This window comes from Nocardia grenadensis NBRC 108939 (assembly GCF_001613445.1).
GTDB classification, from domain to species: Bacteria; Actinomycetota; Actinomycetes; order Mycobacteriales; family Mycobacteriaceae; genus Nocardia; species Nocardia grenadensis.
Genome location: NZ_BDCJ01000041.1, coordinates 1 through 50604, shown reverse-complemented (window position 1 = coordinate 50604; position 50604 = coordinate 1). Strand labels below are relative to the sequence as shown.

At 67.3% G+C, this 50604-nt stretch carries 48 protein-coding genes and 1 pseudogene; 30 read left to right on the top strand and 19 right to left on the bottom strand.

Annotated elements, in window-relative coordinates; genetic code table 11:
• Positions 1–781: hypothetical protein (locus NGR01S_RS28745; protein ID WP_063042395.1), on the bottom strand; the 781-nt coding region annotated here is incomplete at its 3' end.
• 167 nt (positions 782–948) lie between these two features.
• Here NGR01S_RS28745 and NGR01S_RS28740 point away from each other — a divergent pair.
• Both NGR01S_RS28740 and NGR01S_RS28735 read left to right on the top strand, forming a co-directional pair.
• A complete protein-coding gene (locus NGR01S_RS28740) occupies positions 949–3984 on the top strand; it encodes a Tn3 family transposase (protein ID WP_084481787.1) in 3036 nt (1011 codons plus the stop codon).
• Between the two features lie 111 nt (positions 3985–4095).
• Complete coding sequence (locus tag NGR01S_RS28735) at positions 4096–4473, top strand: VOC family protein (protein WP_063042385.1); 378 nt, start codon at positions 4096–4098, stop codon at positions 4471–4473.
• A gap of 156 nt (positions 4474–4629) precedes the next feature.
• On the opposite strand, the gene NGR01S_RS28730 is transcribed toward NGR01S_RS28735, so the two are convergent.
• The gene (locus tag NGR01S_RS28730; RefSeq protein WP_169811987.1) at positions 4630–5469 is read right to left on the bottom strand and encodes an endonuclease/exonuclease/phosphatase family protein; all 840 of its coding nucleotides are present in this window, start codon (positions 5467–5469) and stop codon (positions 4630–4632) included.
• Positions 5470–5606: 137 nt separating this feature from the next.
• Positions 5607–6542 (bottom strand): tyrosine-type recombinase/integrase, encoded by a 936-nt coding sequence (locus NGR01S_RS28725; protein WP_063042381.1) that lies wholly within the window; start codon positions 6540–6542, stop codon positions 5607–5609.
• 293 nt (positions 6543–6835) lie between these two features.
• On the opposite strand from NGR01S_RS28725, the gene NGR01S_RS28720 reads away from it, so the two are divergent.
• The 10 genes from NGR01S_RS28720 (at position 6836) to NGR01S_RS28675 (ending at position 15605) form a co-directional block, all read left to right on the top strand.
• Complete coding sequence (locus NGR01S_RS28720) at positions 6836–8263, top strand: FAD-dependent oxidoreductase (protein WP_063042379.1); 1428 nt, start codon at positions 6836–6838, stop codon at positions 8261–8263.
• A 261-nt stretch (positions 8264–8524) separates the two neighbouring features.
• Positions 8525–9268 (top strand): hypothetical protein, encoded by a 744-nt coding sequence (locus NGR01S_RS28715; RefSeq protein ID WP_063042371.1) that lies wholly within the window; start codon positions 8525–8527, stop codon positions 9266–9268.
• Positions 9269–9414: 146 nt separating this feature from the next.
• Positions 9415–9720, top strand: a complete 306-nt coding sequence (locus tag NGR01S_RS28710) for a hypothetical protein (RefSeq protein ID WP_157107488.1) — start codon at positions 9415–9417, stop codon at positions 9718–9720.
• Positions 9721–9855: 135 nt separating this feature from the next.
• Positions 9856–10557, top strand: coding sequence for a hypothetical protein (locus tag NGR01S_RS28705; protein WP_157107487.1), 702 nt, complete (start codon positions 9856–9858; stop codon positions 10555–10557).
• 73 nt (positions 10558–10630) lie between these two features.
• On the top strand, positions 10631–11161 hold the full coding sequence (locus NGR01S_RS28700; protein ID WP_063042363.1) for a hypothetical protein: 531 nt from the start codon (positions 10631–10633) through the stop codon (positions 11159–11161).
• 781 nt (positions 11162–11942) lie between these two features.
• Positions 11943–12305 carry a helix-turn-helix domain-containing protein gene (locus NGR01S_RS28695; RefSeq protein ID WP_063042361.1) on the top strand — a complete coding sequence of 121 codons (363 nt, stop codon included), beginning with the start codon at positions 11943–11945 and terminating at the stop codon, positions 12303–12305.
• A 175-nt stretch (positions 12306–12480) separates the two neighbouring features.
• The gene (locus NGR01S_RS28690) at positions 12481–12828 is read left to right on the top strand and encodes a hypothetical protein (protein WP_063042359.1); all 348 of its coding nucleotides are present in this window, start codon (positions 12481–12483) and stop codon (positions 12826–12828) included.
• 479 nt (positions 12829–13307) lie between these two features.
• The gene (locus tag NGR01S_RS28685) at positions 13308–14210 is read left to right on the top strand and encodes a hypothetical protein (protein WP_063042357.1); all 903 of its coding nucleotides are present in this window, start codon (positions 13308–13310) and stop codon (positions 14208–14210) included.
• A 325-nt stretch (positions 14211–14535) separates the two neighbouring features.
• Complete coding sequence (locus NGR01S_RS28680) at positions 14536–14901, top strand: hypothetical protein (RefSeq protein WP_063042391.1); 366 nt, start codon at positions 14536–14538, stop codon at positions 14899–14901.
• A 431-nt stretch (positions 14902–15332) separates the two neighbouring features.
• The gene (locus NGR01S_RS28675) at positions 15333–15605 is read left to right on the top strand and encodes a hypothetical protein (RefSeq protein ID WP_157107486.1); all 273 of its coding nucleotides are present in this window, start codon (positions 15333–15335) and stop codon (positions 15603–15605) included.
• Positions 15606–15795: 190 nt separating this feature from the next.
• On the opposite strand, the gene NGR01S_RS28670 is transcribed toward NGR01S_RS28675, so the two are convergent.
• Positions 15796–16026: a hypothetical protein gene (locus NGR01S_RS28670; RefSeq protein ID WP_063042353.1), complete on the bottom strand. Its 231-nt coding sequence runs from the start codon at positions 16024–16026 to the stop codon at positions 15796–15798.
• Positions 16027–16366: 340 nt separating this feature from the next.
• Positions 16367–17251 carry an alpha/beta fold hydrolase gene (locus NGR01S_RS28665; RefSeq protein WP_063042351.1) on the bottom strand — a complete coding sequence of 295 codons (885 nt, stop codon included), beginning with the start codon at positions 17249–17251 and terminating at the stop codon, positions 16367–16369.
• 269 nt (positions 17252–17520) lie between these two features.
• Here NGR01S_RS28665 and mobF point away from each other — a divergent pair, with 269 nt between their 5' ends.
• Complete coding sequence (gene mobF / locus NGR01S_RS28660) at positions 17521–22203, top strand: MobF family relaxase (protein ID WP_063042349.1); 4683 nt, start codon at positions 17521–17523, stop codon at positions 22201–22203.
• Positions 22204–22266: 63 nt separating this feature from the next.
• On the opposite strand, the gene NGR01S_RS28655 is transcribed toward mobF, so the two are convergent.
• On the bottom strand, positions 22267–22452 hold the full coding sequence (locus NGR01S_RS28655) for a DUF6011 domain-containing protein (protein WP_063042347.1): 186 nt from the start codon (positions 22450–22452) through the stop codon (positions 22267–22269).
• A gap of 76 nt (positions 22453–22528) precedes the next feature.
• A complete protein-coding gene (locus NGR01S_RS28650; protein ID WP_157107485.1) occupies positions 22529–22708 on the bottom strand; it encodes a hypothetical protein in 180 nt (59 codons plus the stop codon).
• 22 nt (positions 22709–22730) lie between these two features.
• Here NGR01S_RS28650 and NGR01S_RS28645 point away from each other — a divergent pair, with 22 nt between their 5' ends.
• Entirely contained in the window at positions 22731–23057 is a 327-nt protein-coding gene (locus NGR01S_RS28645; RefSeq protein ID WP_063042343.1) for a hypothetical protein, read from the top strand.
• Positions 23058–23067: 10 nt separating this feature from the next.
• On the opposite strand, the gene NGR01S_RS28640 is transcribed toward NGR01S_RS28645, so the two are convergent.
• Complete coding sequence (locus NGR01S_RS28640; protein WP_157107484.1) at positions 23068–23337, bottom strand: hypothetical protein; 270 nt, start codon at positions 23335–23337, stop codon at positions 23068–23070.
• 116 nt (positions 23338–23453) lie between these two features.
• A complete protein-coding gene (locus NGR01S_RS28635) occupies positions 23454–23672 on the bottom strand; it encodes a hypothetical protein (RefSeq protein WP_063042339.1) in 219 nt (72 codons plus the stop codon).
• A 147-nt stretch (positions 23673–23819) separates the two neighbouring features.
• On the opposite strand from NGR01S_RS28635, the gene NGR01S_RS28630 reads away from it, so the two are divergent.
• Entirely contained in the window at positions 23820–25406 is a 1587-nt protein-coding gene (locus tag NGR01S_RS28630) for a DNA cytosine methyltransferase (RefSeq protein ID WP_157107483.1), read from the top strand.
• Positions 25407–25489: 83 nt separating this feature from the next.
• Here the strand turns inward: NGR01S_RS28630 and NGR01S_RS28625 are convergent, their stop codons facing one another.
• From NGR01S_RS28625 to NGR01S_RS28615, 3 genes are all read right to left on the bottom strand, one after another.
• On the bottom strand, positions 25490–26242 hold the full coding sequence (locus tag NGR01S_RS28625) for a hypothetical protein (protein WP_063042337.1): 753 nt from the start codon (positions 26240–26242) through the stop codon (positions 25490–25492).
• A gap of 93 nt (positions 26243–26335) precedes the next feature.
• The gene (locus tag NGR01S_RS28620; protein ID WP_063042335.1) at positions 26336–28147 is read right to left on the bottom strand and encodes a relaxase/mobilization nuclease domain-containing protein; all 1812 of its coding nucleotides are present in this window, start codon (positions 28145–28147) and stop codon (positions 26336–26338) included.
• Between the two features lie 7 nt (positions 28148–28154).
• Positions 28155–28709: a MobC family plasmid mobilization relaxosome protein gene (locus tag NGR01S_RS28615; protein WP_169811986.1), complete on the bottom strand. Its 555-nt coding sequence runs from the start codon at positions 28707–28709 to the stop codon at positions 28155–28157.
• Between the two features lie 203 nt (positions 28710–28912).
• On the opposite strand from NGR01S_RS28615, the gene NGR01S_RS28610 reads away from it, so the two are divergent.
• Positions 28913–29173, top strand: coding sequence for a hypothetical protein (locus tag NGR01S_RS28610; RefSeq protein ID WP_063042330.1), 261 nt, complete (start codon positions 28913–28915; stop codon positions 29171–29173).
• Positions 29174–29240: 67 nt separating this feature from the next.
• Here the strand turns inward: NGR01S_RS28610 and NGR01S_RS31810 are convergent, their stop codons facing one another.
• Positions 29241–30833 (bottom strand): hypothetical protein, encoded by a 1593-nt coding sequence (locus NGR01S_RS31810; RefSeq protein ID WP_174551758.1) that lies wholly within the window; start codon positions 30831–30833, stop codon positions 29241–29243.
• Between the two features lie 183 nt (positions 30834–31016).
• Here NGR01S_RS31810 and NGR01S_RS28600 point away from each other — a divergent pair, with 183 nt between their 5' ends.
• The 3 genes from NGR01S_RS28600 to NGR01S_RS28590 all read left to right on the top strand — a co-directional run bounded on the left by NGR01S_RS28600 (position 31017) and on the right by NGR01S_RS28590 (position 32977).
• Positions 31017–31232 carry a helix-turn-helix transcriptional regulator gene (locus NGR01S_RS28600; RefSeq protein ID WP_218020844.1) on the top strand — a complete coding sequence of 72 codons (216 nt, stop codon included), beginning with the start codon at positions 31017–31019 and terminating at the stop codon, positions 31230–31232.
• A 174-nt stretch (positions 31233–31406) separates the two neighbouring features.
• A complete protein-coding gene (locus NGR01S_RS28595) occupies positions 31407–32117 on the top strand; it encodes a nucleotide-binding protein (protein WP_063042326.1) in 711 nt (236 codons plus the stop codon).
• Complete coding sequence (locus NGR01S_RS28590) at positions 32117–32977, top strand: ParB/RepB/Spo0J family partition protein (RefSeq protein WP_063042324.1); 861 nt, start codon at positions 32117–32119, stop codon at positions 32975–32977. The genes NGR01S_RS28595 and NGR01S_RS28590 overlap by 1 nt, the downstream gene beginning before the upstream one ends.
• Before the next feature lie 115 nt (positions 32978–33092).
• On the opposite strand, the gene NGR01S_RS31360 is transcribed toward NGR01S_RS28590, so the two are convergent.
• The 5 genes from NGR01S_RS31360 to NGR01S_RS28560 form a co-directional block, all read right to left on the bottom strand.
• The gene (locus NGR01S_RS31360) at positions 33093–34820 is read right to left on the bottom strand and encodes a hypothetical protein (protein WP_157107482.1); all 1728 of its coding nucleotides are present in this window, start codon (positions 34818–34820) and stop codon (positions 33093–33095) included.
• A gap of 242 nt (positions 34821–35062) precedes the next feature.
• Positions 35063–35233 (bottom strand): hypothetical protein, encoded by a 171-nt coding sequence (locus tag NGR01S_RS31805; RefSeq protein ID WP_174372467.1) that lies wholly within the window; start codon positions 35231–35233, stop codon positions 35063–35065.
• A gap of 255 nt (positions 35234–35488) precedes the next feature.
• Positions 35489–36079 (bottom strand): cysteine hydrolase family protein, encoded by a 591-nt coding sequence (locus tag NGR01S_RS28570; RefSeq protein ID WP_218020843.1) that lies wholly within the window; start codon positions 36077–36079, stop codon positions 35489–35491.
• Positions 36076–36978 carry a hypothetical protein gene (locus NGR01S_RS28565; RefSeq protein WP_157107481.1) on the bottom strand — a complete coding sequence of 301 codons (903 nt, stop codon included), beginning with the start codon at positions 36976–36978 and terminating at the stop codon, positions 36076–36078. The genes NGR01S_RS28570 and NGR01S_RS28565 overlap by 4 nt, the downstream gene beginning before the upstream one ends.
• A gap of 236 nt (positions 36979–37214) precedes the next feature.
• A complete protein-coding gene (locus tag NGR01S_RS28560; protein ID WP_063042316.1) occupies positions 37215–37619 on the bottom strand; it encodes a GntR family transcriptional regulator in 405 nt (134 codons plus the stop codon).
• A gap of 436 nt (positions 37620–38055) precedes the next feature.
• Between NGR01S_RS28560 and NGR01S_RS28550 the strand changes: the two genes are divergently transcribed.
• From NGR01S_RS28550 to NGR01S_RS28505, 11 genes are all read left to right on the top strand, one after another.
• Positions 38056–38364: a hypothetical protein gene (locus tag NGR01S_RS28550; protein WP_063042314.1), complete on the top strand. Its 309-nt coding sequence runs from the start codon at positions 38056–38058 to the stop codon at positions 38362–38364.
• Positions 38364–38597, top strand: a complete 234-nt coding sequence (locus NGR01S_RS28545) for a hypothetical protein (RefSeq protein ID WP_063042312.1) — start codon at positions 38364–38366, stop codon at positions 38595–38597. Before NGR01S_RS28550 ends, NGR01S_RS28545 begins: the two co-directional genes overlap by 1 nt.
• On the top strand, positions 38594–38896 hold the full coding sequence (locus NGR01S_RS28540; RefSeq protein WP_218020842.1) for a WhiB family transcriptional regulator: 303 nt from the start codon (positions 38594–38596) through the stop codon (positions 38894–38896). Before NGR01S_RS28545 ends, NGR01S_RS28540 begins: the two co-directional genes overlap by 4 nt.
• The gene (locus NGR01S_RS28535; protein ID WP_063042308.1) at positions 38896–39165 is read left to right on the top strand and encodes a hypothetical protein; all 270 of its coding nucleotides are present in this window, start codon (positions 38896–38898) and stop codon (positions 39163–39165) included. Before NGR01S_RS28540 ends, NGR01S_RS28535 begins: the two co-directional genes overlap by 1 nt.
• Positions 39150–40988 (top strand): type IV secretory system conjugative DNA transfer family protein, encoded by a 1839-nt coding sequence (locus NGR01S_RS28530; RefSeq protein WP_063042305.1) that lies wholly within the window; start codon positions 39150–39152, stop codon positions 40986–40988. Before NGR01S_RS28535 ends, NGR01S_RS28530 begins: the two co-directional genes overlap by 16 nt.
• Positions 40985–41755 carry a DUF4913 domain-containing protein gene (locus NGR01S_RS28525; RefSeq protein ID WP_063042303.1) on the top strand — a complete coding sequence of 257 codons (771 nt, stop codon included), beginning with the start codon at positions 40985–40987 and terminating at the stop codon, positions 41753–41755. Before NGR01S_RS28530 ends, NGR01S_RS28525 begins: the two co-directional genes overlap by 4 nt.
• Positions 41752–44742: a toprim domain-containing protein gene (locus NGR01S_RS28520; RefSeq protein WP_084481785.1), complete on the top strand. Its 2991-nt coding sequence runs from the start codon at positions 41752–41754 to the stop codon at positions 44740–44742. The genes NGR01S_RS28525 and NGR01S_RS28520 overlap by 4 nt, the downstream gene beginning before the upstream one ends.
• 105 nt (positions 44743–44847) lie before the next feature.
• Positions 44848–46953, top strand: coding sequence for a hypothetical protein (locus tag NGR01S_RS28515; protein WP_063042299.1), 2106 nt, complete (start codon positions 44848–44850; stop codon positions 46951–46953).
• A gap of 145 nt (positions 46954–47098) precedes the next feature.
• A complete protein-coding gene (locus NGR01S_RS31355; protein ID WP_157107480.1) occupies positions 47099–47854 on the top strand; it encodes a hypothetical protein in 756 nt (251 codons plus the stop codon).
• A gap of 179 nt (positions 47855–48033) precedes the next feature.
• Positions 48034–48732, top strand: coding sequence for a hypothetical protein (locus NGR01S_RS28510; protein ID WP_063042297.1), 699 nt, complete (start codon positions 48034–48036; stop codon positions 48730–48732).
• Positions 48733–48873: 141 nt separating this feature from the next.
• A complete protein-coding gene (locus NGR01S_RS28505; RefSeq protein WP_063042295.1) occupies positions 48874–50307 on the top strand; it encodes a hypothetical protein in 1434 nt (477 codons plus the stop codon).
• Between the two features lie 82 nt (positions 50308–50389).
• On the opposite strand, the pseudogene NGR01S_RS32055 reads toward NGR01S_RS28505, so the two are convergent.
• Positions 50390–50604, bottom strand: a pseudogene (locus NGR01S_RS32055) (hypothetical protein); the annotation flags it as partial.

Sequence of the window (50604 nt, the reverse complement as noted above, 5' to 3'; positions counted from 1 at the left end):
CTTCCTTCGGCACCTGGGCATCAGCGTTGAGGAAGGCCAGTACGGTCTGCCACGCAACATAGAACGTCTCGACGAAGCTGCCGTCGTAGGGCAGTGGACATACGACCAAGTTGCGGTGGTCGTCTTTGGCGATCCGGTCCGACTTACCCTGCGAAGCGGGGACTATGCCGACACGAAGCCCGCGATCCCCCTTGAGCGTCGACGGGTTGATTTTCACGGTTGTCCCGACCCAGTAATCTTCGTCGACGGAGCCGAGGAACAGGTCCGCCCGCCACAGCCCGCTGATGCTCTGCGGCAGGAGACCCTCCGCCGCACCCTTCTTCCGGAAGGCGGCAGCAGCAGCTGTGAGGTGGCGCTTGAGTTTCACCGGCCGCCCGCGCGATCCGGACAGAAGAGACGAGTCATTGGTCAACAGGTCGCCAGCGGTGTCGATCAGCTGCTGCGAACCTGCCTTCTCCGCACCAAAGAGGATGGAACCCACGGACTTGCCGGGGACATTGCATAGGGTGAGCGCGTCGTACACCCTAGCGGTCACCGCTGCGTCCCCCCGGCTGACCGCGTCGTGAACCGCGTATTCGAAACAGATTCCGGTATCACCGTCACCGCGCCGCTGCAAGCGCGGAAGCATCTTCAGTTTCACCTTCTCCCGCCCGCCGACCTCGGCCACAACATCGGCTTTGAGCGAGTAGAGAATGCCCGTCAAGATGGGCCGCACCACGGCGGTAATAGCGGATACCTCGTCTGCGACGGGGTTCAGCTGTTCCTCACTGCGTATCTGCACGAAGGTGACAGTAGACCGCCGAAGAAGTTGCATGCCTGCCGCTCTCACTGATCCGAGAAGGTCCCGAGCACTCCAGTCCCTGTAGGGGGTTGAGGCTAATCCGGGAGAAAAGTCACGCTAAGCGATCGGGCTGAATCGTGTTGTTGAGCTGGTGATTTCATGTCAGCGTGATTGATGCGGGTGTACCCGGTTACGGGCGGTTCGGTGTGATGTCCCGGGTGGAGCTGGAGCGGTTCTGCTATCTGGACGATGAGGATCGGCGGTTGATCGCGGCGCGGCGGCGGGATTACAACCGTCTCGGGTTCGCGGTTCAGGTGGTGACGGTCCGCTACCTGGGGATGTTCCTGGCTTATCCGGTCGATGTGCCGGCGGAGCTGGTGGCCTACCTGGCCGAGCAGTTGGAGATCGGTGACCCGTCGTGCCTGGCCGAGTACATGGTGCGGCGCACAACTCGGTTCGAGCACCAGGCCGAGATCCAGGCCGAGTATGGGCTGGTTCCGTTCAGTGGAGCGGAGGCGGAGCTGGCCGCATGGATCGCCGATCAGGCGTGGATCACCGGCGACGGCCCGAAGGCGATTTTCGAGGGTGCGGTGGCGTGGTGCCGGGCCCGGCGGGTGTTGTTGCCGGGTGTGACGACGCTGGAGAAGCTGGTCGCGGCTGGGCGGGAGGCGGCCGAGCAGCGGTTGTGGGCGCAGCTGGCCGGTCAGCTGTCGCCGTCGGCGGCCGGGGTGCTGTTGGGGTTGCTGGAGGTGCCGGCGGGTACGAAGCAGCGGGTCAGTGAGCTGGATCGGCTGCGTAAGGGGGTGTTCCGGCCGTCGTCGAAAGGGATGGTGGCCGCGTTGGAGCGGGTCGGGGATCTCGCGGTGGCGGGGTCGTCGGGGGTGGATGTGTCGGCGGTGCCGCCGCGGCGGCTGCTGGGTTTGGCCCAGCACGGCCTGTCGGGCAAGGCCACCCAGTTGCGGCGGATGAGCCGCGAGCACCGGCTGGCGGTCCTGGCGGCGACGGTGTCGGTGCTGAGCGCCCGCGCTGTCGATGACGTGCTGGAGTTGTTCGACCTGCTGATGACCACAGAGCTGCTGTCCAAGGCCGAACGCGAGTCGAAAGAGGAGAAGCTGCGCCGCTATCCGCAGGTATCGCGGAACGCGGGCAAATTGGCCGAGGCGGTGCGGGTGCTGCTGGAGATGGTGGAAATCGATCAGGGCATCGAGCTGGGAGTGGTGTGGGATCTGATCGAGGCGAAGGTCACCGGTACCGCGCTGCGGTCGGCGGTCGCGGTCATCGACGAACTGGTCCCGCCCGGCGACGCCGAACTCGACGGGCAACGCGCCGAAGAGCTGGCCGGCCGGTTCGCGACCGTGCGCCCGTTTCTTCCCAGGCTGATGCGCGGCCTTACCTTCGGCGCGACCCCGGACGGTGCGCCGGTGCTGGCCGCGATGCGCACCCTGGCCGAGCTGATCACGGAGAAACCCGGCAAGCCAGGGGCGCGGTGGCTCGATGCCCGCCGGGTCGATCACGACCTGATCGGCGGGGCATGGTCCCGGCTGGCGTATCCGGCGGGACGGCCGGCCGAGACCGTCGATCGTGCGGCGTACACGTTCTGTGTGCTCGAGCAGTTCCACCGTCATCTCAAGCACCGCAACATCTTCGTGGAAGCCTCGTCGAAGTGGCGCGATCCCCGCGCGCATCTGCTGGCCGGCGCGCACTGGGAGATCGCCCGCGAGGCCGGCCTCAACGCACTCGGTCTCCCGCCGGAACCGTCGGTGCTGCTCGCTGAGCATGCCGAAGCGCTGGATGCCGCCTATCGGGAGGTCGCGGCCCGGCTCGACGGCGATACCCCGGCCACGGTCGATGACGACGGCAAGCTGCACGCCGCTGCGCTGACCGCGATACCGGATCCGCCGAGCCTGACCGATCTGCGGCGCCGGGTGGAGGCGATGCTGCCGCGCATCGATCTGCCGGAGCTGGTGTTGGAGGTGATGTCGTGGCATTCCGGGTTCACCGAGGCATTCACCCACGCCTCGGGAAACCCGGCACGGGTCGCCGATCTCGGGTTGTCGGTCGCGGCGGTGTTGTGTTCGCACGCGATGAATGTCGGGTTCGGGCCGGTGACCAGTCCCGGGGTGGAGGCGTTGACCCGCGACCGGCTGCATCACGTCGACCAGTCCTATATCCGGTTCGACACTCTCGCCGCTGCCAACACCGCGTTGGTCGAGGCCCAGGCCCGGATCCGGCTGGCGAGGGCGTGGGGTGGTGGGCTGGTCGCGTCGGTGGACGGGTTGCGGTTCGTGGTGCCGGTGCGCACCATCCACGCCCGTCCCAACGCCAAGTACTTCGGTCGAAAACGCGGGATCACCTGGCTGAACATGATCAACGACCAAGCCGCCGGTCTTGCCGCCCAGGTGCTCTCGGGGACTCCGCGGGATTCGCTGCACGCCGTGGACGTGGTGTTACGTCAGCAGGGCGGGACAGTACCGGAGGCGATCATCACCGATACCGGCTCCTACAGCGATATCGTGTTCGGGCTGCTGCACCTGCTGGGCCGCCAGTACCGGCCGCAGCTGGCGAACCTGCCGGATCAGAGGTTGTGGCGTATCGACCCGGCTGCGGACTACGGGCCCCTGGACAAGGCCGCCCGGGGCCGGATAGATGTCGACCGGATCGGCCGGCGCTGGGAGGACATGTGCCGGATCGCGGTCTCGATTCATACCGGTGAAGTGTCCGCGCACGAGGTCACGCGCATGATCTCCCGCGACGGGCAGCCGACCTCGCTCGGGCACGCTGTGGCGCATTTCGGGCGGATCTTCAAGACCCTGCACGTGCTGCGGCTGGCCGACGACGAACCCTACCGGCGCGAGATCAAAGCTCAGGCCAACCTCACCGAGGGCCGCCACGACCTGGCGCGGCGGATCTTCCACGGCCGCAAGGGCGAAATGACGCGGGTCTATTACGAGGGCATGGAGGATCAGCTCTCTGCCCTCGGCTTGGTGCTGAACTGTGTGGTGTTGTGGAACACCGTCTACATGGACCGGGCACTGGCCGAACTGCGCGCCCAGGACTATCCGGTGCTCGATGCCGACGTGGCCCGGCTTTCACCGTTCATCCGAACCCACATCGGCATCGACGGGCATTACAGCTTCTACCTGCCCGATCTCGGTGGGGCACATCGGCCGCTGCGCGATCCCGATGCCTCCGACGACGAATGAGCCGCCGGTGTCGTGTCGATACCGGCATCCCGAGGGCTGTGGCAGGCAGGCGGGTAGCGTGGGCCTCGGCGTCCAGCCGAGGCCCAAAAGTCCGAGTTTCCTGGGGGAAGTATGGCGGCGATAGCAAGGTTCGGTGCAGTTTCGCTCGATGCCGGAGATCCGCGGCATCTCGGGCAGTTCTACCGAGCGTTGCTGGATTTCGACCTCCGGTACGAATCCGACGAGCTGGTTGTGCTTCAAGGCGATGGCGTCACGCTGACAGTCGAACGCGTGGAAGAGCACAAGCCACCGGACTGGCCTGGCAACCAATTCCCCAAGCAAATGCATCTCGATTTGTTTGTCACCGATCTCGATACCGCGGAGCAGGCGGCGATCGGCTGCGGCGCGGTCAAGGCGGACTTCCAGCCTGCTCCCGATCGCTGGCGAGTACTTCTGGACCCGGCAGGGCACCCCTTCTGCCTCACGCTTCCGCCCCAGGCCAGTGCGTGAACCAAGGTCTTCGCCGTCATAGCGCCCCCGGGAGCACAGCCGAATTCCTATGCTCTCGGCCGGGGCTGGTCCCGGCCGATCAGACTCCGGTCGAGAGCCAGGCGGATCTGGCGTAGCCCGCTCGGTTTTCGCATTCGGCGGGCGTGCTGGTGTCGATCAGCTCCACACCCCGGGTGCGCGTGCGGGGACAGTGAGTTCGGCGAGTACGCCGTAGTGGTCGCTGGCCTGAATCCCGTCGACCGCGTCGATGCAGATCCGGTCGACAGCCCGCACTTCGAGGGTGGGCCCGAATCCGGTCCCTCGCACCAGCACGTAGTCGATGCGCCGGCCTGCGGCCGAGAACATGTCACCGCGGGCGACCAGTGGGTTGTCCGGGGTGAAAGTGTGCCCGGGATCGTCGGGCCGCAGTACTTCCCATGCATCGTGGTAACTGACGCTCATGCCTGCCAGTGACTGGCGGCCGGTCCAGAATCGGATGCTGGCAGAGTCCGGGGTGGCGTCGAAGTCACCGACCACCACCACGTGTTCTTCGCGTCCGTCGAGTACTTCGTCGATGAACCGGGCCGCCTCGACTGCCTGTAACTCGCGTTCGTGTTCGTAGTCGAACTGGAAGACCGGTTTGTGGTGGGCGATATGCAGTGTTCCGAAGGGTTGTGGCGCCTGCACCGCGGCGACGACCACAGCCGACCAGGGAAAGGCTGCCGTGCGATCGGTGACGCCCAGCGGGTGCTCGCGGATCTCGCCGAAGGGCCAGCGGCTGGCCAGCGCCAGGCCGATCCCGTCCGGGGTCGTGCGGGAATGCCACGCAACGTGCCAGCCCGGGCCGAGTAGATCGGCAATGACCTGCTCGCGATCCTCGCCGGCGTCGATCTCCTGCAGCGCGATGATGTCGGGACTGATCTCCCGCAGTTGCGCTGCGATCACCGTCTTGCGGCGGGACCAGTCGGCCAGAAGCGGTGAAAGGACGTTGAAGGTCGCCACACGCACAGCACTCACGGATCTCTCGGCGCCGGTGGGCTTCTCGGAAACGATCACGAATCACATACTCGCAGCCCATACATGAGCAGCGTGCGCGACATCGGGCGTCTTCCCGAGTCCTTGGCCTACGCCAAGCCGCCCTTCTGACCGGGTAATCAGCGGCCGGAGCGCCGCCGCGCCGGATCGCTGTCGGCTTGATATCGGCGCAGTCCCTCGTCGGACACCCGCGCGTACTTCGCGAGGCTGCGCACCGAGGTATGGCCGGACAGCTTCATCAGCACCGGTGTCGACGCGCCTTCCTCCGCGGCATGCGTAAGCCGGGAATGCCGCAATTGATGCAGCGTGTACGGGCCGCCACCGAAAACGGCGGTGTGCTCCTCGAACAGCTCGGCAGCGCGCCGATATGACAACCTGGCCCGCTCCGTCGACGGATCGACATCGACTGCTGCTACCGACGGCCGCGCCTTGCGGTCGGTGAGGAACACCGGCCCGGTCCGGCGGCCGGTCAGCAGCCGCGGCAGTAACCGGGCGGTACCGGTCTGCCACGCGATGACCTCCCGTGCACCGCCTTTGCGGGTCACCACCGCACACCGGTTGCCGGTGTCGAGGTCGGGCACGTCCAGCATCAGCACTTCCTCGGCGCGGGCGGAGGATTCGTAGAGCATGTGCCACAGCACCCGCTCCCGCAGCAGCGCCTCCGCACCCAGAATCTCGGCGATGCGGTCCCGGCTCAACGCCTTGCTGGTATCTGGCGGCGCGGGCCGGGCCCGCAACCGCACCAGCGGATCACCAGTCAGCCAGCCCTGCTCACGCCAGTACCCGCACGCCGAAGCCAGCGCAGTCAACCGGATGTTGAACGTCTTGGCCGAGCGGCCACCCCACACGAACGTGAACCACCCACTCACGCGATCGGGTTCCCGATCGAGCAGCGACACATCCGTGTCCGCCCCGAAATCGGCGACGAGGCGATCCAGCGCCGGCGCATATGTCGCGCGCGTGTTGCGCACCGTGATCGTCGCCAGATAGATCTGCACCGCATCCGCCAGCCGCACACCGCTGGCCGACCGCGGTAGCGCCTGAACCCGTCCCACGCACACCCTCCCGCCACTACCGCAGATAGTTTCCAGAGTCGCGGTAGCGCGGAACGCTCATAACGCCAGGACGACTCACCAGTTACCGCACATAGTATGCCACTATGTGCGGTAAATCCTTAGCGTGACTTTTCTCGCGAACATCACTTCCCACGTCAATTCCAGCTGGCCACGCATCCGGGGGCCTGCGGTACGGGGCGGATTCCGATCGTTTCGATCGGGCTGAGGTTAAGTGATCACAGCTCGCATGCCCGCCGACTAGCCTCAGCGGCGGTGAACGTGAGGGGGATTCGGTGGCGCGGATAGTCGTCGTCGGTGGCGGCATCTGCGGGTTGGCTACCGCGCTTTTCCTGGGACGGCGCGGCCATGAGGTGACAGTGCTGGAGAAGGACAGCCGAACGGCCGGCCACGATCTCGAACACGACTTCTTCGACTGGCACCGGCCGGCGGTTCCGCAAGCGATACAGCCGCACAGCCTGCTCTCACCGGTACGCACCGTGCTGCGCGAGGAAGCGCCCGACGTCTATGAGACGATGCTGCAGCTCGGCGCCGAAGAATGGCACGAACTCGATCGTTTCGCGCACCGCCCGCCACCACGCCCCGGCGACGAGGATCTGGTGACCATCCGTGCTCGCCGCATCATCGTCGAGCAGGCGCTGGCAGCTGCCGTACAACGCCAGCCCGAAGTCACCATTGCCCATAGCGAACCAGCCACCGGTCTGATCATCGAGGCCAGCGGTCAGCAGCCGCACGTCGCCGGGGTGTACCGCGGTGCGGGACCCCTTACCGCCGACCTCGTCATCGACGCGAGCGGCCGCCGGTCACCGCTGCCCGGCTGGCTGACCGGAGCCGGGGCACGAGCCCCTGTCGTCGATACCCATCGTGCCGGCATCGCGTATTTCTGCCGGTGGTACCGGCTGCACCCGAGCGCACCCCGCCACCCGGCAACCACCACGACCGGCGGATCCACACCCTTCGCCCTCGGCGGCGTATTCCCCAGCGACAATGGTGTCTTCGCGGTCCACCTAGCGGTGTCGACCAGCGACCCGACGCGTGCGGCCCTGCGCGACCCCGCAGTCTTCGAGGCGGTAGCTCAGACATTTCCAGGCTGCGCCGACTGGTTGGCACTCACGCACGACCCGGTCGGACCGGTCTTGGTAATGGCAGGCCTCGACAACCGGCGAACTGCCCTCGTCGACAACAAAGGCCCAATAGTCACCGGACTCCTCGCAGTAGGCGACAGCGTCCTGCACACCAGCCCCACCCTCGGACTGGGCATCCCGTTCGGACTACGCACCGCCGCATGGGTAGCAGCCCACGCCGATCAACCCGCCGATGACGAACTCACTATCGCCCACCACCAATGGACCACCAGCACCCTGGGACCCTGGTTCGACCATCAGGTGACCACCGACAAGGCCGGCGGTCACCGGCTGCGACACGGCTCGGAACTCACCAACGCCGAAACCGGGCCCGCGACCGAGAACCCCGAGGAAGAGCTGCGCGCTGCTCTACCGTGGTGTGCGCTGGAAGACGCCCACGTGATGCGCGCCCGTGCCCGGGTACGTCACCTGCTGGACCTGCCCCAGGACGCGTACGCAGCGCCCGAGATCCAGGAACGGGTCGCCGCATGGCTGATCGAGCACCCCAACTTCGAACCACCCCGACAAGGTCCCGACCGGGCCCAGCGGGAAACCCTGACCGCTGTGCCCACGACCTGACGGGGAAGTCCTCCGGATCGCACTCTGCGGCGACGAGCCGGTCCTCTCTGCGCCGGCTCACCAACGATCGTTGGTGAGCCCCGGGGTACAAACGAGCCTTCCTCGGTGCGCACCCGCACAGACCCGTCCCACATTCCACCGTCCCTACAGTCGACCAGCGCAGCCAACTCCGCAGTTCAGAGCACAGATGCCGCCGAGGAAAGAAACCATCGGCGGCTACTGGCGTTGTGTGTCGCCTGCTTAGCGTGACTTTCCTCCCAGATGATCCTCAACCCCCGGATGGACGAGGCCCGCAACCGGCTGCACGACATCGCCACCGCACCAGGGCGCAACGGGCTGGCGTCGATGGAACGTGCCCAGCTGGATGCGACACTCGCCGATATCGACACCGGCCGGATCCGCGGCGAGAAGGACCTGCCGGTCCTGATGTGGGCCGATGACCGCACCCGCGCCCAGATCGACGAGGAGCGCCAATTCGAGGCCGGATCCCACATCGGCCGCGACACCTGCCGCAGCATCGACGCACTCGTGGCCGGCACCGGCCGGGAGTTCGACCAGCGGCAGCAGGAGACGCTGTCCACGGCGGTGGCCGGTGTCGGTGACGCGATCTCCAGCGTCGCCACCGGCCCGGGACTGGAGACCCTGGACACCCAGCGGCGCCGCTACAACGAGAAGGTCCGCGGCCTCGGTGAGGCTCTGACCCGGGCGGGTATCGACCCCGGCACCAAACAGCAGGTCCGCGAAGTCGTCGACCGCAACGCGCGCACCGCGGGCAAGTTCGGGCGCGCAACCACCGAACGGGAGCAGCGGTGGAAGACACGCACCGAGCAGGTGGTCAGCGCCCGAGACGACGCGATCGCTCAGCGCCAGGCCGCCGACGCGGGCCGCGCACCGCGCCAAGGCCGCAGCTGCGCGACTCGGGCCGACCGTGGGACCCAACCCAGTACACCCGCCCCAACACGAGCAGCGGGACGCCGACAACTGCACAGTGACCTGGGTAGATAACCCTCTCCCGGAATAGAGTTCGGCCCCTGGCGACCGGTAACCGCCAGGGGCCGAACTGTGTCCCGGATCGAACACCGAGACGCACCGTGCGGGCAACGTACTCTCGGAAGATCAGGCTGAACTCGGGGTTTGGGGAGGGTGTCGCAGTGGAGTCTTTCGAGCAGCGTTATGGGTGGTATCTGGAGATGCTGCGGGATGAACCGGCACTCGGGATGTCCGAGCTGGCGGCTGTCGAGCGGCAGATCCGCCGCCTCAATCACGACTTCGAGCACGCCGAACTCGCGGCTGGGCAGCGGCTGGAGCTGATCGCACTGCGCAATGAGGCAATGACCCATTTGGCCGCGGCACAGCACCAGGCTCGGATCGACGACGCCCAGGCTATCGGCCGCTCCGTTGCCGCGCAGCTTCAGCGCGAACGGCGGCGCGATACCGGCCGCGGTCGCGAACGCTGACACCGTAATTCACCGATCCTCGGTCACGGGTCCGTCAACCGGGCCTGCTGTGTCGGGGTGTCGGGTGATACTCAACGTGGTACGTCGCGGGGCCGAGAAGCCAAGGCCCGCAGGGGATCACATGGATGGGGTCACATGACGGAGACATACGAACCGGAGGGGATGGCCATAACCCGAGCGGGGCAGCCCTGGACAACAGCAGAGTGCCGGCGCCTGGTGGAGCAGGTACGGGCGGGGAAACAGGTGATGGAGCTGGCGGCGGAGTTCGGGCGCACCGACGGCGCGATCCGGTCCCGATGCCACCTGCTGTTGCCGCCCGAACGGCGGGCCGAAGCAAACAGCAAGCGGTTGGCGGTGCAACTGCTCGGCGTCGAGCTGTACAACGACCCCGAGTACGACTGGGAGCAGCACCTTCGTACTCACGCCGCCGCGGCGAACAGGTTGTACTGGAGCGAGGCCATGGACTCCGCGCTATTGGAAGGCTGGCAGCGCGAAGCGAGCTGGGACGAGCTGACCGCCGCGACCAGCGCGACCGAACGCGAAGTGGCGCAGCGGCTCAAACGACGCGGCATCGTCGCGAGCCAACAGGAGATTTTCGATCGTATCGGCCCTCCGGGATTCAGCCGCCGCCCCGAACCCGCCGACGTCGGACCGAGTCCGCTGTGGGTGCTCGTGATCTCGGGCCTGCGCGGCCAACCGCCTCACGTCTCGCTGCACACCCGCCGAGCGGGCGCGGAAACCACCCTCACCGACATCACCGACGAGCATCTGGCCGAGGGCGGCCGAGCCGAGGAACTCGGTATCACCATCGTCTCCCGGACCCCGAACACAGCGTGAGTGTTCTTCGCCGGGCCGCAGTCTGTGCGGTCCTCCAGGGGCCGTGTTTCCTTCGCATCCAGGAGTGTTCGACATGACCGATAGACCATGGGCTCGAGATCTCCAGCAGCAGACAGAGGAGTTCAAGCGGCGGTATCACCGCCAGTTCGTCGCCCGTTTGCCGGTGACCGCCGTGCTCGCCCTCACCGGCGTGAGTATGTATGTCACGTGCGCGATATTCGGGATGCGGTGGGCTCGGCTGGCGGGCGCCTCGAACTGGGAGGCAGCGGTGTGGCCGGTCGCGGTCACATCCACCACCACGCTCGCCGTCTACTGCTGGGTCCGGCTCGTGCCCGAGTGGTACCCGAGCGAAGCCCGCTGGCTGTTCGCCACTGTCGCCACCGCGGGGGCGGTACTCGCGATGGGCGGCAGCACGCTGTACATCGCCGATCTGCCGCAGCAACTACACCCGAGTGCCGCGACCCTGGTCAAAGGCGTCCCCGGGTTCTGCATGATCCTGTCGGGCGCAATGGCGGCAACCTTCCTCCGGGCGAGCCGGCCACCGGAAAACCCACTCGGGGCCATGCTTCCTGCGAGCGGCCCCGAGGTTGAACCACAGGCGTGAGGACCTGCTCGCCGCACGAGCGGGTTCAATCTCCGTGGGAGTCGGAGGGATCGTCTCCGAAGTCCTCGTACCAAACCCAGGCCGGCGCTGGGGGCGCAGGCGGCTGGTAGTTCGGGCAGCTCCAGTCGTGCAGTGCGGTGATGGTCACGCTGTGGCAGCACGGTGGAGTGAGGTCGGTGCCGGGAAAGGCCATGCAGTCGAATATCTCATCGGCCACCGACACGGCGGTCGGAGCAGGTGGCTCACTCCCCGATTCTTCCCCGCTCAGATGCTGATCATCGTCCGACGCCGCGGAAAGTCTCTGTACGGCGGATGTATGTCTCTATGTATATAGACATACAATCCTGGGTGACCCCCTCCACCTCCGCCGCAGGTCACCGGGCATTTCCGGCCAGTAAAGGTGATGTGTTTTGATCACATCACGGAATAGGGCACCGAGGGTAGCACCGAATACGGCACGGAAAAAATCTCATCGGACCAGCGGTGGCGAAAACCCGCCAGGCACCTCCGAACGGACACGGCGCCCTGTCCGGAGTATGTCTCTCTATGTATAAGAGACATACATTCCTGGGTAACCCCCGTTCCACCCCTGCGCAGGTCGCGGGGCCTTTCCGTCCAGACGCCCGTGGGGTGTTTTGATCGGCCCACGTAAAACCGCACGTAACTCCCCACGTAGTTCCCCACGTAAAAATTCCACCGGTGCAAGGGCGGCGAGAACCCGCCACCCCTTCCGCCGGACCGGGTGCGGCAGCCCGGCCAGCGGCGGAGGACACTCGAAGGCATGGGTGCGGACGAGGACGCGCGCCGCAACAGACCCATCACCGAGGCAGCGGCCATTCTCGACGGCCTGGTCACCCAGGCCGAGCACGAACGCGCGCACGAGCACGACGGCGCCATGGCGGAGTGGCTCGATGCCCTGCTCGCCGAGCTGCGCCCCATCGCGGAGCAGATCCACGACCTGGCGGCGACCCAGCAGCTCTTCGGCGTCGTCGAACGGCACGGACCCGGGCCGTGGCCGGCCGAGGATCTCGCGGCCGTCGCGGGGGTCGACCCATCCACGGTGCAGCGGGTCCTCGACCAACTCACCGCCGCCGGAATCGCCCGGACCGAACCCGGCGGGCGAGAGGAGCATCCGGGCCGTTGAGGGCTTTGTTGTCGGCCCGATCCGGCGCTGAGCGCGCGGAACATCGAGCAGTTGGCCTTCAGGTGATTTCATGTCGGCGTGACCGATGAGGGTGGCTACGGCCGGAGGAACCTATCTCGTCCCTGGTCGGGCAATCCGGGTACAGAGGCGAAGAGGGTAGCCGACGATGTAGATCGTGACACTCGATGAGACTGCGCAACCTCTGTCCCTGGTCGGCCCGGCCCGGTATGACCTTTGGATTCCGGTCCCCGGCAAGGACGACATCGGATTTGTCGTCAACGGGCTGGCTCTGCCTCGCGTAGGCGATGACCTCAGCTTCGAGGGAAGTGCCGGGAATCTGAATGTGACGGTGACGAAGGTCGATCACACGTTCTGGTCCGCTGAGGTCGAAGAGGTACCGCGCCGCACCATCTCGATCACCGGCGCGCCGTGGCCGGCCAGTTCCGAACTGGTCGAGAAGCTCCAGGTTGAGAGCGAACTCGAAAAGTGGGTCGCGGGCTTCCCAATGCTCGAACCCCTCTGAGGGGGGGGGAGCCGACTACGGCATATCCGCCCGAAATTCGGCCGATGCTACGGCTACCCCCATCCGGATACCCAATCGAGAGCCCTACTTCTTCCCGGATCCCTTTCCACCGGCGCCCTTCGCTGCGCTGGACTGGGCCCGGGATGCGAAGCCCGATTTCGCCGAGCTGCTGCTTGAGTTCTTCGCCGATGCGGACTGAATGCGTGAGGCCGCGGCGGTGGTCATCTTCCCGCCGCCCTTTCCGCCGGACTTGGACATGACACCTTCCTTCCTCGTGCCCCTGCTCCAGTCTTCGCCCCAACCGGTCCGGCCGCCAGGTCGACTACGCGCGTCGTCTCGTAACCAAGGATTCGAGACACAGCGCATCGACCAGGATGAAGCTCGGTGGATCACGTCGCGTAAGCCTGTCGCAATATCGGTCTGGCTGCCCAGAGGTGAAGGCCGATAGGTTCCGCTTACCTGGAGCCTACGATCCTGCTATGGGTAAACCGAAGCGTCAGAGCTTCACTCATGAGCAGAGGCTGAAGGCGTTCGTGCTTCGTGCCCGCCGGATCACAGCCCACTCGCTATGGCGCGAGCAGAAGCAACTTCTCGAGAAACTGCACGTCGGGCAGATGAACGTGTCGGTGACACATAACCACCGGACCGGTGAAGTCACCTACGTCCATCGCGAGGAGTTTCCGGCGGAAGAGCTGCTTGAATCCCTCGCGGCCCGGATCCGGCCGCTCATTCTCGACAGCGAGGAACTCCACTACTCCAAGGTGCTCAATTCCATCGCGGCCCTCGTGCCTGCGGCGGACTTCCCCGACTACGTATTGCCGATCGGAGAGTGGCACAAAGTGTGGGCGGCTGTGGCGACACGCGACGCGTCTGCCCAGGCGTACTACATCGTGACGGACCAGGGCGCTGCTTCGGACCAGGACCTCATGTACGCGTGGCTGTACGGCGATGTCGTACACGCTGACGACAAGGAGACGGAGTCGAAGGGACTCAGCATCGAGCAGCGCTACAAGGCAGCCGCAGGAATCGTGACACGGATCGTCGACTGCACGGAGCTGACCCTGCTTCTAGTCCGGATGCTCGTTGAGGAAGGAGTTCTCACCGTCGACAGCGAGCTGTTCGAACGCGAGGTCGTAGTGAAGCGAACCGTCTTCACTAATCCGGTCCGGGCGTACGCAGCCGTTGACCCGGATACGCCGCTCCCATTGGATGGCGGTCCGCTCGATCCGGAGATCTGGATGCCGATGTATAAGACTGTCGCAGCGGCCGTGCCTTCACCATCGTCATGCGCTGTCTGGTGGAAATCCCGCGGCCGACCCTATCCGGCGACACCCCCTTTCCAGCAGCAGCGTGTGATCCTTCAGGAGATTGAATCCCCATGATCCGCACCCTGATCGCCGGATGATCTCCGAAGAGATCCGACGCGGCCCCAGCCGAGCCAGTCCAGACCTCCACCGAGAGTCTCTAAAACGATGGATATCGCGAACCTTCGGCGTGGGCGGAAACGCCCGGGTGGATGCGTCCCCCAACCCGGTCTCGATGGCATGGTCCGGGTGCCCGGAGCGGAGCTGATCCGTGCCTGGTTGCCGGCGGCCGGGGGGCGGAACAGACCGGGTGCGGCTGCTGTGTTGTTTCTTCCGGTAACGACTCGCGGTTGGCCATCGATGATCAGGCGACAGTGAAGCAATGTGGGAGAAGGGGTTTCATATGAATAGCAAGGCAATGGTCGCTGTGCGGGCTGTGGTGGCCGCCGCTGTGGTGTCGGGTTTCGCCACGGTGTTCGGGGCCGGGTCGGCTCAGGCCGCGCCGCAGGACTGTACTGTCACGCGGGACTTCACCGGCGCGTCGGCGGCCTGCCACGACGACGGCCCCGCGGGCCGGGAGTACGCGCTGATCGTGGAGTGTTTCGGCCTGCACCCCATGCCGAACGCCTTTCCGCTCGTGACCATCGGCGCGTACCAGGGTTCGTGGAGTGGCTCGTTCGGCCCGTCCGGACACGGCACGGCCTCGTGCTTGGGCCCGATGAGCGTCGGGACCGCCACCAACGCCTACGTCACGATCTACCGGGACTGAGCCTTTCCCTACCGCGTCGGGCCCGACAACACGAACCGTTCGAAATCCCGGCTTCCAGTGCCGCGCCTTACCGTGGCGGTCCTGAGGTTGGGCCATACCAGGGAGATCTCGTGACCCGAACCGCACTACTCACCGCGTTTACAGCCGCCTGCGCGATATCTGTCTCAGCGTGTGGTGGGGAAAGCGAAACCCCGAGGGCATCGGCACCGGGTACCGTCGCGGCCACCACCTCGGGGACGGAAACCCCCGAGCCCGCCGAGGGAGGAACCGAGCCCGTTGCTTCTGCGGCGCCCGGTCCTTCGGCTGTGCCCGCACCCCCGGCCGCAGCGCCGGCGCCTGATCCATCGGCTGTGCCCGCACCGCCGGCTGCGTCGCCGGTGGCCGATCCTCCAGAGTCGCCCGCTCCGCCGGTGGCCGATCCCTGCGCTGAGGTGACCGATGAGTACTTGATCACCACGTTGCGGATGACGGGCTTGCCTCGCTATCCCTTGGCCCGTCTCGAGCAAGCACGATGCAGCGGCTCCTTCGCCTCGGCGATGTCGTATCCGGAAGGCACTCTGCACCCGGTCATGTACCTGTTCGAGTACTCCGAACAGGACGGGCACACCCACTGGCGGGTGATCGATGTCGGCGAGGGCCTCGACTGCGTGAACAGGCATGGAGTCCCCGCCGATGTCGGCCGCGAAATCGGCTGCGCCTCTTAGGCCGATCCGGGCGCCAGTTACTGCCCGTATCAGCGGGGCGGGCCCGGAAGGATCTGTGGTCGGTGCCCCATACCCGTTGGCGCGGCGGGGGCTTCCGGCTGGTCAAGACTGTTGAGGGTGGCACCGCGTACGCGGTGCCACCCCCCTCAACTACCTCGCTACACGCCCTGGCTGCAGGGCATCGAAGAGGCTACTGGCACTGTGCGGGGCCCTGGTTCATGTGCACCAGCCGCAGGATCGTGCAGATTAGCGATTGCGTGGACGAGCCGGTGCCGTCGTTGGCGACCGACCGGGTTGCAGACAGCGTTCCAGTGGCGGGCTGCGCGATGGTCTGGGCCTGCGCGGGCGCCATCGGCAGCAGTACGGCGCCGAACAGGAGCGCGCCGACACTGATCCGGGAAACACGGTTCATCTGGAACATGCCTTCCTACAAGGTTTCGATCCGCGGGAGCGGATCCGAACGCTCATCGACGGCTTGGCCGGCTTTGTTACACGCGCACTTCACTTTTCGCATTCCGTGAACATCCTTGCCTTCCCGATTCCATGCTGACCAACGAGCCTTCCGCTACTTGCTGTTGCTCACAGCCGCCGCGCCATGTTCATAAATTGATGCATTCCTGGACGTTGATGCGCTGGATCATCGCTGGTCATCTATGTTTAGCCCGATCCACTCGTTCATCAACGACCCCTTTGCGAACACCGACGGGTCGTCTGTTCAGCCCTGCCGTTGGTCCAGGCGGATACCGGCCTTGATCGGTTCGCTATGCCGGTGAGATGCCTGACCAGAATTCGGTCGCCAGCGCCGCGAACTCGTCGGCACGTTCGATCTGTGGCACGTGCCCGGTGTCTTTGAACAGGTGGGTGTGGATGTGCGGAAGGCGCGTCCGGGCAGCGTCGAGATGCGCGAAGGGGAGAATGCGGTCCTTGTCGCCCCAGACGATAAGCGTGGGCACGGCACGATCGGCCATAACGTCGAGTAGCGTCGTGCGCCAGCCGGCGTGTGCGCCCCTCGGGCCACCCAGCGAGGTCAAGGTCTCGAGGAGAACCCGCGTCCCCTCCGGACGCCGGGCCAGGCGATACCCGAGTTGGACCCGTTCCGGGGTCACCATCGCGGCGTCGTAGAACAACGACTTCTCCAGGCGCCGCGCGGTGCGCGGACTCCACGTACGCGTTACCAGGCGGCCCAGCGGCGGGATCGTGAGCAGCCGCAACGAAAGGGCGACTTCTCGGCCGAATCCGGCGGGGGCGGCAAGGACCAGCGAGCGAACCCGGCCGGGCGCTTGCGCGGCCAGTTGCATGGCGATGGCACCTCCCAAGGAGTTGCCCACCACGTGCGCCGGCTCCGCGATTTCCAGGGCGTCGAGGAAGTCTTCGACGAACTCCGCCAGCGCGGGAAGACTGTATCGCTCGCTCAGGGGGGCGGATTCTCCGTAGCCGGCCAGATCCACGCTGATGACCCGCAGCCCGCGGTCGGCGAGCAGCCGATGCTGTTCGATCCAGTCTTCGATGCTGCGTGCGGTCCCGTGGATCAGCAGTACGGGGACCCCCGCCCCCTCATCGAGGTAGCGGGCCCGCCGGCCCCGCACGGTGATCTCCCGTGTACCGGCCGCCCGCAGGCTCTCGGGTGTAGTGGACTGGGGTCGCATCAGACCCTGGCCTCCGCACCACCGATCTCGTCCATATCCCTATTGTCCCCTCCATGTTCTGGCCCCGGTGGATATTTTCGGCCACGGCATCGGCATCGAAGGCCGTGCCGCCGAGGATCGGGTGCCGAGCGGACACGGTTCGAAATTGTCCACAAATTGATGCATTCCTGAACATTGCAGCGTTGGATCATCGCTGGTCAACGATGTTTCTGCGGGCCATCTGTCCATCAACCATCCATTCGCGGACACCAGCGGGTCGCGTCGGTTCAGTGCATCGTGGTGGTGAGGTAGTCGCGCCCGCCGACGAGGAAGGTGTGTCCCGCGGTGGCGGGGGCGTCGATCGCGGCGACGATGGCCCCGGCGAAGTCGTCGACGGTAGGCAGCGGCCCGTGGGTGCGGCGGGCGGCGACCGCCGCGGGATCTCGGCGATCACCGCGACGATGGCGGCGGAGAAGATCCCCTACAGCGAGGCGAAAGCCCGTGCGCTGCGGTCGGTGCGGCTGGGCCGGCCGTTCCACGTCCACACCGTCGACGAGTTCTCCTACCGGCAGGAATGCACCCGCGCCTACGCCGAATACAACGTCGAGCAGGGCCGCGTCGACTACGCCCCGATCCCCGCCGAGCAGCGGGCCCGGATCAGCACCGAGGTCGCGGTCCGGATGTTCACCGAGGAGACCGGCCGGGCCCCGTTGAACGAGCGGGAACTCTCGGGGTGGATCGCGCGCGCCTCGCAGCCGTCGCGGCGCTCGGTGGCGGGGTATGACTGCACGTTCACCCCGGTCAAAAGTGTGGCGGCGGTGTGGGCGTTGGGGACACCGGAGGTCGCCGCCGAGATCGAGGGCGCGCACTACGACGCGATCCGGGACACGGTGGCCTTCCTCGAGCGTGATGTGTTGCGGACCCGGGTGGGCCGCAACAGTGTGCGCCAGATCGAGGTCGAGGGCGGCTTGATCGCGACGATGTTCGATCACCGCTCCTCCCGGGCCGGCGACCCGCTGCTGCATACGCACATGGTGGTGTCGAACCTGGTGAAACGCCCGGATGGGAAGTGGGGCTGCATCGACGGCAAGGCGATGTACCGGTTCAAGGTCACCGCCTCCGAGCTGTACAACACCCGGTTGGAACACCATCTCGAGCTGCGGCTGGGTATGCAGTTCGCCGACCGGGCCGCCCGCCGCGGTAAGCGCCCGGTCCGCGAGGCCGTGGGCGTGGACCTGCGGCTGACCGAGGCGTGGTCGAAACGCTCGACGGCCATCAAGGCCGAACTGGCCCGTCGCAGCGCGCAGTTCCTCGCCGATCACGGCCGCGAACCCACCCCGAATAACCTCTATGACCTGGCCCAAGAAGCCACCCTCAAGACTCGCGGGGAGAAGCTGACGGGGCGCACCCGCGCCGAGGAGCGTGCGCAGTGGCGTCGCGATGCCGAGCAGCTGCTGGGCGCCGATGCGGTGCGGATCATGCTGGCTGCCTCACTGAATCACCCGACACCCGACCGTGCACCTCTCGATGCCCGCGAGGTTGCCGCCCAGGTGGTGGGCAGGGTGGCCGAGACCCGGGCGACCTGGCAGATCAACCACCTGCGCTCGGAGACCGAACGCCAGCTCCGCGGCCGCGTCGACCCGCACCGGTGGGCCACCCTGCTCGATGAGGTCCTCGACGCCGCCTTGTCTCCACCGTTGTCGATCCCGCGCGGAACTCCGGACCCCGGGACCGCGCCCGGAGTGCTGGCCCGCAGCGACGGGACCAGCGTCTACACCCCGACCCGCGCCCAGCTCTACACCAGCCCCGACATCGTGGCCGCCGAGCAGCGGTTGATCGCGGCGAGCCTGCAAACCGGCGGCCGCACCCTCCCGGCCAGCGCGGTGGACGCGGCGCTGGTGGAGTTCGCGGCCAACCACGACGGCGCCGAACTCAACCTCGAGCAGCAGGCGATGGTGCGCGAACTCGCCGGATCCGGTGCCCGGCTGCAGGTCGCGATCGCGCCCGCCGGCACCGGCAAAACCACCGCGGTCACCACCCTGGCCCGCGCCTGGACCAGCGACGGCGGCACCGTGGTAGGCCTGGCCCCCACCGGCGCGGCGGCCGCGAACTTGCAAGAAGATCTGGGCCATCACTGCGCCACCGTGGATATGCTGCTCACCCTCACCCGCGCTGAGCGGCCGGAATCCGAGCTGCCCGAGTGGGTGCGCTCGATCGGGCCCGACACATTGGTGGTGCTCGACGAGGTCGCGAAAACCTCCACCCTGGGATTCGATGCGGCGGTGTCGTGGCTGCTGGACCGGGGTGCCAGTATCCGCGCGGTGGGCGATGACCGGCAGCTGGCGTCGGTGGCCGCCGGCGGAGTGATCCGCGATATCGTCCACCACGCCGGAGCCCCCACCCTCACCCGTGTGGTCCGCTTTTCCGATCCGGGTGAGCAGGCCGCCAGCCTCGCACTGCGCGAGGGAGATCCGGCTGCGGTCGCCTACTACGCCGACCACAATCGCCTGCACGTCGGCACCCTGGGCGACGCCATCGCCTCGGCCTGGCGGGGCTGGCGCGCCGACACCGCCCAAGGTCACGACAGCATCCTGCTCGCCCCGACCCGCGACCTGGTCGGCCAACTCAACGCCTTGGCCCGCGACGAACGCCTCACCCGCAGCGGCGCCCCGGCCGGACCCGAAGTGCTGCTCGGCGACGGTCTGGCCGCCTCGGCCGGCGACATCGTCACCACCCGCCGAAACCACTACGGACTCTGGTTCTCCCGCACCGACCACGTCCGCAATGGCTACCGCTGGCAGGTCCGCACCGTCCACCCCGACGGCCGGGTCACCGCCGCGCACCTGGGCTCCGGGAAACTTGTCACGCTCCCATCTGATTACGTCGCCGAACACGTCGATCTCGGCTACGCCACCACCATCGACACCGCCCAAGGCCTCACCGTCGACACCTGTCACGGAGTCCTCACCGGGCGGGAATCCCGCGCCCAGCTCTACGTACTCGCCACCCGGGCCCGCAACGGCTCCCACCTGTACCTGGCGACCGCCGACACCGGCGACGACCCGGACAACCTGCACACCTGGCGGGCGCTCAACCCGCCGACCGCACTGGATCTGATGACCGAGATCCTCGCCCGTGAGGGCACCCAGACCTCGGCGACCACCACCGCCCGCGAAGCCGCCGACCCGCGCCGCATGCTCGCGTATTCGGTCGACGCCTACCTCGACGCTCTCGGCCTCACCGCTGATGCGGTCCTGGGCGAGCAGCACCGCGCCCAGCTCACCGCGGCCGCCGAACGACTGGTCCCCGGGATCACCTACGAACAAGCCTGGCCGGTACTGCGCCAGACCTTGCACCTGGTCGCCCTGGACGGCCGCGACCCGATCGCCGAACTCACCACCGCCGCCGAAGCCCGCGAGCTCGACACCGCCGACGACAAAGCTGCCGTGCTGGACTGGCGGATCGGCCGGCCCACCGGCGGCGGACCGATCGACTGGCTGCCCGCACTCCCCGACCAGCTGCGCACCGAACCGACCTACGGCGAATACCTGCAAGGCCAGTGGTTCACGATCGCGCACATGGTCAAAAACGTCGGCCAGACCGCCCGCGCCTGGACTCCGGACAGCGCACCGAAGTGGGCTGCCGCGATTCACGGTGTCGGCCCTGACCTGCTCGCCGAACTGGCCATCTGGCGCTACGCCCACGCCATACCCGACAGCGACCGCCGCCCCACCGGGCCGCCTTGCTACCCCACCGCCGAACGCGCCGCCCAGCAACGCCTCGACAGCGCGGTCGCCGAGAAGATCGGCAGCCTCGACACCCACACCCGCCGGTGGGCGCCGCTGGCGCGTGAGGTCGATCAGCGTCTGCTCACCGACCCGTTTTGGCCGGTGCTGGCCGCCGAGCTGTCCCAGGCCCAGGACACCGGTCACGACACCGCCGCCGACGTCCGGGCCGCGGCAGCTCTGCGGCCGTTGCCCTACGAACAGCCTGCGGCCGCCCTGCACTGGCGGCTGACCGACACCCGTAGCGAACCCGGTGACCGAGAGCATCTGCGCCGGTATCTGCAGGCCGACCCGCTGCGCGCTACCCCCGAGTTTCTGCTCGGTATCGAGGGGATCCAGCTCTACGACAAGTGGCGCAGGAGCAACCGGGATCGGTGGCGGGCCAACAAAAAGCTCGCCTCCGCCCAGGGCTTCGTCGACGACCTCGACAAGATCCATGACCAGGCGAAAGCGACAATCGCAGACATCACCGCCGCCCGCAAAGCCGAGAGCACCCGCGAGAAGTGGGAACAGGCCGCGCGAGCCGACTTCCAGCAGTGGTGGACCGCCAAAGAACTGCTCGGTGAGGTCAAGCGCTGGCAGTGGTGGCTGAAGAACGACCGTCAGGCCGCGCACGACGACAGCCTGGCCCGCTACGAAAAAACCCGGGCCGGCTTCGAGAAGGCCACCGACGCCGCACGCGAAGCAAAGACCAAGGCCGAGAAGACCGCAGGCGGCTCCTTCATCTGGGATACCAGACTCACCGAGGCCCAGGCCCGCATCGAGAACTACGAGAGCGAACGGGCCTCGCGCTTGGAGAGGGTGGCCAGCGAGGAAGGGAACGTAGCCCACTACGAACAGGCCGACCAGCAGCTCCGCGACCGCATGCAACAGGTACTTGACGAAAAACAACGCCGCATCGACATGCCCGAACCGCAGCGCCGCATCGAAGAAGCCCTCCGCGACGACGCCGCCGGCAGCACCCACGAAGACGCGCACGACCCCGAGGCCTGGCATGCTGCGTTCCGCACCGCGCTCTCACGCCCGCCCGAAGCGACCGAACCCCACCCCTACCAGGACATCGAATACATGTTCAGCGGGTCGGCCCGCTCCCAGGCCAGCCGCAGCCGGGCCGTTGATCTACGGATGGGCCGCAGCGGCCCGTCCCACGATTCCGGGCCCAGCCGCAGCCACGGGTACGGGCTGTGACATCCCGTCGGCCATGGTCGTAAGAGTTGAGGCCGCAGCCGTATCGGTGAACTCCGACCGGTCTCACGCCGCGACGTCGAAAAGAGCCAGCGGCGGCGGAGCCGCAGCCGCCCGCTGCTCGGCCCGCTCACGGACCGCGCAGGTCGGCCCGATCCCCTCAGCGATCGAGCGCGGCGACAACAGCCAGCCGTGACAACGGCGGCAGACCGCGACCAGCTTCACGGTGGGCCGTTCGTCGGTTTCGGCCATCTCTCTCCTCCGGCCAGCTCGGCTACGCCGTGAGGATCGCACGCCCCTCCGACACAGACCCGGCGTAGAGACCCCGTCAGCCGGTGGAGTCCACCCGGACCAGGGCACCCAGCGGCATCGAGAATGAGTATCTACCTGCGGCGGAGTCGTCGATCGACTCGATCACCGCCCGGCCCTCGTCGGGGTCGACCTCGCGCACCACGAAGACCGACTCACCGGAGGGCCCGATGCGCACCTGGTCGCCGACTTCGATCACACAACGCAGCATAATCGAAAGAATGTTCGAAGCCTGGAACGACGACTTCTCCGCGCCCCTGCGGCGTGTCCTGGACCCACCGGCCCCGGTCCTGGTGGATCTGAACGTCGTCCTCGCACCCGCGCCGGGGTTCCGCCGCGACGCCATCTCGATGCGCACCAAGACCGCCGGCCTGGACACCACCGCCACCGTGCCCGGCCTGCTCTACGCCTGGGCCCGCTCGGTGACCGGCGGCTGGATCGGATACGTGCATCTCGCCATCCCGACCGGCAACCGCGGCGGCTACGTCGAAACCCGCCAGTGGTGCCCCGCCCACGCGCTGACCCCGAACGAGGACCGGAAGCCCTGAGCGGCGCCGGTCAGAACAACATGAGCAGGAGAAAGACCACCAGCGCCGGCGGGATCAACCAAATCCACCACATCGGAATCGGCTCCACCGGCGGGAGACGCCCTTCCCGCTCCAGCTGCTCGATCCGCCGCCGACCGTCACCGACACGCGAAGCGGACGGGCGCGACGGTTCGGGCAGCTGGTAGGGGCACGTCGGGATCGGGTGATAGGCCATGTGACACCGCGGGTTCTGGCACGGGTAGGAGCCGGGCCCGAACCGGAACGGCTGCGTGCGGTCCATGCGCACCATCATGACCGGTGACACCGACTATCGACGGCGGACCGGGATCACCACCTCGGTGGCAAGCGGGCGCAGCCCGCGCGGCAGTACCTCAGATGAGGGGTGACGGGCTGCGGTCAGGCGGTGAGGATTTCGATCAGCCGCCGCCGCGCAGCCGCGTCCTCGGCAGTATCGATCAGAGCTCGGAAGAGCGTGGCCTTGGTGAGCGTGCGCCGGCCGGTCTCACGACGGAGAGCGTGCAGAAGGTCGTCCCAGCTCTCGGCGTCGGCCGGATCGAGCCGGACGGACCAGTTCACGGTGGTGGCGGCGCTGTCGCCGGGAGTTCCTGTAGCCATGACAGCAGCGTAGCACTATGCGCGCATGAAGGATTGCGCGCATTCACTCATTCACGCATACTTGAAGGGTCCTATTCCTCCACCTTCGGAGATGCAAATGACGATGAACCCCAACCCCCGCAGTACCGCGCTACGCGAGGTCCGGTCATGAGCCTGAGCAGCACGGTGTATTTCGCCGGATGGGGCGGAGATTCGCTCGGCTGGGAGCAGGTCCCCGGCATCGACCTGCGGCTGGCCGCCAACCACAACGAGGTGTGCGTGCAGGTCCACTCGCTGAACTTCCCCGACGCCGAACACCTCCCGCCCGGCGATGTCGAGGAGATCGACCTGACCACACTGCCCTACACCGAACTGTTCTGGGCATCACCGGCCTGCCCGGCATGGACCGACGCGAAGGGCGTCAAACGCTACTTCGACCAGTCCAACCAGTACTCGCTGCTCGCCGACGACGAACTGGGCCTGGTCCTGGAGGACCCGGCGGCCGCACGCAGCCGTGCCCTGGTCGAACAGATCCCGCGGTATCTGCGCGCGATGGCCGGTCGCGGGAAGCCCGTGTTGGGCGGGGTGATGGAGAACGTCATCCAGTGCCGCAAATGGGACCAGTGGCAGCGCTGGATCGGCGAGATCGAGGAGATCGGCTACGAAACCCAGCTGATCGCGCTGAACAGCATGCACGTCATACCCCGGCTCACCGACCCCGCACCACAGTCCCGCGACCGGCTCTACCTGGTCTACTGGCTGAAATCCCTCGGCCGGCGCCCGAACTGGGCCAAGTGGCTGCGGCCCCGGGCATGGTGTGAGACCTGCGATCGAGAGGTCGACGCTGTGCAGTCCTGGAAGCGTCCCGGGATCGAGATGGGCCGCTACGGCCGCTCCGGCCAGTACACCTACCGCTGCCCCTCCAAGACCTGCCGGTTCTCCGAGGTCGAGCCCTACACCACCCCCGCCTCCACCGTGATCGACTGGAGCCTGGACCCTGGCGAGAAGATCGGCGGCCGCGCCAAACCGTTGGCCGACAACACCCTCGCCCGCATCCGGGTCGGGCTGGAGAAGTTCGCCAACGAACCGTTCCTGTCCCCCGCCGGCGGGACCTGGCGGCGCGAGCCGGCCTCGCTGGCCGCACCGATGCCGACCCGCACCACCCGCGAAACCGATGCGCTGGTCATGCCCCCGATGATCGTGCAGACCAGCAAACGCGCCGAGATCACCGCCCGGATGGTGGGGAGGCCGTTGCCGACGCAGACCACCCGCCGCGAACTCGGTCTGGTCATCCCGCCGTTCATCACCAGCCTGCGCGGTGGTGGCAGCAAGAAATCCGCCCGGGGCGTGGACCAGCCGCTGGCCACGTTCTCCGCCGCCGGGTTCCACCACGGCCTAGTGCAGGCCCCGGGCACCCCCGAGGCTGCCCGGGACGCACTGCTGGTGCCCTACTACCGCACCGGCATACCCCGGCCGGTGGATGAGCCGCTGGGCACTCTCACCACCCGCGACCGGCACGGATTGCTCGGCATCGACCCGGCCCGCCTGATCGACGAGTGCACGTTCAGAATGCTCGAACCCGACGAGATCCGGGGCGGAATGGCCTTCCCCCGCAAGTTCAAACCAATCGGAGACAAACGCACCCAGGCCCGCGGCTACGGCAACGCCGTCACCCCACCGGCCGCCGAAGTACTCGGCTGCGCCCTGGTCGAGACCATCACCGGAGAGGACATCGAACGCTACGCAACCGCGTAGACCCTTCAGACGTGACGGACCCCGGCGACCATTACTCGCCGGGGTCCGTCACGTCTGGTGAAGGCGATCCTTCTCGTCCGCGCCTATAGCCTGTCGAAGTCGCGGTCGGTTACTCGTTCTGGGTAGAGAGCCAACTCCAGATCGCGGCCCTCCAGTCCGCTGAGTTTCTCCATCTCCTTGAAGACACCGCGGTTGGAATCCTCAAGGGCAGTCCAGACCTCACACGGTGCAGGCCGGCGACAGGTCACGCACGCTCCGTCTTCGCCCGGCTCATGCGGGAGAACGACCTCGGCGAACGAAGCCCGCCATGTGTCTCTGGATCGGTAGGCGCCTTTCATCCTGTCGCGGTACTCGGTAGCCATCACCCACGCCTTACGGGCATAGGCCCGTAGGTCGGCATCGTGTGCACGCAGCCGTTCGAGTTCGCGATCAGGAGGTTCGTCGGGTATCTCGTAGTGCTCCACGCAGAGAGGGCAGTACAGGTCCGCGCCGAATTCGATCATCTCGATCGACGGCCGGCCGACACTGCGTCCGCAGCAGGCACACGAGTACAGCGGCACTGGGCCGTCAATTTTCGGGCGCTGCGGCGCCTGTGTATCGCGGAACCGGTCGAGTACCGCAGCGTTCTCGCGGCGGATGAGTGCGGCCCGTTCTTCGGCTACTCGCCGACGTTCGTTCTCGAACCACTGGCGGCATCGCGCAGCGTCTTTCGACGAGACCCAAGAGGCGCCGTTCGGCGCCGTGATGCGTAGCTCATGGAACACGATCTGCAGATTGCGGATACCAACGCCGAGCTCACCTGCAAGTTTGACGGCACGCACGTGCTGCTCGGTCACTGGTACCACCCTTCGTCGCTCTCGCGGTCCGGCTCAGCGTAGACAACGGATCCGACAGGTTCGCCGACCCCGACTACGCCCTGCCTGCGGTGCTCACCGGCCGAAACCACGATCCGTGTCGCGGCCGGGTGTCCGCCGAGGAGCGGGGGTCTGGCGGCGCGCCGCCTCCTGCGTGGGGCTCGCTTTCTGCCCGTGCGACCGCATCGGAGGGGATGTCTTCGGCGCTGGGACGCGCTCGATGATCTGCCCGCGCTCGTTGTAGGGCAGGACCTCCATCGAGGCCAGCCGACGCGCGTTCCACGCCGCATACGCCTCGCGCATATCGGCCTGCGCCGCTGCGCTGTCGAGTCCATCAACGACCACAGCGGCCTGGGTGTGCGCCAGCCACGGCGGGGAGCCCTTCTCGGTGATGTAGGGCTTGGTGGGGTCGATACCGTCTGCCCGCATGTGGATCTCGGCCAGCGTCTGCCGGGCGGCGTTCGAGGCCTTCTCCGCGGTGCGGGCGCGTTCGGTGGCCGCCATCATGTCGCGGACCGCCAGCAGGCAGTCCATCAGCGCGTAGATCAGTGCCATATCGGCGGCGCTCTGGCCCTTCTTGATCCACAGCATCCGCGCGACCGCCTTGATCTGCGTGTCGTGTATCGGCCGTTCCGGGCGCTTGTGGGCGTCCAGGTCCGAGGCCGCCGCCAGCCGCCGCGACAGCCGATCCAGCGGCCCGGGCGCGTATTCGGTGGCCGCGCTCGCCGCGGCGAACAGCCCGGACGTGCGCCCGGCCGCTTCGGCCCAGGCCGCGCGGTCGTCGACCGGGATGGTGCGCATGTACGCGCTCCACTGCGCCAGCTCGGCGATCGCCTGCTGCTCGTCCAGCGGCGAGGAGATCTGCGGCCGGCCGCGTGAATCGGTGGCCTTGTTCCACTCGGCCAGCGCCTCGGCGGCCGCTTCCGGGGACTGGTCCCAGCCCGCCCAGCGGCGTAGCTGCGGCAGCGTCATGTCCTTGCCCAGCCGCAGCCCGGAGAACGTCAGCGTCTTCTCCCGCCGACCATCCGCGCCGCGGTCCGGGCGCCATTCCACGGAGTAGCCGGTGACGGTCTCTCGGCCACCTTTCTCGTAGTAGGCCTTGGGCATGATCCCGGCCGCGCGCATCTCCCGAACCCATTCGGCCTCACTGCTGGCCGCCACGGCGAGCGCACGCACCCGACGCTGCATCGCCTCCCGGTCGGTCTCCGGAGCGCCCTCACGCTCCTGGCGAGCCCGCTCCGCCGGCGTCGTCGCCCGCTCGGTACCGCCCTCCTCCCGGCTGGCCAGAACCTCGAGCCCGTACCGGTGTTCAAGCACGTTGCACGCCTTCTGCGCCCGCGTGTAGTCCTGGAACAGGTCCGCGATCGAACCATCCGGCCGTACCACCCCCATGGCGATATGGATGTGGTCACCGCCGCCCTTGTTCAGGCCGTGCGCGATCGCACCCCACCGCACATCAGGCACACCGTCGTCCCGTCCGGCGAAGCCCATGAGCGCCATGAAGTCGTCAGCGATCGCAGCCCACTTCTCATCGCTGAGCTGCCCCTCCTCCGGCCGCAGGCTCAAACTGCAATGCCAGGTGTTCACGTCCTTGGTCGCAGCCTGCATCGCCTCCCGCCGATCCATACCCTGCGCCATCAGCGTGCGGGCCTTGGCCCGATCGGTGGTCAGCACCGGCTCACCCCGCAGCACGGTCTGCCGCGGCGAATCCAGCAGCCGCGCCATCTCCGCCGCCTGCGCGGTCGTGATCCGGCCACCGAACACCGTCCGGGTCACCACATCGCCGGCGATCACACGCTGATCGCGGTGTTCGTTCTCCTTGCCCTTCCCCGCCAGATACACCAGTAGGTCCCGCATGTAGGAGCCCTTCTTGATGTTCGGGATCACGGCAGCCTCACCGGTCCGCGTCGTCGGCCAGCGCCCACTCGCTGGCCAGCGCCGCCTCTTCATCCACATCCAGAACCGGCACCTCACCGCCCTCGCGATCCGGAAGCGCCACCGCGGGGCCCAAACCCATCACCCACCGCGCGGTTGCATCCACGCTCAGGCTGGCCTGCACCACCGCCGCCAGCGCGATACCGAGCCCCTCGGCGAGCTCCTCGTGCTGATGCGACCACCGGGTCAGCTGGTTGAGGTTGTTGCCGATCCGGCGCAGCTGCCCATCGAAGTCCAGCAGCTGCAACGCCGCATACGCACGACCCGGCTCCGTCGACGACGTGCGCGCCGGGCCCGGCGACCCGGGCGCCGCGCCCTCGGCGGGCAGCGACGCCATCGCGGTTTCCACCAGCAGCCGCTGCACGCTGATCCCCAACTCATCCGCTCGCGCGGTCAGGCGCGCGTGCTCGTCCTCCGACATCGGCACCCGCGGCTTGTGTGGTCGACCTCCGGCCACGTTCGCTTGCCGCCGGCGGCGCGACTGCGCACGCAGATCACTGGACTCCCCTGCCACCGCAACCTCTCCTCCGGCCTAGCGCAGCGACCACCCCGCTGGCCGGGGTGGGGCCACGTTAGTGGTCCTAAAACCTAGCTCGCTGACATCGTTCTCACCTACCAGGATACCCGAGCAGTACGGCGCATGAGGACATTCGGATCGGGACCACACCAAGGGAATTCGGCTCCGCCGGCGGACAGCGACCGCTACGGTTTCCGGGCATGACGATGCATGCAGAACTGGCCGCGGATCTCGCGGCGCAGGCGGGGCGGGAGCTGCAGGCCGCACTCGATTCGACGACCGACCTACCCGGGGACGGCGGGTGGCTGAGCTACAGCAGCGGCAGAGAGACTGCGGACCGGGCGATGTGGCAGCGGGTCACCGCGCTCCAGGCCCAGGCCCAGATCCACGCGACGTTGGCCCTGGCCGACACGATGGCCGGCCGGACACCAACAGTGCCTGGGCGGCACGCAGTCCAGTAAAGTCCGGACACGACAGGACCCTGGCGAGTAATGGCCGCCAGGGTCCTGTCGCTGTGTAGGGGCTGGATCAGTTGATCGCGCGCGGACCTGTCACCTTCTCGACCGCGGTGAGCGCGCGGCCCACGGTCGAGTGCGGAAGATCGACGATTTCCTTGCCGATGTAGTTGGGCTTGTACCCCTTCGAGCGCGCCTCGAAGATGCGGGCGAGCACCGCGGTTGGCTGCTTGCTGAACCCGCGATCGACGACCGCGCGCGCGAAGTCGAGCGCCTGCGCGGGTGACAGCTCCTCGGGGAACGGACCGCGATCGACACCCTTCCCGGCGTCGCCGCGCGCGATCGGAACCTCGGCGTTGAGCGCGCGCGGCGCGCGATCGGCCGCGCGCGCGAGTGCCCCGTGGGTCGCTGGGTCGTTCGTCGATCGCGCGCGATCGGTGCGCGGGCTGCGCGCGATCGACGGATGCATTTCGCGCGCGATCGGCGCGCGATCGGACGAGCGGACAAGGGAAACGACAGGCGCCTCCTCGCGCGCGGTGTCGGGCTCCGAGTCCTCTCCGGTGTGGTCGCGATCGGCGATCGGAGCGCGATCGGTTCCCAGGTCAGCGGGGATGTGATCGGCGCGCGGCGCGCGGCGCTCAGTGGTGTCCGTGCCGTCCGATCGCGCGCGATCGAGCGTCTCTTCGCGCGCGATCGGTCCTTCTGAATCGTCCTCGTCGCGCGCGATCGGTTCGCCGTCCTGCGCGCGCGATCGATCGTCCCCGCGCGCGATCGGCGCGCGATCGGATTCTCCATCGGCGGGAACGGTCCGCGCGCGATCGATCGTCTCGTCGCGCATGATCGGCGCAGCGGCCGCGATCGGTTCGCGCGCGGGTTCCGCCGGCGCCGGGCTCGCGACCGAAGGGACTGGGCGGGTCACGTCGGTGAGTACGGCGAGGCGTACGGCGATGTCGTCATCGGGTGGCAGCTGCCGGGACGCTTCGTCGATCGCGGCGCCGAGTCGCTTACTCACTGCGTTGTGGCCGAAGAGGGCAACGCCGATCATGACCGGGGCGACGGCGTGCACGACGATGTCCCAGATCTTGAACGGGTCGAAGTACGGGTAGGTGTTCAGGGTGATCGTGGCGACCAGGAGCGCGATCTCGATGCGCTTGATGAGGTCGTCGCCTTCGGTGATCTTCCAGCGGGCCACAGCGGATCCGCTGACCATGAAAACGACCAGCACGGTGGAGATGAGAGCTTCGAGCAGGTAACTCGCCCAGAACAGCGGGTCGGCCGCGCCGGTCGGGGCGATGTTCTGCTGCACGTTGACCGCGGACCACAGCATGGCAGCGATCACGACACCGGACAGCGCGCGGGAGGAGAACGTCTTGATCCGGTACAGACTCGCCAGCTGGGCGTGCGGGCTGGACTGACGGCGCTGCTCCGCCAGGGCTTTCCGCGCGGTCACCAGGTCCTGCGCGTCGGCCCGCACGATCTCGGCCGTCGCGCGGCGTACCTGGTCGGCGGCGGACTCGGCGGCCTCCAAACGCTGCTCGGTCTCCCGCCGGCTGTGGTCGCGAACCCGCTCGGCGACCCGGCGGTCGTCGGCAAGTTCCCGCTCGGACAGGGCCTCGACCAGGGCAGGGTCGTACTGGTGGGCGAGCCGGCTGTGTGCGACCTGCACCCGGTCTGTGAGTTCAGCAGCGAGCAGAGGGTCGTCGGCCGTGGGGGCTGTTCGGGGACGGCGAAACATTATGGAAGGTCCTCCTCGTCGGCGGTACGCGCCATAGGGCAGGGCATAGCTCTACACCTTCATAATACACCCTTAAGGGTGTATTATGAACCCTTAAGGGTGTATTATTTCGTCGTGATTCACTACCTGTCGCTCGCCGAGATCGCCGATCGGCTGGAGCTGAGCCTGAACACTGTGAAGAGCTATCACCGCAAGGGAATGCTGCCGGCGCACGATGCCGAGGTCGGCCGCAATCGGGGGTGGCTGGAGTCGACGATCGAGGAGTGGGAGACTTCTCGCCCTGGTCGCGGCGTTCCGGCGGCCAGCCGGTCGAGTTCCCCGAGCTCCTGAGCAAGCGACAACAGTACTGATATTTACCGGCGGTAAATCGATGCTCGCCCTGTGATTTCGTCTGGCCGGTGCACTACCCGGTGTTTCACCTGGGTGTCGTTCGGATGGGCGTCGTATGCTGCGGTCGCTATCCGAGTAGCCCCAGCCGGGGTGAAGCAACGGAAGAGAGTACCGATGGCTGTTGTGCATGTGCTGCTCAATCAAAAGGGCGGCGTTGGAAAGTCCACGCTGGCAGTGAATTTGGCGGCGGTGACGGCGGAAGTGGTGGGGGACGGGCTGGATCCGGATGCCCCTTCGCCGGTGGCGGCGGTGTCAATCGACCCTCAAGGTTCCGCGGTGTGGTGGGGGTCGCGGGTGGACAATCTACCGTTCCACGTCGTCCAGGCGCACGCCGATCTGGATGAGTTGAAGCGGTTGAAGGAACTTCCGGGTATCGACCATGTCTTCGTCGATACGCCCGGATGGCTGGACATGGCCGAGTCACAGGACGAACGGGATCCCCTCGGGGAGGGTCCGGCGGGGGACGCACTGCGTGCGGTTCTCGATTCAGCCGATCTGGTGATCGTGCCGATCACTCCGGAACCGCTGACCTTCGATCCGACCGCGCGGACGATCCGGAAGGTGATCGAGCCGCGCGGGCTGAAGTACCGGGTGGTGTTGAACAACTGGGATCCACGCGACGGGGAGCAGGACCGCGACGAGACCATCGAGTTCATCCGCCGCAACAACTGGACCGGCGCGAAGACGGTGATCCGGCGCTACAAGCTGCATACCCGGGCCTCCCTCAACGGCCAGGTCGTCACCGAGTACCCCAGCAGTGGTACCTCGCTGCGGGCGCGGGAGGACTTCTACAAGCTGGCGCTTGAACTGAAGGTGGCTGTGTGATGGCCCGCGGCGGCACCAGGAAGAACCTGGCAGATCTGTTCGACAGCGTCGGTGAGAAGTCGCCTGTCGATGGAGAAGCGTCTCAGCCGGCGCCGAGCGGTCCACCGACCTCGGCGCCGCTGGCGGAGCTGGTGGCAAACCCCCGGAACCCGCGCGAAGACGTCGGGGATCTGGTGGATCTGGAGTCTATCGGTCAGATGCAGCTGCAACCGGCGCTTGTGGTCACGCGGGCCGCGTATCTGCGGTTGTATCCCGAGGACCAGGGCAAGGTCGGGGATGCGCGCTGGGTGGTGATCAACGGCTGCCGGCGGTTGGCGGCGTCTCACCGGTACGGCCGCGCCGAGCTCGAGTTCGTCATCAAGGATGAGGTCGCGGCGGACCGATCGACCCTGTTGTCGGCATCCATCACCGAGAACGTCGCTCGCGCAGGCTTTGATGTGATCGAGGAAGCCCGCGCTGTCGAAGCGCTGGTGGAGGAGTCCGAGTCTGCGGAAGCTGCGGCCGCGTACTTGAAGAAGTCGCCCGGTTGGGTGTCTCAGCGCCGTGCACTGCTTAAGCTCGCACCGGAACTGCAGACCGCTCTCCGCCGGGGCGACCTCGCGGTCCGGGTAGCTCGGAGCCTGGCGAAGGTTCCTCTGGAGCAGCAGGTGACTGCCTGGCAGGCGGCGCAGGACCGCCAGGCCCAGAAGGATCCCGACGGTGAGCCTAAGGCTCCCAGCGCGCCGAAGCCGGCCAATGCCCCGCAGATCGTCAAGGCGCTGCGCCGGTTCGAGCCGCAGGCAGACATCCTGGCCGAGGCTCTACGCGAGTACCTCGATGAGGAAGCGCTCGCCGATTTGGTCACCAAGCTGTCCACGTAGCGGACCCTGTCCAATCGATTTACCGGCGGTAAATGACCTCCCTCGGACTGTGAGCGAGTCCAGATTTACCGCCGGTAAATCGCGTTCGAGGTGTGGTCCGCAGACACAGCTGTTGTCAGGCCACGCACAACTCAGGTTGTTCCATTTCCCCGGTGCGCCGCGTTGCCAGTGGCGTACCGCCGGCCCGCCACTGCGGATCGCGCATCCCGTGGTGGATTGTCAGCGGTGCGTTCAGCACAGTCCCAGCGTCCTCTGGCGTCTCGGCGTGGATGAGGATCCGGTCCATCGCGGCCGTGATGTCGTGTCGGCGGTCGAGCCAACGGAACCATGCTTTCCGTTCACTTGGGTGGAGCTGCCGGAGGACTTCTCGGCGTGCGGTGCGGCGTTCCTCCTGCTCGTGATCCGAGAGGTTTGTCCACCAACGGCGCTGGAACCACAGTGAGCGCATAAGTTTGGCAGCGGGGTGCTGAGAGACTGCAAGACGTTCACCAGGGGCCAGAGCAGCCAGAGCGTCGCAGCGGGCACGCCAGTACAGCCGGTCGCGGTTGTACTGGGCGGTCAGCCGGGCGAGGGTGCAGCGGCCGAGGGGGCGGGGGGTGTCCAGACTAGTGTGCTCATAGTCTTCAGCACGGGTGATGTATGAGCTTGCGGCAGGCCCAATTCGGTAGGCGTGGCAGTCGTCAGCGCCGCCGGTGTACGCGCGGCTGATTTCCAGAAGACCGAGGTCGATCGCTGCCGCCAGGGCTCGCCGGACGGTTGCCAAGGCCAGCCGTGAACGAACGGATAGGTCGCGCAGAGAGATCGAGCCCTCGCGGGTGAGGAGAGGCATCGCCAGGGCGCACAGAACCGTCGACAGTGATTTTCGGCGGCGTGTCTCAAGATCCGTAAGGTCCTGCACCGCGGCGCGCAGCCCGGCCTCAAGAGCCCGTATTTCCGCGGAATCGGTGTGGTTGGTGGATGTCGCCAAAGCAGGCTTCAGGCGCCGCCGGCGCGGCCGCTCCGTCTTCGCCTCGGTCAGAGCCTGCTTCCACATCTCGCGCCACTGCTGGAGGTTCCGACCGATTTCAGGACATGCGTCTTTGGCTCGGGCCCAGGCGCTTCGCTCGGTGATGGCTTCTTCGGCGGCCACAAGGGTGACCGCAGGCAGCCACGCGTAGCGGCGCCACCAACGTTCTCCGCGGTCACGCGCCTTGCTGCCCTTGGTCGACACTTCGGCCCACGCGGCGGCGGTGTCATAACCGTTGCGCGCCAGCGCACAGGCCAAGCCGAACTCGCATTCCGATCGAGAGTTACTCGCGCGACTACGCGCCCGTCGGCAGGCTCGACCGGGCCGGGAGATTTTGGACTCACGGACGGGGACCTCCCACGCAGCAGCAGCCTCAGCGATTGCTGCGGGAGTGATGGTGCTGACGACAATTCGGGACGGCAGGCCGCGTCGGTGCGGTGCGCTGAGCAGTCGGAGTACCTGCCCGGTGCGGTCGTCAACGACAGTGCCTAGGCGGTCGGCGAGATTTACACAAAACCGATGCCACTCCGCGGCAGTGTTCGGGCTGTCGAAAATGGTGATCACGTGACGTCCGCCAGGACGGCCACTCTTGCGCAGCAGATAAGGCAGCCCACGAGCGACGCACCATTCCAGCAGTGCCCGGACTGCGGCGTCGCCAAGCGCGGCGGTAGCGGCGTCGACGTCAGCGGCACCGAGAGCGGGCGCCAGTCGGGCGCCAGCGCTGGCGGAACGGCCACACGCAACCGCCGCCCGCAGCGTGACCAGATCCTTGACGGGGTCACCGCGGTTGTCCCGCTGGATCGCGATAAACGGAGCAACGTAGAGGGCGCGCTCCAACTCAGCAAGGCTGACACACGAGGACCCGTCGGGGCAATTTCCCTGCGGATCAGAGGAGGTGTCGTAACTGTCACACGTGTTCAGGGCGTGTTCGCACGCGACTGAAATAGGGCGTGCGATACCCTCAGATCTGTCGGCCAAGACAAGACCCTTCTGGGGTGCTATGCGGAGCCTCCGACGTACCAGGTCGGAGGCTTTCCGCGTTTATGAGGTTGTTGAGGGCAGGCCGATGCCTGCGGTCACTATCCAGCCAGTGGCAACTCCTGCTGGTTCGTCTTCTCGGTCTTTCGCTTGCGGCCCTTCTTCGGCCGAGCTCGCCGCGGTACATGCCGCGGCTTGTCGAGCTCCAGGACGAGGTCGGGCCGGTTGACGTGGAGGGCCATTACGTCCGCCACGTACTGGGACACGGACATTCTGTTTTCCTCGGCGAGCCGACGTACGGCCTCGAAAACATCGAGCGCCAGGCGTGGGCCAACCTGGGCTCGTTCTCCCTTGGGCAGCTGAGCCATGCGTGTTACCCTTCCATGCCCAAACTGTTAACGCCTACCGACACGCCGGATTTGGTTTCCCACGAAAATTGTGAGTTCAGGCGTGGGTTCCACATCGCCCTTACGACCATGTGCGACCCGCAGCCGCCCAAAGCGCCAACATTCAGGTAATAGGGGGCATTACAGCTCGGGGGTAGCGGACGCGGTGCGTTCTGCCAGCGACTGCTGGATGCGGGCGGAATCGACCACTTGGCCAGCACCGACCAGCCTCGAGATGTGCAGTAGTGCGGATTCGTGGATTTCGGCCGCGCGGTGTCGAGTTGCGTTAGAGGCAACGGCGTCTCGGACGACCCAGGGTGTGTAGCCGAACTCGAAAGCGTCGAGCGCTGTCTTCAGAACGCAGGCGTCGGTGGCGATTCCGCATATGACTAGGTCTGTTACGTCGAGGCGGCGGAGTAGGTCGCGCCCCTCGGCGGTGAGCGCGGTGTAAACCGTTTTGTCGAGGAGGTGCGATCCGGGTGCATCGGCCAGCACTTCAAGTTCTTCGACGAGGTCGGTCTCGGGTGGTCCGTACAGCGCTCTCCAGCCGATCAGGCGCTCCCAGGGGCTGCCGGTGTAGTTCCAGTAGCGGGTGTACATCGTCGGCCGGTCGGCCTGCGCCCAACGGGTCGCGAGGTCCACGATCACCGGAACCGCGTGGGCCGAGAACTCGTTGACGAACCCGTTCTGTACGTCGACGACGAGCAGCGCTGCTTTGTCTATGTCGATCACTGGCCGGCCTCCTTCAGTGCCTCCATGGCTAGTTCAAGCTGGGATGGCAGGCCGCTGGAGGTGACGACCGCCTCTCGCATCTGCTGGTACTGCCCGGTCTCCTGCGGCCGGGGGTTGAACAGCAGCAGCCGCATCGCTCTGAGGAAGCGGCCGCCGTATTCAGGTGATATGTCGGGGTCCACGCCAGCTTCGATTTGCTCGTTAATGTAGGCCGTGAAAGCCCAGATGGCCTGGACCCCGATCTCGAACTGGACGAGGTCGTTTTCGGCAAGACCCCGAAGAGGATCGTGCGGGTGGTAGACCACCCCTGACCAACTTGCCCACGCGCTGGAAACGCCCGGACTGCCGAAACTGCGCATCTCGGGCGGGTGGTAACCCGCACCGAGCAGGTCGTGTTCGGTGCGCTCGCTGGCAGCTTGGGCGTTTGGAGTGACCTCACGGTCGACGAGCACCCGTGGGGCGCAGATCAAGCGCAGCCCAGTGTCGAGACTCTGCCCGGCCCATGGCGCGGCGTAGACCCAATAGGTGCTGAGAACGTACGAGGCGGCGATGTCTGTACCTGCCGCTTCGGTGAGGTACTGCCCGGCCCACCTGAGGTTCTCTGGGTACGACTGGTAGCGCCAGTAGGCGAGCGAAGTGACATCGGGCAGGTCAAGATCTTCAAGCAGGTGGATGATGGCCGTGCCGAAGGGAAATAGCGACACCGAGCAGTGGTCGCCCGTCTCGGGGACGGGTCCGATCCAGCAAGGGGTTCGACCCAGGTGGCCGGTGACCCGTTCCAGTTCCAGGCTTTCGACGAGCTGCTGGACGCGCGTGTGTCCGACATGCGCAGCGATAAATTTGTGAGAACGAATTCCAAGGGTGCTGGAGTTCGTCGGCGCCAGTGCAGTGATGGCCATCAGTACATCCCCGGGTGGGGTTGCCCTGTTCTCCCAAGAGGTCACGTGACCAGCCTGAATGCTACGACCGAGCAAATCACTGAGTGCCGCAGCGAATTCGACGGGAGACAGACCTGCAGAAGCCCTGGCCATCGAGACGCGGCCGCGCGCGAGGGCTGCGTAGTCCGGGTGGTAGCTGGATCCGCGTGTGTGCAGCCCCGTGACGGTTCCGCCCGAGGATGGCAGGCGACGTACGTTCACATCGCCTCCCGGGAGGAGGTTTCCGGGATGTTCGGCGCGGCGGGGTAGGTAAGGCCGAGGTTAGAAAAAACCTCCATCATCAGTGCTTCCAGCTGCTCAACGCGAGCGCACATCGCCTCCAACTGCTCGACACGGGCTCGTAGTTGGGCGACCTCGTCGCCTTCTCCGGCTTGTTCCACCGGCGCCGGCGATTGGACGAAGGACCCGACCCCGTGGAAGGTCTCGACGAGGCCCTCGTTTTGCAGCTCGGTGATCGCTCTCGCAACGGTATTGAGAGCAGCGCCCCATTGCTCCATCAGCTGAGCCTTGGTCGGCAGCTGGTCGCCGGGCGCATAGTCGCCGCGGCTGATCTTGGCCCGAATGTCATCGGCGATGAGGGCATATCGCGGTTTGCTCACCATCTAAGAGTAAGTCTCCTTGAGTCACTTAAGTCAATCACTTGAACATGATTGACTCTATCAACTCAGTCTGATTCACTCAGATAGACAGTCGATAGAGTGAAGGAGGAGTCCTCATGGCGATAAGGCGTGAGGGGCAGTGGTTGACCGCAGAGCGGTCCGCGCACTGCGCGTATGAGGTTGCACCGGGCCGTTTTCGGCTCACGCTGTGGCCGGGCGTACGGGTATCCGCCCGTGCTGCCGTGGCCGGCCTGACGATCGCGGAGTTGTCTGCGCGGTGGGGTCGGGGCCTGTGGTTCGACACCCCGAACACCCGAATGGCTTGGGGGATGATCGAACTTCAGGCGCAGACGCTCGGGTTGGATGCCTTGGACGCGGTGCTGCGCTGCCAGGCCGGAGAGGTCCCCTCGGACGCGTCGGCGCTGGGGGTGAGTGCGTGATGCAGGTACCTGCTGTTTGGACACGCGAGACCTGGCGTCGGGCGGCCAATCCGACCATCCCGGCGGTCATCGAGCGCGACGGCCATTTGGTCAGCGAGGCCACCGTCCACCACGCGGATTACGTGGGGCTGGACCGCTGGCATGTCTCCTACCTGCCGGGGCGGCAGTTGACCCGCACGCAGGCCCTGGCCGCGATGAAGATCGCGATCGCTCCGGAGCGGGTGGAAGTCGATCGGTGGGCAAGCCTGTTGGGTCTGACCGCGGCGGAAGCCCGCGGCTTCGTGGCGATGTCGGCGGAGGTCGCGTGATGTCCCGCGATCGCTACATCGATATCTACATCCCGGTAGGCCCGGGCGCCGGCGTCGGTGTCGTCGGCTCGATCTTCGCCGTGATCGGTGGGGTCATCACGTTCGCCGTGATCGTGTGCGCCGCCGTGTCCTGCGCGGATTTCGGCGAGGGCGCCCAGATCCCCGAGTCCAGTTGTGAGCCGTTCTGCGCCATTACCAGCGCGGCTCACCCGACGGGGGAGGCCACGCGATGAGCATGGATATCTCGCGCTCCGGTCTGGTGTGCAGCACCGATCCGGAACTGTTCTTCGCCTCGGCTCAGCAGCCTGCGCGGATCGAGCTTGCTCAGGCGGCCTGCCGTGACTGCCCGCTGCTGGCCGAATGCGCCGCCTGGGCGGCGCCCCGGGTCGAGCGGCGGGACCTTGTCGAGTGCGTTGTCGCGGGCGTGCACCTGCCGACGGTGCGCAAGTCGCTGAAGGTGTTCGGCGAACTCGCCGACCGGCTCCGTGTCGTCGCGAGCGCGGCACAGGCCGGCGAGAGGCGGGCCGCGTGATGACCGGGGTCGAAACCACTGCTGGTGTGCGGTTTTTCCAGCTGCACCGCGATGTGGACCGGACCGGTTACAGCGGCACCGGGGTCGTGTCCGATGGGGTCGTGTGGCCCGACGGCACGGTGTCCCTGCGCTGGCGCGGCCCGGTCCGCACGACTGTCGAGGCCTCCTGCCTCACCGATATCGAGACCATCCACGGCCACGACGGCGCGACACGCGTCGTCGAGGTGGCCGTCATCCCGTTCGGAGGTGCGGCGTGGACCGCAGTGTGAAGCAGCCCGGTGCCGGGCTGAACGACTGGAAAGAACTCATCCTCGTGGGCGCCGGCGCCACCGTCGGCGCGACCGCCTACGCCAGCCTCTGGCTGGGTGAGGCCCTCTACGGCGGTCCGGATCAGGATCTCCCGATCAACCCGATCTCGCTGGCCTGCAACCTCGCGACCGGGGATGTGGACTGGACCGGCGCGGCCAACGGTGGTCTGGCGACGCTGCTCATCGGCACCGGCCTCGGTGCGGTCGGTGCCCGGGCGGCGTGGCGGGCCGGCTGCCGCAAGTGCCGTGCGCTGTCGCGGCATTGGGAGAAGAACAAGAAGGAGCCCATCGACGCTCAGGCCAAGTACATGGGCCGCGGGCGGGAACTGGCGGGGTTGTCGGAAGCGGCGGTCGCCGAGCGCGCCGCCGCGCTGAATGTGCAGCTGAACCCGGGCGATGCCCCGGGGGTGATGATCGGCCGGTCGGTCGCCGACGACAAACTCCTCTACGCCTCGTATGAGGACCTTCACCTCGACATTTGGGGTCCGCGGTCGGGTAAGACGACCACTCGCGTGATTCCGGCGGTGATGGAGGCCCCGGGTGCGGTCGTGGCGACCAGCAACAAACGCGATGTTGTGGATGCGACCAGCCGGTTCCGTGCCACGAAGGGCGCGGTGCGTGTGTTCGACCCGCAGGGTGTGGCCGATGGCGAGCCGACCTTCTACTGGGACCCGACCGCCTGGGTTCTGGGTGACGGGGATCCGGCGGCCGCGCAGGAGCGGGCCTACAAGCTCGCCGCGCACTTCGCGTTCGGTGGCCCCACCGAGAACGAGAAGCGGGATGCGTTCTTCGATCCCGAAGGGGAAGACCTGTTGGCCGGGCTGATCCTGGCGGCCGCGCTGGACAAGAAACCGATCACCCAGGTGTTCGCGTGGGTGACCGACGACCAGGACCGCACCCCGGTCAAGATCTTGCAGCGTCACCACTACGACCAGGACGCTGCGGGTCTGATCGCGCAGTACAACTGCGAGGACAAGCAGCGCAGCGGCATTTTCGGCACCGCCAAGAAGATGGCCAGTTGCTTGAAGTTCCGGCGGATCCAGCCGTGGGTCACCCCGCCGCAGGAGGGTGAGCGGCCCCGGGAGTCGTTCGATGTGGACGAGTTCGTGCGCTCGCGCGGCACGCTCTACCCGCTGTCGAAAGAGGGCCAGGGCAGCGCGGGTCCGTTGGTCACCGCGTTGTGCGCGGCGGTCGCGGACGCCGGGGCCGCCGAGGGCACCCGCCACCCCAACGGGCGTTTGCCGGTGCCGATGACGATCGTGCTCGACGAGGCCGCGAACATCGTGCGCTGGAAGGACCTGCCCAAGCAGTACTCCCATTTCGGGTCCCGCGGGATCGTCGTCATGACGGTGCTGCAGTCCTGGGCTCAGGGGACGCGCTGCTGGGGCAACGACGGTATGGAAGCGCTGTGGTCGGCCTCCAACATCAAGGTGCTGGGCGCCGGCCTCGACGGTGCCGGGTTCCTGCGTGATCGCAGTGAGTTGATCGGCCCGCACTACGAGTTGAGCACCTCGGTGTCGCGGTCGAAGGATTCGCGGTCGGTGTCGACCAGCCGCACCACCGAGACCACCCTGCACGCCAGCGATATCGCGGCGATGCCCAAGGGCCGAATCATCGTCTTCTCCTCCGGTCACCGCCCGACCTTGGCCAAGGCCATCCCGTGGTGGTGGCGCGACTACGACCGCGAGATCCGCGAAGCACTCGCCGAGTTCACCTCTCCCGCCGTGCGTCCGCAGCTGCGGATCGTGCCGCCCCCCGCCGACGAGGAAGGAAAAACCGCATGACCGAGACCGTGCAGACCCCCGAAAACGGCCAGAACCCCCAGGAAGACCAGGACCAGAACACCGGCGCGGCCGCGCCGGTGGGTGGGGTCGACCTGGGTGAACTGATGGAGGCCGCGCTGCGCAAGGCGGTGCAGGCCCAGATCAACGCCGAGGCCAAGGAAATGGCCGCCGGTGTGGTCGCCGAGCTGCTCACCGATGCGGTCCGGGCCGAGATGCGCGCCGCAGCGCTGGTGGAAGCCGAGGACGCCCTGAACCCGGCGCTGGCCGACACCGAGACACCAGCGGGCGAGGTCGCCGAGGAGGAGGCAGCCGGTGAGGCCGAAGAGGAAGCGGCCGCGCCGGAACCGAAGTACGCCACGGTCGAGGAGTTCGTGGAGCAGTGGGTGGTGCCCACCTATCGCCGGGAGGTCACCACGGATCAGCGGGAGTGGAAGTGGTGCCCGCGCTGGCACGCTCACGGCGAGGTGTATGCCCGGTTCAAGGCGGTGCACCGGGCGTTCGAGGCGATGCGCCTCGATGAGACCGTCGAGGTCTCGCTGTGGTGGCTGACGCATCTGGATCCGCATATGGCGGTGATCCTGAGCCCGGACGGGCCGTTCAAGCTCTGCAACTCGACCAGGCACAGCGACGAACTGGGGCCGCTGCCGACCACCGAAGCCGCCGCGGGTACGGCGACCGACGGGTTCGTCCCGTCCGCGTTCGGGCTGTGGGTTCCGGCCGGCCCGCCTGCCCGCCCGCGTGAAGTGACGCGGGAGTACCCCGGATGAGCAACGCATGGGCCCACTCCGCGAGCTGGGAGCGGGTCACCGAAGCATTGGAGCGCAAGGTCGGCCACGGCCGCACCGCGGGCACCTGGACCCGGTACTGCTGCCCGCACCACGAGGGCGACGGCCGCCACCACAACCCGAGTCTGGGCGTGAAGTACCTCGACGACCAGGCCCGCACCAAGGTCCGCTGTTTCGGCGGCTGCACCGACGAGCAGGTCCTCGACGCGATCAGCCTGGAGATCAAGGACCTCTACGACAAGCCGTTGGAGAAAGGCCAGCGCAGCAGCGGCCAGACGCGGGGTGGCTGGACCCGCAGCCGCCGTCCACAGCCGCAGACCCGCCGTGAGAGCCCGGCCGACCGTGCGATCTCGGCGGCCGGGTTTCCCGCGGTCAAACCGAAACGGGAGCTGGGGGAGCAGCGCACACCGTGGAAGACCACCGACACCTACACCTACGTCCGTGACGACGGCACGGTTGCCGGTGAGGTCATCCGCCGCGAGGCCCAGTTCGAGCGCGGCCGCGGCAAGAGGTTCTCACAGCGCGCGTGGAACAGCGCCCAGGGCGATTGGCAGGACACCGGTTTCGACCCGGTGCCCTTCCAGCTGCCCCAGGTCCTGGCCGCCATCGCCGATGGCGAAGCCATCTACATCTGCGAGGGCGAGAAGGACGTCCACACCGCCGAGCGGGCCGGGCTGACCGCCACCACCAACGCCGGTGGCGCGCTGTCGTGGACACCGGATCACGCGAAGTGGCTGCGGGGTGCCTCTCTGGTTGTGGTCGTCGCCGACCAGGACCCGGCCGGATACCGGCGGGCGGAGAAGGTCTTGGCCTCACTGGATGGGCTGGTGGACCGGGTGCGGGTCGTCGCCCCGGCTACCGGCAACGACTTCACCGACCACATCGACGCCGGGCACGAGGTCTCGGAGATGACGCCGATCCCGCACCTCGATCCGTTCACCCGCCCGACTGCCAGCCCCCGCCGGACCACACCGACAAACCGCGAAGCCCCTGCCGCCGATACCGAACCGGTCACCGCGGCGCTCACCCCTGAGGGAGGACCTACCGATATGGCTCAGTACATGATGGCTCCGGATCTGGATGCCGCTCCGGATCACACCCCCGATATCGACTCCGCCGGCGCGGAGATGTCGCGGTTTTGGCAGCTCATGCTCGCCAAGATGCTGGCCTACGCGCAGAAGCTGGCCGAGCAGCGCCGCCGCGAACGCGAGGAAGCCGCCGCCAAGGCCGACGACGAACGCCGCGAGACCGAGCAGCGTCACGCCGCCGAGCGCCAGGCCGTGGAGACCCGGCTGGCGAAACTGAAAGAGAAGGGTTGGGATTCCCTCTCGGTCAGCGAGATCGAGGCCGCGTTCGGTGATGCGGTCGCTTGGGCCGAGGACAGCAAACTCGCCGCCGAGGCCCGCTCGGAGCTGGTCGGCTACGTGGCCCACCGCTACGGGGTCCACCTCGATATGGAGACCGGTGGCGTCCTGGCCAGCCCGGCCCCGAACGTGGCCGATGCCCTGCTGGCGAAAGAGGGCGAGCGGGCCACGCAGTCGCGGACGCGGCGTGCCCAGGACCGCATGGTCGAAGAGATCGCGCGCCAGGACGACCTGGACCAGAGCGTCAAAGAGCAGCTGTATGCCGATATCGAGGCATGGCGGGCCAACCCGACCCCGCGCGGCCTCGATGAGCTGACCAAGAAGATGCGGCTTCAGCAGGTCAGTGAGCCGGTGCGCACGAAGGTGCGGTTCATCGCCTCCTACCTCGGCACACCGGGCCAGATCGTGGCCGACGACGAGCTGGGCTCGACCCGGACCCCGTTCCCGACCGCCGAGCTGCGCAAGATGGAGCGCCCTCTGGTCGATCTCGGTGAGGAGGCCAAGCCGCGGGTGGACAAACTGCTGGAGGCCTACCAGGACCGGCTCAAGACAGGCATGTCCACCACCAGCGTGCAGGAACGGCTGCGTGACGCCGTCGCGGTGATGACCCCGGAAGACCAGCAGGCCGCCCGCGACCGGGGTAGCGAGATCCGCACCAACCCCGCCGGAAAGTTCGCCCGGTTGTGGCCCGATCACGTCGACCGCGAGGAACTGGCCGCCACCGTGCGCATGTACGCCTCGGTCGCCACCCAGGCCTCCCGGATCGCGGGCAGGGCCGGCGACCTCGGCGACCCGACCGCGGCCGCGCTACGCCAGCGCGCCGAGAAGGACCGCGCCTCCATCCGCAAGGCCCTCACGCAAGGCAAAGGTCTGCACCCGCTGGAGCAGGAGCAGCTGCGCGCGGTCCTGGTCGACGTGGACGCCGGGAAACACACCACACCGGAGTTGCTGTTCGTCGACGACCGCTCCGCCTCGGTGGTCGATATGGACCGGGCCTCGGCGATCGCCTACGACCACGCCCGCTACACCCGCCACAAGCTCGGCCAGATGCTCGAATCCAACCAGGCCCCACGCGGCACCGCGCGACGCACCCGCGAGCAGGTGCAGCGTGTCGCCGACGCACAGATCCAGCTCGCCGTCGGCAACGCCACCCTCACCGACCACGAGGACAAAGGCGTCGACCGGGCACTCATCGAGCGCCTGGCCGCCGCCGGCGTTCCCGAGGGCATGCGCAACCGGATACGCGCCGAACTCGACGCCACCGCCGGCCAGGCCTCCGTTGCCGGGAAGCAGGCCAAGGTCGTTCAGGAGCGGTGGGCCGACCGCCGCGACGCGGTCACCGCCGTACGCACCCCGCCCGCCCCCGGCTACGACAGCCGCGACCGGCTCGACCAGATGGCCGAGCACCTGCGCGCACAGGGGATGCCCCCCGATGAGGTCACCCAGCGCATTGCCGCTGAGAGCACCTGCGCGCACCCCACGCAGGAAGCCGTCAAAGCCGCGCTCAAGGGCCGCAGCAAGTCCCGCAACACCCGCCCCGGCGCCGGGATGCACATCACCAACCACCGCGGTCGCGGCAAGGGCGACCGCGGATTCGGCCGCTGAGACAGCCAAACCCCGGGACGGCGCACACCACGCTGCGCCGTCCCTCCCGGGCCCGCTGCCAGCGGAGTCCCGAACCACCCAGTTAGTTGAGAAGGAAACATCAGCATGTCCAACGATTCGACCGCCCGGTCCCAGGCAGCCCTCGACGCCGACATTCTGGAGGACCAGCGACGCTTCTATGAAAGCTCGCTCGACAATGTCGATGTCGACCACGCCGAGGGCTTCGTGATCCACATGCAGGATCCGACAGCCACCGCCGAGCAGTTCGTCGACACCCGCGCCGAACGCACCCAGCATTTCGAACAGAGCCTCAACCGGGTACAGGCAGAGCTGGACCAGCACCTTCGCACTCACCGCGAGACGCTGGCCTCCGATCCGGTCTGGGGGCCCCAGCTCGCCGAGATCGAGGCCACCGAAGCTGTCCGCGTGGCCAACACCCCGAAGGTCTACGGCCAGTGGATCACCCAGCTGCACGCCCACGTCGCCGTGAACCAGGCCCGCGAAGCGCGCCACGACCTGAACCGGACCCACGCCGCCTACGTCGACAACCCCGACCAGCACGACGACCCTGCCAACGTCTGGCTCCGCGAGCAGTACGAACGGGCCCGGATGGGCTGGGAGCAGATCCCGTGGTCGGCGCGTGAAGCGCTGCCCCTGGCCCTGGCCGACGCCCTGGTCTGGGCCGACCAGGACGAGCGCGCCGCCCAGGTCGTCGCCGAGATCACCGGCGTCTACCGCGAAAACTGGGGCGTTCTCGTCGACACCGAGAACCTCACCGTCACCCTCGATCCGAACTTCGACCCCCGCGCCGGGCAGGCCTGGGACGAGGCCGTTGCCGTGTGGGCGCACGAGTCGCCGGTGCTCGACATCGTGGCCGCCTCCACGCTGGCGCCGGCCAGCAAGGAAGCCGCCGTCGCGGTACTGACCGACTGGATCGGTGACGGTATCGACCCCGGCGACCCCCGCGGCTGGCTCGACACCCGGCCCGACCGCTACGCGAAACTCGTGCAGGACCTGGCGGCCGCGCCGATCCCCGACAGTGACCGAGCCCAGATCCGGTTCCTGGTGGACTATCTGGGTGAGCACACCGACGAGATGGACCTGCTCGCCACTCCGCCCCTGGTCGATCCGGGTGAGGAAGCCCGCGGCCGGATCCCGAGCCTGCTCACCGAATTCGCTGCCCGCCGGATCGACCCGGCCCGGATGACCGAGGAGATCTCGGTGATGACCCCGGAAGATCAGCACACCGTCCGGGAGATCGGGCGCGCGATCGTCGCCGGCCACAACCCCGACCTGCGGATCTGGCCCGGCTACGCCAACCGCGACGAGATCCTCGACGAACTCAAAAACTACGCCGGCACCGCCGGAAACCAGACATGGGCAACACAGATGTTGCTGACCTGGCCGCCCAACAACGAAGAAATCTCCCGGCTCGGTGTCCACGACGAGATCGCCGCCGATCTTCCGCGCATGGCCGCCACCCGCGCCAAGCTGCAGGCGATCGCGACCGGCACCGAACCCAACGGGCTCGCACCGATCGAACGCGCCCACCTGGCCGCTGTCCTCGCCGATATCGACGCCGGACGAGTCCAGCACCGCAAAGAGGTGCCTGAGCTGATGTGGGCCGACGAACGCTCGCGGCGCTCTGTCGATCTGGGATGGCAGATCCACCGAGCAGTCCGGCTCGCCACCCGCACCGAGGACCGGATCTCCGACCTCGCCCAGGCCAGCAGCCCGGTGGAGCGGAAAACCGAGCAGTCCCACGACCGCGCGGCCGCAGGACAGAATGTCGCGCTCGCCCTCTACAACGTCGCGGGCGGACTCGGCCTGGACAACCGGGAGGAGACCCGCCGAGAGCACCGCGACTACTACCGCAAGACCGTGGACGAACTCGACAAAGTGCTCACCCGCCAAGGTGTCGCACCGACCGTGAAGGAGGCCATCCACGCCGAGATCCACGAAGCCGCCCGTCAGGCCGGCCACATCGGCCGCCAGACCGACGACCGCGACCGGCAGTGGGTCGACCGGACCCAGACCGTGGTCACCGCCCGCGACGACGCCCAGGCTCAACGCCGAGCCGCTGAGGCGTCCTGTGGGAAAGGCCGGTCACGCAGCATGCGGACCGACCACGCCGCCCGGCAGCATCAGCAGCTGAGCCAGGTCCGCGCGGCCGCCCGGCAGGAAGCGCACGCCCACGGAATGGACCGATAACCACCCTCATGTAGTCCGACCTGAGACAGACCGCAGCCCCTGGCGACCATTACGCGCCAGGGGCTGCGGTCTATTGATCCGGCGCCCGTCGGACCCTCCGGATATCGTTGCCGCGCAGGGTTACTGAAAGCGGAGGGGGCGGGTTGTGTCCAACCGACCGCGTATACAGCGCAAACCGGGAGAAACCCGGCTGTGGGTGACGATGCCCTACGACCCCTCCAAACCCGCAAGCTACAACCGCACCTGGCTGAAATCGGTACTCGGCGCCCGAAAAAGTCTGGTGCGGAACCGGCCGATGAAGCGCTGGGAGATCGCGCGACCGCACCTGTGGGTACTGGCTTCCGCGCTGGCCGAGCGTTTCGGCGAGGTCGAAGTACTGGTCGAGTTCAACACCACCGAGAGATGCTCGGGGAGCTGCCAGACGGCGACGAATCCGGTGTATGACTGTGTCTGTGCCTGCCTGGGCAAATACCACGGTGGCGGGGGTCGGGAGCGGATTTGGGTTCCCGTCGGGCCGCACCGACTGATCTCGGAAGACGACGGCCTGGTGCACTTCGTAGTCCACCGCGGCGACATGCCCGCAGCCAAGGCGTCGGTCCCTGAGAGCGCGCCACCCGCTCCGCGCCCTCAGCCGGCGACAGAGTCGGCCTCAGCCGCCGTCGAGCCCGCTGGCGAAGAAGTAGAAGCTACGCCGACAAACGCACCGCGACCGCTTCCGCTCCCTTCATCGGCCTCTCCAGCGAGTAGTGAGCTGCCGCCGGGCTGCGGACTTGCTGTGGGTGGCTTCCTCATCGCGTTGTTCTCGCTACTGGCGTTGGGCATCAGCCCGTGGTTCTGGATCGGCTCGATCGTGGTGCTCCTAGCTGGACTGGCGGTGATCGCCGAACAGCATGGGCTGTGAGCGACGGTTCATATCGACCACGCTTCTCCTCGCGGTCCGCGGGCCCGCGACAGGGGCGGGTGCGGTAGGCCCCGGTGCCGCCGAACCTCTGCATGCTGTTGCCGTCGGCAGGCATACTAATTCGGGAAGCGCCGCTAAAAGCATGGCAGCGCAAACACTTTCGTGAAGGGGGCTCACGCGTGCTCGGTGATACGACGTTTCCGTTCCGGGTCAATAAGACGATCAAGGATCGCATCGGTTCCGCAGGTCTGCACCAGCTCGGGAAGAACCTGTGGCCGGTGGACTGCCAAACCTGTGGGCGGCCACTCGACGGGGAGGTCCCCTCTCTGGTGGTCAGCGACATGAGCGTGGTGGCGATGGCAGCCCTGCACCACCCCGGATGCCAGCAGCCGCACTGGGCGGAGAACGTCATCACGGTCGCGCGGGGTGACTACCTGACCTACCGCACCCGGACCGGGCTCATTCCGACCGAGGCCGGCGGGAAGCCGGTATCCCTGCCCCTGATGCTGGTGAACCCGGGCCTGGAGCAGGTGAGCCTGCGGCCTGAGGGATCGGGGTGGAGGGTGGCCACGATGAAGAAGTATCAGGAGGACTGCGGTCTCACCGAGATAGTGGGGGCGGAACCGGTACCAGATGCCTACGCGCAGGTGACCCCGAGCGGGTGGCTGATCGTGGTCCTGGAGCGAACGCATGAAGCTTGGGAATTCGACATCTCCGCGCCCGCGGGCATGAAAGAACGGATTCTGGAGCTGGGCGGGGTCGGTCTCGGCGTCACCACCGCCTACCTGCCGACCGACCATTTCGTGACCCTGGGCGATTTCATCGACGCCATGCGGTCCGGGCAGCTTGCCCTCGGCTGGATCAGTTTGCGCAGGTAGACGCCTTGGGCGTTCTCGGTCCCGCACGGCGGGCGAGAAGTGCTCGGTCCCGCACGGCGGGCGAGAAGTGCAAGTGGCCTGTGTCGTGACCGGTCTTGGTTCCGTTGGTGGAGTGTTCAACGCGTGCGGTAGGAGGGTGTTGTGTGGGAGATTGACCGGCTGAGTGAGGACCAGCTGCGCGGAGTGTTCGGAGCGGAGCGGCGGTGGTTGCGCGCACCAGGGTTTCCCGACAGCGAGCGCGGCGGCGACGGCGTGCCGCGGTGGTGGGCGGATCAGGTGTGGCAGTGGCTGGCTGCGGGGAACCCGGAGTCTGCGGCGGTTGTGCCGTTGCGGTATTGGCGCCGGGGTGAGGCGGTGTATCAGGGGGCGCGCGAGGTCACCGACGGGGTCGTGCAGGACTGGTTGGTGTGCGGGGTGCCGCTGCGTGTGGTGTGGCCGACAGTGCCGGCGGCCGCCTCCGCGCGGGAGGTCCAGGCCGCGACCGCTCTGTTTCCCGGGGTAGCGAGGGTGGTCAAAGTGCGTTACGACTCCGGGATTCATGGTCCGGGGCTGTCGCTGCACGACGAGGCCGGCCGCAGGGTCGAATCCGGTGAGCCGCTCTGGCCCGAGCTGGCGCTGGTGCTGGGCGGCCGGGCACCGTACTGGCCGCTCAGGTTGCGTGATGCCGCAGCGATGCGGCGGTGGCGACCGGGTAATCCGCCGGTCCCGGTAGCGGCCGCGATCGAGGCACCCGACCCGGCGCCTCTGCTGCGGTTGGCGGCCGCGATCCCCGCCACCGATACCGCTCATGCTGTCTTGATGGAGCTGGCCCAGTCCTCACAGCACCGAGCCGGTGAGGACGCCGCGCGCGACGTCGAGGGCATCACCACAGACCCGGACGTAGCGTCGTGGGTGGAGCTGGGCGCAACCAGCCTGCGGTTCCCCGGGCCACCCGACCTCGATGAAGTCGTGCACCGCGATGGGTGGCTGGCAGTGGCGGCCCGCCCCGACTCCCTCGCCCACCAGGCCGTGGTCGAGGTCCTCAAATCCGGATACACCAGCGGATTGCCCTACACCACCGCCGAATACGTTGACCCCACCAGCGCCCTTGGCAGCGAATGGGCTGCTCGGCTACTCCCTGCCAGCCCGTACGCGGGCTTCGAAGTCCTCTACGCGCGCCTCACCCCCGACGAGGAAACCTCGATCACCGACTACCTGACCGACCCGGCCACCGACGCACCGGTAATCCGGCTGGCTTCGGGCCTGTTGCTGGCTGCCGTCCCGCATCGCCTGCCCACGACCAGCCCCCTGGCCGCAGCGACGGTCGACGAACCCATCTGGGTCCGCCTCGCTGACGGCACCGTCCACCTGGCTCCACGCCGCGACGCCCCCGGAATCAGCTGGGGCTACGCCGGCAGCGGCACCAGCACCCTCGCCCTGCTGCTCGCCCAATTGCTCGACGACATCACCGCGCCCGCACCGGACCGGTTCCACGGTGGCGGGCCAGGACTGGAGAAGCTGCTGACAACCGACTGGCCCAACGGCACCACCTTCACCCGCGCCGACCTCGAAACCGCCCGCTCCGGCCTGGCGTAGTCGCAGGTAGCTGACTTCGGTCAACGGCGCACAGCCCCCCGGCGGATAGCGTTCGCCGGGGCTGTGCGATTTCCGGATCTGGTCATGCCGACAGTGCAACCGGAGCAAGGACAGCGCTGGTCTCCACCACATCAGACTTGCCGCCGGCGAGGACGATCCCCGCAGATTCAGATTCTGTCCGAAGCAGTTCGGGCTGGGCAAAGATGGCTAGAGCCTCGATGACATCGACCACAGGAAACTCTCGGCGCTCGGCAAGACTGCGCGCTACAGTCCGGGCGACAGGACTGGGCAGTGCTA

What these genes read in the sequence shown, in the direction of transcription:
- NGR01S_RS28735 (WP_063042385.1), top strand. Translation starts at nt 4,096, where the DNA reads ATGGCGGCGATAGCAAGGTTCGGTGCAGTTTCGCTCGATGCCGGAGAT.
- NGR01S_RS28715 (WP_063042371.1), top strand. Translation starts at nt 8,525, where the DNA reads ATGATCCTCAACCCCCGGATGGACGAGGCCCGCAACCGGCTGCACGAC.
- NGR01S_RS28705 (WP_157107487.1), top strand. Translation starts at nt 9,856, where the DNA reads ATGACGGAGACATACGAACCGGAGGGGATGGCCATAACCCGAGCGGGG.
- NGR01S_RS28700 (WP_063042363.1), top strand. Translation starts at nt 10,631, where the DNA reads ATGACCGATAGACCATGGGCTCGAGATCTCCAGCAGCAGACAGAGGAG.
- NGR01S_RS28695 (WP_063042361.1), top strand. Translation starts at nt 11,943, where the DNA reads ATGGGTGCGGACGAGGACGCGCGCCGCAACAGACCCATCACCGAGGCA.
- NGR01S_RS28685 (WP_063042357.1), top strand. Translation starts at nt 13,308, where the DNA reads ATGGGTAAACCGAAGCGTCAGAGCTTCACTCATGAGCAGAGGCTGAAG.
- NGR01S_RS28680 (WP_063042391.1), top strand. Translation starts at nt 14,536, where the DNA reads ATGAATAGCAAGGCAATGGTCGCTGTGCGGGCTGTGGTGGCCGCCGCT.
- NGR01S_RS28670 (WP_063042353.1), bottom strand. Translation starts at nt 16,026, where the DNA reads ATGTTCCAGATGAACCGTGTTTCCCGGATCAGTGTCGGCGCGCTCCTG.
- NGR01S_RS28665 (WP_063042351.1), bottom strand. Translation starts at nt 17,251, where the DNA reads ATGCGACCCCAGTCCACTACACCCGAGAGCCTGCGGGCGGCCGGTACA.
- NGR01S_RS28655 (WP_063042347.1), bottom strand. Translation starts at nt 22,452, where the DNA reads ATGGCCGAAACCGACGAACGGCCCACCGTGAAGCTGGTCGCGGTCTGC.
- NGR01S_RS28645 (WP_063042343.1), top strand. Translation starts at nt 22,731, where the DNA reads ATGTTCGAAGCCTGGAACGACGACTTCTCCGCGCCCCTGCGGCGTGTC.
- NGR01S_RS28640 (WP_157107484.1), bottom strand. Translation starts at nt 23,337, where the DNA reads ATGGACCGCACGCAGCCGTTCCGGTTCGGGCCCGGCTCCTACCCGTGC.
- NGR01S_RS28635 (WP_063042339.1), bottom strand. Translation starts at nt 23,672, where the DNA reads ATGGCTACAGGAACTCCCGGCGACAGCGCCGCCACCACCGTGAACTGG.
- NGR01S_RS28630 (WP_157107483.1), top strand. Translation starts at nt 23,820, where the DNA reads ATGAGCCTGAGCAGCACGGTGTATTTCGCCGGATGGGGCGGAGATTCG.
- NGR01S_RS28610 (WP_063042330.1), top strand. Translation starts at nt 28,913, where the DNA reads ATGACGATGCATGCAGAACTGGCCGCGGATCTCGCGGCGCAGGCGGGG.
- NGR01S_RS28595 (WP_063042326.1), top strand. Translation starts at nt 31,407, where the DNA reads ATGGCTGTTGTGCATGTGCTGCTCAATCAAAAGGGCGGCGTTGGAAAG.
- NGR01S_RS28590 (WP_063042324.1), top strand. Translation starts at nt 32,117, where the DNA reads ATGGCCCGCGGCGGCACCAGGAAGAACCTGGCAGATCTGTTCGACAGC.
- NGR01S_RS31805 (WP_174372467.1), bottom strand. Translation starts at nt 35,233, where the DNA reads ATGTCCGTGTCCCAGTACGTGGCGGACGTAATGGCCCTCCACGTCAAC.
- NGR01S_RS28565 (WP_157107481.1), bottom strand. Translation starts at nt 36,978, where the DNA reads ATGGCCATCACTGCACTGGCGCCGACGAACTCCAGCACCCTTGGAATT.
- NGR01S_RS28560 (WP_063042316.1), bottom strand. Translation starts at nt 37,619, where the DNA reads ATGGTGAGCAAACCGCGATATGCCCTCATCGCCGATGACATTCGGGCC.
- NGR01S_RS28550 (WP_063042314.1), top strand. Translation starts at nt 38,056, where the DNA reads ATGCAGGTACCTGCTGTTTGGACACGCGAGACCTGGCGTCGGGCGGCC.
- NGR01S_RS28545 (WP_063042312.1), top strand. Translation starts at nt 38,364, where the DNA reads ATGTCCCGCGATCGCTACATCGATATCTACATCCCGGTAGGCCCGGGC.
- NGR01S_RS28540 (WP_218020842.1), top strand. Translation starts at nt 38,594, where the DNA reads ATGAGCATGGATATCTCGCGCTCCGGTCTGGTGTGCAGCACCGATCCG.
- NGR01S_RS28535 (WP_063042308.1), top strand. Translation starts at nt 38,896, where the DNA reads ATGACCGGGGTCGAAACCACTGCTGGTGTGCGGTTTTTCCAGCTGCAC.
- NGR01S_RS28525 (WP_063042303.1), top strand. Translation starts at nt 40,985, where the DNA reads ATGACCGAGACCGTGCAGACCCCCGAAAACGGCCAGAACCCCCAGGAA.
- NGR01S_RS28520 (WP_084481785.1), top strand. Translation starts at nt 41,752, where the DNA reads ATGAGCAACGCATGGGCCCACTCCGCGAGCTGGGAGCGGGTCACCGAA.
- NGR01S_RS28515 (WP_063042299.1), top strand. Translation starts at nt 44,848, where the DNA reads ATGTCCAACGATTCGACCGCCCGGTCCCAGGCAGCCCTCGACGCCGAC.